55 protein-coding genes, 4 tRNA genes and 1 rRNA gene (1 of these 60 only partly in view) are annotated in these 56,928 nt (G+C 55.2%); 27 read left to right on the top strand and 33 right to left on the bottom strand.

Going from position 1 to position 56,928, the window contains the following annotated elements; all coding sequences use genetic code 11:
* Together ulaG and ulaR are read left to right on the top strand one after the other, a co-directional pair.
* A protein-coding gene (gene ulaG, locus EQV24_RS15935; RefSeq protein WP_010427455.1) for an L-ascorbate 6-phosphate lactonase crosses the window boundary here: on the top strand, positions 1-855 show its 3' portion. Its footprint begins 210 nt before the window's first position; 855 of the gene's 1,065 nt are visible here — the last part of the coding sequence; the start codon falls outside the window, past its left edge; it ends in the stop codon at positions 853-855.
* A gap of 110 nt (positions 856-965) precedes the next feature.
* The gene (gene ulaR / locus EQV24_RS15930) at positions 966-1,721 is read left to right on the top strand and encodes an HTH-type transcriptional regulator UlaR (RefSeq protein WP_013095301.1); all 756 of its coding nucleotides are present in this window, start codon (positions 966-968) and stop codon (positions 1,719-1,721) included.
* Here ulaR and yjfP read toward each other — a convergent pair.
* Positions 1,718-2,440: an esterase gene (gene yjfP / locus EQV24_RS15925; protein ID WP_128311862.1), complete on the bottom strand. Its 723-nt coding sequence runs from the start codon at positions 2,438-2,440 to the stop codon at positions 1,718-1,720. The genes ulaR and yjfP overlap by 4 nt on opposite strands.
* A 137-nt stretch (positions 2,441-2,577) precedes the next feature.
* Between yjfP and bsmA the strand changes: the two genes are divergently transcribed.
* The 3 genes from bsmA to EQV24_RS15910 all read left to right on the top strand — a co-directional run bounded on the left by bsmA (position 2,578) and on the right by EQV24_RS15910 (position 5,433).
* Positions 2,578-2,907, top strand: a complete 330-nt coding sequence (bsmA, locus tag EQV24_RS15920) for a biofilm peroxide resistance protein BsmA (protein WP_071830088.1) — start codon at positions 2,578-2,580, stop codon at positions 2,905-2,907.
* A 148-nt stretch (positions 2,908-3,055) separates the two neighbouring features.
* Positions 3,056-3,331, top strand: a complete 276-nt coding sequence (gene yjfN, locus EQV24_RS15915) for a DUF1471 family protease activator YjfN (protein WP_139152684.1) — start codon at positions 3,056-3,058, stop codon at positions 3,329-3,331.
* A 170-nt stretch (positions 3,332-3,501) separates the two neighbouring features.
* Positions 3,502-5,433 (top strand): methyl-accepting chemotaxis protein, encoded by a 1,932-nt coding sequence (locus tag EQV24_RS15910; protein WP_130626802.1) that lies wholly within the window; start codon positions 3,502-3,504, stop codon positions 5,431-5,433.
* Here EQV24_RS15910 and EQV24_RS15905 read toward each other — a convergent pair.
* Positions 5,430-7,052, bottom strand: a complete 1,623-nt coding sequence (locus EQV24_RS15905) for an isovaleryl-CoA dehydrogenase (protein WP_130626801.1) — start codon at positions 7,050-7,052, stop codon at positions 5,430-5,432. The genes EQV24_RS15910 and EQV24_RS15905 overlap by 4 nt on opposite strands.
* Positions 7,053-7,245: 193 nt before the next feature.
* On the opposite strand from EQV24_RS15905, the gene EQV24_RS15900 reads away from it, so the two are divergent.
* Positions 7,246-8,520 carry an MFS transporter gene (locus tag EQV24_RS15900; RefSeq protein WP_130626800.1) on the top strand — a complete coding sequence of 425 codons (1,275 nt, stop codon included), beginning with the start codon at positions 7,246-7,248 and terminating at the stop codon, positions 8,518-8,520.
* Positions 8,521-8,598: 78 nt separating this feature from the next.
* Here the strand turns inward: EQV24_RS15900 and rlmB are convergent, their stop codons facing one another.
* From rlmB to nnr, 14 genes are all read right to left on the bottom strand, one after another.
* The gene (gene rlmB, locus EQV24_RS15895; RefSeq protein WP_130626799.1) at positions 8,599-9,333 is read right to left on the bottom strand and encodes a 23S rRNA (guanosine(2251)-2'-O)-methyltransferase RlmB; all 735 of its coding nucleotides are present in this window, start codon (positions 9,331-9,333) and stop codon (positions 8,599-8,601) included.
* A 67-nt stretch (positions 9,334-9,400) separates the two neighbouring features.
* Positions 9,401-11,842: a ribonuclease R gene (gene rnr, locus EQV24_RS15890; RefSeq protein WP_130626798.1), complete on the bottom strand. Its 2,442-nt coding sequence runs from the start codon at positions 11,840-11,842 to the stop codon at positions 9,401-9,403.
* A 38-nt stretch (positions 11,843-11,880) separates the two neighbouring features.
* Positions 11,881-12,306, bottom strand: coding sequence for a nitric oxide-sensing transcriptional repressor NsrR (nsrR, locus tag EQV24_RS15885; protein ID WP_014830384.1), 426 nt, complete (start codon positions 12,304-12,306; stop codon positions 11,881-11,883).
* A 193-nt stretch (positions 12,307-12,499) separates the two neighbouring features.
* Entirely contained in the window at positions 12,500-13,798 is a 1,299-nt protein-coding gene (locus EQV24_RS15880) for an adenylosuccinate synthase (protein WP_006178975.1), read from the bottom strand.
* Between the two features lie 104 nt (positions 13,799-13,902).
* Complete coding sequence (locus tag EQV24_RS15875) at positions 13,903-14,100, bottom strand: DUF2065 domain-containing protein (protein ID WP_013095291.1); 198 nt, start codon at positions 14,098-14,100, stop codon at positions 13,903-13,905.
* Positions 14,101-14,171: 71 nt separating this feature from the next.
* Positions 14,172-15,176, bottom strand: a complete 1,005-nt coding sequence (hflC, locus tag EQV24_RS15870; RefSeq protein WP_013095290.1) for a protease modulator HflC — start codon at positions 15,174-15,176, stop codon at positions 14,172-14,174.
* Between the two features lie 2 nt (positions 15,177-15,178).
* Complete coding sequence (hflK, locus tag EQV24_RS15865; protein WP_013095289.1) at positions 15,179-16,438, bottom strand: FtsH protease activity modulator HflK; 1,260 nt, start codon at positions 16,436-16,438, stop codon at positions 15,179-15,181.
* A gap of 56 nt (positions 16,439-16,494) precedes the next feature.
* Positions 16,495-17,775, bottom strand: a complete 1,281-nt coding sequence (hflX, locus tag EQV24_RS15860; RefSeq protein ID WP_013095288.1) for a ribosome rescue GTPase HflX — start codon at positions 17,773-17,775, stop codon at positions 16,495-16,497.
* A gap of 74 nt (positions 17,776-17,849) precedes the next feature.
* Entirely contained in the window at positions 17,850-18,161 is a 312-nt protein-coding gene (gene hfq, locus EQV24_RS15855) for an RNA chaperone Hfq (protein ID WP_013095287.1), read from the bottom strand.
* Positions 18,162-18,246: 85 nt separating this feature from the next.
* Complete coding sequence (miaA, locus tag EQV24_RS15850) at positions 18,247-19,197, bottom strand: tRNA (adenosine(37)-N6)-dimethylallyltransferase MiaA (RefSeq protein ID WP_020688973.1); 951 nt, start codon at positions 19,195-19,197, stop codon at positions 18,247-18,249.
* The gene (mutL, locus tag EQV24_RS15845) at positions 19,190-21,034 is read right to left on the bottom strand and encodes a DNA mismatch repair endonuclease MutL (RefSeq protein ID WP_130626797.1); all 1,845 of its coding nucleotides are present in this window, start codon (positions 21,032-21,034) and stop codon (positions 19,190-19,192) included. Before mutL ends, miaA begins: the two co-directional genes overlap by 8 nt.
* 9 nt (positions 21,035-21,043) lie before the next feature.
* Positions 21,044-22,375 carry an N-acetylmuramoyl-L-alanine amidase AmiB gene (gene amiB, locus EQV24_RS15840; RefSeq protein WP_020688975.1) on the bottom strand — a complete coding sequence of 444 codons (1,332 nt, stop codon included), beginning with the start codon at positions 22,373-22,375 and terminating at the stop codon, positions 21,044-21,046.
* A gap of 16 nt (positions 22,376-22,391) precedes the next feature.
* On the bottom strand, positions 22,392-22,853 hold the full coding sequence (gene tsaE / locus EQV24_RS15835) for a tRNA (adenosine(37)-N6)-threonylcarbamoyltransferase complex ATPase subunit type 1 TsaE (protein ID WP_013095283.1): 462 nt from the start codon (positions 22,851-22,853) through the stop codon (positions 22,392-22,394).
* Positions 22,846-24,369, bottom strand: a complete 1,524-nt coding sequence (nnr, locus tag EQV24_RS15830; RefSeq protein ID WP_130626796.1) for a bifunctional ADP-dependent NAD(P)H-hydrate dehydratase/NAD(P)H-hydrate epimerase — start codon at positions 24,367-24,369, stop codon at positions 22,846-22,848. The genes tsaE and nnr overlap by 8 nt, the downstream gene beginning before the upstream one ends.
* On the opposite strand from nnr, the gene queG reads away from it, so the two are divergent.
* A complete protein-coding gene (gene queG, locus EQV24_RS15825) occupies positions 24,368-25,507 on the top strand; it encodes a tRNA epoxyqueuosine(34) reductase QueG (RefSeq protein ID WP_013095281.1) in 1,140 nt (379 codons plus the stop codon). The genes nnr and queG overlap by 2 nt on opposite strands.
* A 270-nt stretch (positions 25,508-25,777) precedes the next feature.
* Here the strand turns inward: queG and EQV24_RS15820 are convergent.
* The 4 genes from EQV24_RS15820 to orn form a co-directional block, all read right to left on the bottom strand.
* Positions 25,778-25,853 (bottom strand) — tRNA-Gly (locus tag EQV24_RS15820).
* A gap of 45 nt (positions 25,854-25,898) precedes the next feature.
* Positions 25,899-25,974 (bottom strand) — tRNA-Gly (locus tag EQV24_RS15815).
* Positions 25,975-26,019: 45 nt separating this feature from the next.
* A tRNA-Gly gene (locus EQV24_RS15810) sits at positions 26,020-26,095 on the bottom strand.
* A gap of 196 nt (positions 26,096-26,291) precedes the next feature.
* On the bottom strand, positions 26,292-26,837 hold the full coding sequence (orn, locus tag EQV24_RS15805; RefSeq protein ID WP_013095280.1) for an oligoribonuclease: 546 nt from the start codon (positions 26,835-26,837) through the stop codon (positions 26,292-26,294).
* Between the two features lie 107 nt (positions 26,838-26,944).
* On the opposite strand from orn, the gene rsgA reads away from it, so the two are divergent.
* The 3 genes from rsgA (at position 26,945) to mscM (ending at position 32,405) form a co-directional block, all read left to right on the top strand.
* Complete coding sequence (gene rsgA, locus EQV24_RS15800; protein ID WP_013095279.1) at positions 26,945-27,997, top strand: small ribosomal subunit biogenesis GTPase RsgA; 1,053 nt, start codon at positions 26,945-26,947, stop codon at positions 27,995-27,997.
* Between the two features lie 96 nt (positions 27,998-28,093).
* The gene (gene asd / locus EQV24_RS15795) at positions 28,094-29,062 is read left to right on the top strand and encodes an archaetidylserine decarboxylase (RefSeq protein ID WP_013095278.1); all 969 of its coding nucleotides are present in this window, start codon (positions 28,094-28,096) and stop codon (positions 29,060-29,062) included.
* Positions 29,063-29,081: 19 nt separating this feature from the next.
* Positions 29,082-32,405: a miniconductance mechanosensitive channel MscM gene (gene mscM, locus EQV24_RS15790; RefSeq protein ID WP_130626795.1), complete on the top strand. Its 3,324-nt coding sequence runs from the start codon at positions 29,082-29,084 to the stop codon at positions 32,403-32,405.
* A 43-nt stretch (positions 32,406-32,448) separates the two neighbouring features.
* On the opposite strand, the gene epmA is transcribed toward mscM, so the two are convergent.
* Entirely contained in the window at positions 32,449-33,426 is a 978-nt protein-coding gene (epmA, locus tag EQV24_RS15785; protein ID WP_014830371.1) for an elongation factor P--(R)-beta-lysine ligase, read from the bottom strand.
* A 309-nt stretch (positions 33,427-33,735) separates the two neighbouring features.
* Between epmA and frdA the strand changes: the two genes are divergently transcribed.
* From frdA to frdD, 4 genes are read left to right on the top strand one after another with little or no spacing between them, the layout of a single operon-like run.
* Positions 33,736-35,526 (top strand): fumarate reductase (quinol) flavoprotein subunit, encoded by a 1,791-nt coding sequence (frdA, locus tag EQV24_RS15780; protein WP_013095275.1) that lies wholly within the window; start codon positions 33,736-33,738, stop codon positions 35,524-35,526.
* Positions 35,519-36,253, top strand: coding sequence for a fumarate reductase iron-sulfur protein (frdB, locus tag EQV24_RS15775; protein WP_013095274.1), 735 nt, complete (start codon positions 35,519-35,521; stop codon positions 36,251-36,253). The genes frdA and frdB overlap by 8 nt, the downstream gene beginning before the upstream one ends.
* A 10-nt stretch (positions 36,254-36,263) precedes the next feature.
* Positions 36,264-36,659: a fumarate reductase subunit FrdC gene (frdC, locus tag EQV24_RS15770; RefSeq protein ID WP_013095273.1), complete on the top strand. Its 396-nt coding sequence runs from the start codon at positions 36,264-36,266 to the stop codon at positions 36,657-36,659.
* A gap of 10 nt (positions 36,660-36,669) precedes the next feature.
* Positions 36,670-37,029 carry a fumarate reductase subunit FrdD gene (gene frdD / locus EQV24_RS15765; protein ID WP_130626794.1) on the top strand — a complete coding sequence of 120 codons (360 nt, stop codon included), beginning with the start codon at positions 36,670-36,672 and terminating at the stop codon, positions 37,027-37,029.
* 29 nt (positions 37,030-37,058) lie between these two features.
* On the opposite strand, the gene ampR is transcribed toward frdD, so the two are convergent.
* Complete coding sequence (gene ampR, locus EQV24_RS15760; RefSeq protein ID WP_130626793.1) at positions 37,059-37,934, bottom strand: LysR family transcriptional regulator AmpR; 876 nt, start codon at positions 37,932-37,934, stop codon at positions 37,059-37,061.
* Positions 37,935-38,066: 132 nt separating this feature from the next.
* Here ampR and blaCMH point away from each other — a divergent pair, with 132 nt between their 5' ends.
* Together blaCMH and EQV24_RS15750 are read left to right on the top strand one after the other, a co-directional pair.
* The gene (blaCMH, locus tag EQV24_RS15755) at positions 38,067-39,212 is read left to right on the top strand and encodes a CMH family class C beta-lactamase (protein ID WP_130626792.1); all 1,146 of its coding nucleotides are present in this window, start codon (positions 38,067-38,069) and stop codon (positions 39,210-39,212) included.
* A 158-nt stretch (positions 39,213-39,370) separates the two neighbouring features.
* Positions 39,371-39,901, top strand: coding sequence for a lipocalin family protein (locus EQV24_RS15750; RefSeq protein WP_013095269.1), 531 nt, complete (start codon positions 39,371-39,373; stop codon positions 39,899-39,901).
* Here the strand turns inward: EQV24_RS15750 and sugE are convergent.
* On the bottom strand, positions 39,898-40,215 hold the full coding sequence (gene sugE / locus EQV24_RS15745; protein WP_013095268.1) for a quaternary ammonium compound efflux SMR transporter SugE: 318 nt from the start codon (positions 40,213-40,215) through the stop codon (positions 39,898-39,900). The two genes, EQV24_RS15750 and sugE, sit on opposite strands and share 4 nt — an antisense overlap.
* 262 nt (positions 40,216-40,477) lie before the next feature.
* Between sugE and EQV24_RS15740 the strand changes: the two genes are divergently transcribed.
* Positions 40,478-41,077: a LuxR C-terminal-related transcriptional regulator gene (locus EQV24_RS15740; RefSeq protein WP_045295574.1), complete on the top strand. Its 600-nt coding sequence runs from the start codon at positions 40,478-40,480 to the stop codon at positions 41,075-41,077.
* A gap of 37 nt (positions 41,078-41,114) precedes the next feature.
* Here EQV24_RS15740 and ecnB read toward each other — a convergent pair whose 3' ends face one another.
* From ecnB to efp, 3 genes are all read right to left on the bottom strand, one after another.
* Positions 41,115-41,261 carry a lipoprotein toxin entericidin B gene (ecnB, locus tag EQV24_RS15735; protein WP_003025482.1) on the bottom strand — a complete coding sequence of 49 codons (147 nt, stop codon included), beginning with the start codon at positions 41,259-41,261 and terminating at the stop codon, positions 41,115-41,117.
* Positions 41,262-41,369: 108 nt separating this feature from the next.
* Entirely contained in the window at positions 41,370-41,501 is a 132-nt protein-coding gene (locus tag EQV24_RS15730; RefSeq protein WP_013095266.1) for an entericidin A/B family lipoprotein, read from the bottom strand.
* Between the two features lie 47 nt (positions 41,502-41,548).
* Positions 41,549-42,115: an elongation factor P gene (efp, locus tag EQV24_RS15725; RefSeq protein ID WP_014830362.1), complete on the bottom strand. Its 567-nt coding sequence runs from the start codon at positions 42,113-42,115 to the stop codon at positions 41,549-41,551.
* 40 nt (positions 42,116-42,155) lie between these two features.
* Between efp and epmB the strand changes: the two genes are divergently transcribed.
* Entirely contained in the window at positions 42,156-43,184 is a 1,029-nt protein-coding gene (epmB, locus tag EQV24_RS15720) for an EF-P beta-lysylation protein EpmB (RefSeq protein ID WP_048971804.1), read from the top strand.
* Between the two features lie 46 nt (positions 43,185-43,230).
* Here epmB and EQV24_RS15715 read toward each other — a convergent pair whose 3' ends face one another.
* Entirely contained in the window at positions 43,231-43,584 is a 354-nt protein-coding gene (locus EQV24_RS15715) for a DUF4156 domain-containing protein (RefSeq protein WP_013095263.1), read from the bottom strand.
* A gap of 254 nt (positions 43,585-43,838) precedes the next feature.
* Between EQV24_RS15715 and EQV24_RS15710 the strand changes: the two genes are divergently transcribed.
* Positions 43,839-44,516, top strand: a complete 678-nt coding sequence (locus EQV24_RS15710; RefSeq protein WP_130626791.1) for a nucleoside recognition domain-containing protein — start codon at positions 43,839-43,841, stop codon at positions 44,514-44,516.
* Positions 44,497-44,958: a YjiG family protein gene (locus EQV24_RS15705; RefSeq protein WP_058661912.1), complete on the top strand. Its 462-nt coding sequence runs from the start codon at positions 44,497-44,499 to the stop codon at positions 44,956-44,958. Before EQV24_RS15710 ends, EQV24_RS15705 begins: the two co-directional genes overlap by 20 nt.
* An 88-nt stretch (positions 44,959-45,046) precedes the next feature.
* Here EQV24_RS15705 and groL read toward each other — a convergent pair whose 3' ends face one another.
* Positions 45,047-46,693, bottom strand: coding sequence for a chaperonin GroEL (groL, locus tag EQV24_RS15700; protein ID WP_013095260.1), 1,647 nt, complete (start codon positions 46,691-46,693; stop codon positions 45,047-45,049).
* A gap of 39 nt (positions 46,694-46,732) precedes the next feature.
* Positions 46,733-47,026 carry a co-chaperone GroES gene (locus EQV24_RS15695; protein WP_048971807.1) on the bottom strand — a complete coding sequence of 98 codons (294 nt, stop codon included), beginning with the start codon at positions 47,024-47,026 and terminating at the stop codon, positions 46,733-46,735.
* 178 nt (positions 47,027-47,204) lie between these two features.
* On the opposite strand from EQV24_RS15695, the gene yjeH reads away from it, so the two are divergent.
* Positions 47,205-48,425 (top strand): L-methionine/branched-chain amino acid transporter, encoded by a 1,221-nt coding sequence (gene yjeH, locus EQV24_RS15690; protein WP_130626790.1) that lies wholly within the window; start codon positions 47,205-47,207, stop codon positions 48,423-48,425.
* A gap of 37 nt (positions 48,426-48,462) precedes the next feature.
* Here the strand turns inward: yjeH and EQV24_RS15685 are convergent, their stop codons facing one another.
* Complete coding sequence (locus EQV24_RS15685; protein WP_013095258.1) at positions 48,463-48,927, bottom strand: FxsA family protein; 465 nt, start codon at positions 48,925-48,927, stop codon at positions 48,463-48,465.
* A 335-nt stretch (positions 48,928-49,262) separates the two neighbouring features.
* Here EQV24_RS15685 and aspA point away from each other — a divergent pair, with 335 nt between their 5' ends.
* The 5 genes from aspA (at position 49,263) to EQV24_RS15660 (ending at position 54,854) form a co-directional block, all read left to right on the top strand.
* Positions 49,263-50,699 carry an aspartate ammonia-lyase gene (gene aspA / locus EQV24_RS15680; RefSeq protein ID WP_003855923.1) on the top strand — a complete coding sequence of 479 codons (1,437 nt, stop codon included), beginning with the start codon at positions 49,263-49,265 and terminating at the stop codon, positions 50,697-50,699.
* Positions 50,700-50,815: 116 nt separating this feature from the next.
* Entirely contained in the window at positions 50,816-52,117 is a 1,302-nt protein-coding gene (locus EQV24_RS15675; protein WP_013095257.1) for an anaerobic C4-dicarboxylate transporter, read from the top strand.
* 113 nt (positions 52,118-52,230) lie between these two features.
* Positions 52,231-52,554: a divalent cation tolerance protein CutA gene (cutA, locus tag EQV24_RS15670; RefSeq protein WP_130626789.1), complete on the top strand. Its 324-nt coding sequence runs from the start codon at positions 52,231-52,233 to the stop codon at positions 52,552-52,554.
* Positions 52,530-54,230 (top strand): protein-disulfide reductase DsbD, encoded by a 1,701-nt coding sequence (locus tag EQV24_RS15665; RefSeq protein WP_130626788.1) that lies wholly within the window; start codon positions 52,530-52,532, stop codon positions 54,228-54,230. The genes cutA and EQV24_RS15665 overlap by 25 nt, the downstream gene beginning before the upstream one ends.
* 48 nt (positions 54,231-54,278) lie before the next feature.
* Positions 54,279-54,854, top strand: coding sequence for a transcriptional regulator (locus EQV24_RS15660; RefSeq protein WP_130626787.1), 576 nt, complete (start codon positions 54,279-54,281; stop codon positions 54,852-54,854).
* Here EQV24_RS15660 and EQV24_RS15655 read toward each other — a convergent pair.
* Complete coding sequence (locus EQV24_RS15655; RefSeq protein WP_130626786.1) at positions 54,851-55,441, bottom strand: LysE family translocator; 591 nt, start codon at positions 55,439-55,441, stop codon at positions 54,851-54,853. The two genes, EQV24_RS15660 and EQV24_RS15655, sit on opposite strands and share 4 nt — an antisense overlap.
* 36 nt (positions 55,442-55,477) lie before the next feature.
* Positions 55,478-56,323, bottom strand: coding sequence for an AraC family transcriptional regulator (locus tag EQV24_RS15650; protein ID WP_040020545.1), 846 nt, complete (start codon positions 56,321-56,323; stop codon positions 55,478-55,480).
* Positions 56,324-56,492: 169 nt separating this feature from the next.
* Here EQV24_RS15650 and EQV24_RS15645 point away from each other — a divergent pair.
* A tRNA-Phe gene (locus EQV24_RS15645) sits at positions 56,493-56,568 on the top strand.
* 240 nt (positions 56,569-56,808) lie between these two features.
* On the opposite strand, the gene rrf is transcribed toward EQV24_RS15645, so the two are convergent.
* A 5S ribosomal RNA gene (gene rrf, locus EQV24_RS15635) occupies positions 56,809-56,924 on the bottom strand.
* Between the last annotated feature and the right edge of the window lie 4 nt (positions 56,925-56,928).

Here is a 56,928-nt window from a genome sequence, read left to right as displayed (position 1 = left end):
CACGGCAATCCGCTGATGAAAAAAGGTCATCAGATGCAGCGCATGGCAGGTGTAGAAAAATTGCAGCCGAACCTGCGCACCACACCGTTTGTTCTTGATCCTTTTGCCATTCGCCAGATCGACGCCGTCCTTTCCACCCACGATCATAACGATCACATCGATGTAAACGTGGCGGCAGCGGTGATGCAAAACTGCGCGGACGACGTGCCGTTTATCGGACCGCAGACCTGCGTGGATCTCTGGATTGGCTGGGGCGTGCCGAAAGAGCGCTGCATCGTCATGAAGCCAGGCGACGTGGTGAAAATTAAAGACATTGAAATCCATGCGCTGGACGCCTTTGACCGCACCGCGCTGATCACCCTGCCTGCTGACCAGAAAGCCGCAGGCGTCCTGCCAGACGGCATGGATGAGCGAGCAGTGAACTATCTGTTTAAAACCCCTGGCGGTTCCCTGTACCACAGCGGTGATTCTCACTACTCCAACTACTATGCGAAGCATGGTAACGAGCATCAGATTGACGTGGCGCTGGGCTCCTACGGCGAGAACCCACGCGGCATCACCGACAAAATGACCAGCGCCGATATGCTGCGCATGGCAGAAGCACTGAACACCAAAGTGGTGATTCCTTTCCACCACGATATCTGGTCAAACTTCCAGGCCGATCCGCAGGAAATCCGCGTACTGTGGGAGATGAAAAAAGACCGTCTGAAGTATGGCTTCAAGCCATTTATCTGGCAGGTAGGCGGCAAGTTCACCTGGCCGCTGGACAAAGACAATCTCGAGTATCACTACCCACGCGGTTTCGATGATTGCTTCACCATTGAGCCAGACCTGCCGTTCAAGTCATTCCTCTGATTGTGAACCCCCATCGCCAGACCTTGCGTCTGGCGATTTCATATTTATTTTAGTAATTTCACGCTATTTCAAATATCATCTTTTCAAATCAATTCTTATCGGAATAGCTCATGACGGAAGCGCAACGGCATCAAATATTACTGGAACTCCTGGCGCAAACAGGGTTTATCACCGTCGAGAAAGTGATCGAACGTTTAGGGATTTCCCCCGCGACGGCACGACGAGATATCAACAAGCTGGATGAGAGCGGTAAGCTGAAAAAAGTCCGTAACGGCGCGGAAGCCATCAGCCAGCAGCGCCCCCGCTGGACGCCGATGAATATCCATCAGGCGCAAAACCACGATGAAAAAGTGCGCATTGCCAGAGCCGCATCACAGCTGGTCAACCCGGGTGAGAGCGTGGTGATCAACTGCGGCTCCACGGCATTTCTGCTGGGCCGCGAGATGTGCGGTAAACCGGTGCAAATCATCACCAACTATCTGCCGCTGGCTAACTATCTTATCGATCAGGAACATGAAAGCGTGGTGATCATGGGCGGCCAGTATAATAAGAGCCAGTCCATTACCCTCAGTCCCCAGGATAGCGAAAACAGCCTCTATGCCGGGCACTGGATGTTTACCAGCGGCAAAGGCCTGACAGCGGACGGGCTCTACAAAACCGACATGTTAACCGCGATGGCAGAGCAAAATATGCTTAACGTCGTGGGCAAGCTCGTCGTACTGGTCGACAGCAGCAAAGTCGGCGAGCGAGCTGGCATGTTGTTCAGCCGCGCCGAACAGATTGACATGGTGATCACCGGCAAACATGCCAATCCAGAGATCCTCCAGAAGCTGGAAGATCAGGGCGTCAAAATTCTGCGCGTTTAAAGATGCTGGCGGAAAAAGTCCACCGTCGCGTCCAGCGCCGCTGGCGTGATACGGTGGCGAACCCCCGCTTCCCACAGGCAGGTCAGGTTGCCGTCCAGCCCTTCGCGCTGTAGTGCCTGCTGGAGACGGAAGGTTTCGCCAGGAGGCACCACATCATCCGCGTCACCATGCCACAACAGCAACGGGCGATCGGCGAGACGCGGTAACGCCCGGGTCACTTCCCATTCGGCCAGCAACGCATCAATCTCCGTCGCGTCTTGCGGTGGAAACAGCGTTTTTGACAATGACGTAAAATAGCCCGAGCCCATCAGGCACGCCACGGAGGTCACCTCAGGGTGACGAGCCATGATCCCGAGCGCCGTCATTCCCCCCATCGATGCGCCGGCCACCGCCAGCCGTTGATCCGCCACCAGCCCCGCCTGGTAAAGCGCATCGCGCAGCCCGGCAAATTCGGTAAGGCTACCGTGCAAAATCTGCCAGAACTGCCCCAGTCGCACCTGTTCATCACCCGTAAAACGTGCACCGTGATCGGGTGCATCCGGCATCACTACCCGAAAACCGGCCTGCGCCAGCGCCACCGCAAAATAGCTGTAAACCAGCTTTGATGAAGTAAAGCCATGATAAAAAACTACAACAGGCAGCGGGTGTGCACTTTTTCCCGCAGGGATAGCGTGTAATATTTCATGATTGCCGAGGCGGCGAGTTTCAATTTCAATCATTGTCGACCCTGTGCTGATGAATGATTCATAATGTTGAGAACTGGATTACGCTTTCACGATATTTTCATTCGAAATATACGTACCAGATAACACTTCGGGAACATTCCCCCAAAACTAAATTCGCAGACAACTACACTATGGCTATCAGGAAACGAGATATGGTTATGCGCAGGTTTGCTACTTTATTGTTGCTGGTTCTGCTCAGTGGCTGTAGTGCGCTACAGGGGACACCGCAACCCGCTCCCCCGGTCGCCGACCATCCGCAGGAGATTCGTCGTAATCAGACGGAAGGATTACAACGAATGGGTACCGTCTCCGCGCTGGTTCGCGGATCCCCGGATGACGCTGAGGAGTCAATAAAGGCGCAAGCTGCCGCCGCCAAAGCAGATTATTACGTCATCATTATGATCGATGAAACCATCATTACGGGACAGTGGTATTCACAGGCTATTTTGTACCGTAAATAACGATCTTCATTTGAACGACATTTACACTGCTTTGCGTCCATAGACATTTTCCTGTCCACAATAAACTCCATGCCCGCGACAATGGAAGTGAGTTTATTTGCGAAGGAGTGCCCGGCGGATACCGGAGAAATGTGAAATGGAGCTGACAATGAAACGAACTCTTGCTTTGACCTCTCTGTTGCTCTCAGTAGGCCTTGTGAGCACGACTGCACAGTCAGCAGAATTCGCCAGTGCTGATTGCGTCACTGGCCTTAATGAAATTGGCCAGATCTCCGTCAATAACATTTCGGGGAGCCCGCAAGATGTTGAACGTGTCGTGGCACTAAAAGCCGATGAACAGGGCGCTTCCTGGTATCGAATTATTCAGATGCAGGAAGATAACCGCAGCGATCATTGGCGCGTACAGGCTATTCTCTACGTCTAATCACCTCCGATAAAAGCCACTTATTTTTAGTGGCTTTTCGTTTTTGCAAATTTTTTATCTTCTTTCAACCCTATTAAAAACAATTTGATAACATTTTGTTACATTATTTAAGTAAATGTTAGCTCTGTCCTGCCGTTGAAAAGCCATACCTTTTCAATAATGAGCAATTTATGATCACCTTTTTTCGCCGTGCGGGTCTGGGCGCAAAGCTATCGCTTCTTACCGCCGTGAGTGTCGCCACGCTGTTTCTGCTTTTCACTTTTCTGCTCAGCCATAAAGCCAGCCAGCAGCTTGAAGCCCTTGCGGTAGAAGACCTGCATAACCAGTCCACCGGTATGGTTGATATGGTACAGATGTTTAACACCAGCCTGAGCGAAGAGGTCGAGAGCTATACCCGGCTGTTCACCACCTTTTTACCGCAACCTTTGAGCGTCGACAGCAGTCAACTCCAGACCATTAACGGGCTTAGCGTTCCCCTTCTGAAAGGGGGTGAAACAGGCCTGCATGAAAACAATGCACTTTCTGACGACTTCCTGGCGCGTACAGGGGCAATCTCGACCCTGTTTGTGCGCAGCGGTAATGACTTTGTCCGTGTCGCCACCTCCCTGCGCAAAGAGAACGGCGATCGGGCAATGGGTACCATTCTGGACACTGCCAGCCCGGCCTATGCGGCCGTCACCAAAGGCGAGGTCTATCGCGGTCTGGCGTTGCTGTTCGGCAAGCGCTATATCACCCAGTATCAGCCGTTCAAAAACGCAGAAGGCCAGGTCATTGGGATCATTTTTGTTGGTGTGGATATCACCCACTCCTGGAACGTGATGCGCGAAAAAATCCTCAATCGTCGTTTAGGTGACAGCGGACACTTCTTCGTGCTGGATCGCAGCAACGGTAAAACGCGCGGACAGTTCCTTTTCCACTCGAACCGGGAAGGCCAGCTTCCTGAGTGGGACAGCGCCACCCAGCAGCAGTTGCTGAGCAATACCCCGGGCACGCTGGAACGCGCAAGTGAGGATGGTCGCATACTGAAAATGGCCTATACGCCGCTGCCGGGCTGGAACTGGACCATTATGGGGGAAGTGGATAAATCGGCGCTGCTCTCAAGCGTCACCACGATGCGGGATCGCTTCCTGCTGGCAGGCGTGGCGCTGTCAGTCCTGTTTGCCGCGCTGTTTGTCATCATCATTCGTCGCATGCTGACGCGTCCGCTGCGTAACGTCATTCACCTTGCCCGACAATATGCGGCAGGCGATCTGCGTGCCAGCCTGTCCGTTACCCGCCAGGATGAGGTTGGCCAGCTTATCGACGCCATCAACGGGATCGGCGGCGGTCTGCAAAAGATTGTCCTGCAGGTACGCGAGGCCGCAGGCGAGATCCATCTGGACACTAACGCCCTGGCCTCTGATACCGGTGAGATCTCAGAGCAGATCAACAAACAGGCCAGCAGCGTTGAAGAGACCTCCGCGAGTATGGAACAACTCGCCGCAACCGTGCAGCAAAACGCGGCCAATATGGAACAGACGCAGCAGCTGGTGGGGGAAACCTCACGCGCGGTGCATCAGGGGGGCGAGACGGTGACGAACGCAGTCTCCACCATGGACGATATTCGCGACGCCTCAAAGCGCATCGAGGACATCACGCGCGTGATTGAGTCGATTGCTTTCCAGACTAACATTCTGGCGCTTAATGCAGCGGTTGAAGCAGCACGCGCCGGCGAACACGGAAAAGGGTTTGCTGTGGTCGCGCAGGAAGTGCGCGCCCTGGCGGCACGCAGCGCTAATGCGGTGAAAGAGATTGAGCAGCTGATTGGCGACACGCTGAACAAGGTGAGTGAAGGCCATGCGCTCTCAGAGCAGACGCGTCTGGCGATGGATGCCATCATCGCGCACATCGATAACATCAACCAACTGGTGACCGAGATTAACCATGCATCCCGCGAACAGTCGGCGGGGATCCGTCAGGTGAATCTGGCCATGACCCATATTGGTGAAGCCTCCCACATCAACGCCGATCGCGTCTCGCGCAGCGAGCAAACCGCACAATCACTGCGCGAGAAAGGGTCGCACCTAACTCAACTGGTGAGCCTGTTCCAGCTTAAAAACTAGCCTACCCTGCCCGTGGCGCGTAGCAGAAGATCGCTTTGAACCTGCTCTGTCATCAGCGTGCCGCCACGGGTATCCAGCATCATGCGGCACCACGCCTGCGCGACGGGCGGAGAGGCGTGCCGCAGCATCTGGCTTCCGGCGCCCAGCAGGAATAGCTGATGCGCAATCTCCCGCCCCTGCGCCTCCTGCGGTTTACGCAGTTTTTGCTGCAGCTGCCGCCAGCTGCGATCGAAGTGTCTGTCCTGACCTTTCACCTGCGCAAAATCCTCTGCAAGCAGATCGAACATACCCGGCTGCTTCGCCAGAACGCGCAGAACATCCAGACACATGATGTTCCCTGAGCCTTCCCAGATGCTGTTCACCGGCATCTCGCGATACAGGCGGGGGAGTTCACTCTCCTCACAGTACCCGATGCCGCCCAACACCTCCATCGCCTCTGCCACAAACGGGATACCCGCTTTGCAGACGCTGAATTTCGCGGCTGGTGTGAAAAGCCGCGCCCAGGCCGCCTCCTGCGGATAGGCGCGTTTATCCCACGCCCGGGCAAGACGAAACAGCAGCGCCGTTTGCCCCTCCAGCACCAGCGCCATGCGGCTCAGGACGTCGCGCATCAGCGGCTGATCGATGAGGTTTTTTCCGAACGTCTGCCGCTGATGGGCGTGGTACAGCGCCACGGATAATGCCCGACGCATCAACCCATGGCTGCCCAGAGCGCAGTCAAAACGCGTTAACCCGCCCATGCGAAGGATCTGTCGTACTCCTTCCCCCTCTTCCCCTAACAGCCAGCCGGACGCATCCAGAAACTCCGCTTCACTGCTGGCGTTAGAGCGGTTGCCGAGCTTGTCTTTCAGCCGCTCCAGGCGCACGGCGTTGCGCTGCCCGTCAGGCAAAAAGCGAGGAACAAAAAAGCAGGACAACCCGCCTTTCGCCTGCGCCAGCACCAGATGCGCATCGCTTTGTGGCACAGAGAAAAACCACTTATGACCCACCAGCCGGTAGCTGCCGTCGCTGCACTTTTCTGCTTTGGTAGTGTTGCTGAGCACGTCCGAGCCGCCCTGTTTTTCCGTCATCCCCATGCCGATCAGCAGGCCGCGCTTTTGGGCTCCAGGGGCAAGGTGAGGATCATAACGATCGCTCAGTAGCGGCGTGAGCCAGTTCTGGAAAGGTTCAGGGAGCGCCTGTTGCAGCAGCGGCGTGGCGGCAAACGTCATGGTCACGGGGCACAGCGTTCCGGCCTCAACCTGAGCATGCAACACGAAGCGCGCGGCGCGAGCGACAAAGGAGCCTTTACGCGCCTCCTCTTCCCACGCCAGGTTATGCACCCGGTTAGCGCACAGCCCCTGCATCAGAAGATGCCAGGCGGGGTGAAAACGGACATCATCCAGCCGCTCACCGGTGGGGTCATAGCGAAGTAACTCCGGCGGATTGACGTTCGCCAGCCTGCCAAGCTCCAGCGACTCCGCCGTACCTAACTGCTGGCCTATACTGGCCAGCAACTCGCTATCCCACTCCGCGCCTTCGCGGGCCACCGCGTCACGCAGGGCACAATCAGAGAGAAAAAGGTTGCTGTTCGAAAGCGGTGCGGGTTGGTTAAAAACGGTATGTGTTTGCCAGTGCATGCTGTCTCCCTCCTTCAGTGGCAATGAAGATAAGTATGGACAGACCCTGTGCACGCTGCATGGGAGTAAGGTCACACGGTAGCGATCCCGCTGATATCATTCGTGAAATAGCTCACAGAACATAAGAATAAACTATTTCATCACTTCACTTTTATTGAATAATTTATTCTTATCCCTTTCAGTGAGGAAAGTTATGCAACCGAATGCGCATAAGCGTGCGTTAATTGCAGGCTCCATTGGTAATTTCATCGAGTGGTATGAGTTTGCGGTCTACGGCTTTCTGGCCACCGTGATTGCGAAAAACTTCTTCCAGCTTGAAGGCGAGTCGGGGCTGACCAGCCTGATCCTCACCTACGCCTCGTTTGCCATCGCTTTCTTTTTCCGCCCACTGGGGGCGGTGGTGTTTGGCCGCATCGGCGACCGGATTGGCCGCAAACCGACGCTGATTATTGTGCTGGTGCTGATGACGCTCGCCACCGCCGCCATCGGTGTTGTGCCAGTCTATGCCAGCATCGGTATCGCTGCGCCGCTGATCGTTACGTTGCTGCGCATCCTGCAGGGATTGTTCGCGGGGGGTGAGTACGGTGGTGCGGTTTCCTTGATGACGGAATTTGCACCACGCGGTAAACGTGGTCTGTATGGCGCATGGCAATCGTTCACGGTGGCGCTGGGGCTATTAGCGGGCGCGGGTATTGTCGCCTTGCTTTCTGCCTTACTGACACCGGAAGCCCTGCATGACTGGGGCTGGCGTATCCCATTTTTCCTGGCCCTGCCTATGGGGGTGGTGGCGCTCTGGTTGCGGGTGAGTATGGAAGAGACGCCGAGCTTCGTGCAGCAGCAGGAAAAACCGCTGATCGCGCAGGCCAGTGCCGTCGCCACAATTAAAGCGATCGTGATGGGAATTGGCCGGGTGATGGTCTGGTCGGCGGCGGGATATACCTATCTGGTGATTATGCCGACCTATCTGCAATCGGCACTGCACACCGGATTTAACCAGGCACTGTTGATAGCCGTGATTTCGAATGTCGGCTTTGCGCTCACCATTATTCCGTCGGGGATCCTGAGCGACAGGATTGGCCGCCGCACGGTGATGATTATCGCCACCGCGTTACTGCTGATCCTCGCCCTGCCGCTGCTGAAAATTCTGCAGGCGGAGTCCAGTACCCTCGCGGTAAAAGCGATCGTGGTATTGATAGCTGGCGGTCTGGTGGGCATGCTGGCAGGTCCAGGGCCGGCAATGCTCTCAGAGATGTTCCCGACGCGTGTACGCTATACCGGGCTTGGTCTGGCGTATTCCTTGTCGAATGCCATTTTCTCGGGGTGTGCGGGGCTTATTATTACCGGGTTGATTAAGGAGACGGGAAACCTCGACATTCCGGCATATTACGTCATGGCGACGGCGGTGGTGAGTATTGTGGCGCTGATGACGCTCAGGAAGGATGACCATTTGCGGACGTTGGAGGAGTAAGGTTGTCACCGTCTGGTGCCCTCACCCACCGGGAGAGAGATAAAACACAAAAGGCCGTCCACAGGACGGCCTTGCTGTTTATTCGCCGCGCTGACGTACCGCTTCAAACAGGCAAATACCCGTTGCAACAGAAACGTTCAGGGACGACACGCTGCCCGCCATCGGGATGCTGATCAGCTCGTCGCAGTGCTCACGCGTCAGGCGACGCATGCCTTCACCTTCCGCACCCATTACCAGCGCCAGACGGCCGGTCATTTTGCTCTGATACAGGGTATGATCCGCTTCACCGGCGGTACCGACGATCCAGATATTCTCTTCCTGCAGCATACGCATGGTGCGCGCCAGGTTGGTGACGCGGATCAGCGGAACGTTTTCCGCTGCACCGCAGGCCACTTTCTTCGCCGTTGCGTTCAGTTGTGCAGAACGATCTTTCGGTACGATCACCGCGTGCACGCCCGCCGCATCGGCGCTGCGCAGGCACGCGCCGAGGTTGTGCGGATCGGTCACGCCATCAAGGATCAGGAAGAACGGGTTATCCAGTGCAGCGATCAAATCCGGCAGATCGTTTTCCTGATACTGACGGCCTGGCTTCACGCGGGCAATAATCCCCTGGTGAACCGCGCCTTCACTTTTCTCATCCAGGAACTGGCGGTTGGCCAGCTGGATCACCACGCCCTGCGCTTCCAGTGCGTGGATCAGCGGCATCAGACGTTTGTCTTCACGCCCTTTCAGAATGAACACTCCCTGAAAACGCTCCGGTGTGCGCTCCAGCAGGGCCTGCACCGCGTGGATGCCGTAAATCATTTCACTCATTGATGATTCTCATAAAAGGTATTTCCCCCTCTCCCCAGTGGGGAGAGGGTCAGGGTGAGGGGAGAATTTACTCCGCCTGCTGTTTCTTCGCTGCGCGCTTCGCTTTGGTCGCAGCAGCAATTTTTTGTGTTTTCGCGGACGGCTTTTTCGCCTTGCGAGCCTCTTTCTTCGCCGCTTTTGGCTTCTGCTTTTTCTCACCGCGGAAGGCACTGTCTGGCTCGAAGTTCACTTTCTTACCCGCCTGACGACGTTTGCCGCTCGCGTTGCCGTTACCGCCTTTTTTCGCCTTCTCACGCGCGGTTTTACCTACGTTACGTGGCGCGCGCTCGCTGGAGATCAGGCTGAAGTCAATCTTACGCTCGTCCATGTTGACGGCTTCGACTTTGACCTCCACCCGATCGCCAAGGCGATAGGTCTGTCCACCCGATTCACCAATCAGGCGCTGTCCAACCTGGTCGAAACGGTAATAGTCGTTATCGAGGCTGGAGACATGCACCAGACCGTCGATAAACAGCTCGTCAAGGCGAACAAAGAAACCAAACCCGGTCACGCTGGCGATAACACCTTTGAAAATGTTACCGACCTGATCCAGCATAAAGTCGCATTTCAGCCAGTCAGAGACTTCGCGCGTCGCTTCATCGGCACGGCGTTCGGTCATGGAACAATGCTGGCCAAGCTGCAGCATCTCTTCCATTGAATAGTGGTACCCGCCGGTTTCAGTCGTGTTCCCTTTATGGCCCTGCTCCTGCGCCAGCAGATACTTGATCGCACGGTGCAAAGACAGGTCCGGATAACGGCGGATCGGCGATGTAAAGTGTGCGTAAGACTGCAGCGCCAGACCGAAGTGACCCCGGTTTTCCGGGTCGTAAATCGCCTGCTTCATGGAGCGCAGCAGCATAGTCTGCAGCATTTCTGCATCCGGGCGATCGCCAATGGATTCCAGCAGCTCAGCATAATCGCGCGGCTCTGGCTTGTTACCGCCAGGCAGCTCCAGACCGAGTTCAGCCAGTACGGAGCGGAACGCGGTAATGGCTTCCGTCGACGGTTTATCGTGGATACGGAACAGCGCCGGCTCTTTAGCTTTCTCGACAAAACGGGCCGCCGAGATGTTCGCCAGGATCATACACTCTTCGATCAGCTTATGCGCATCGTTACGCTGGGTCTGTTCAATACGCTCAATGCGGCGTTCAGCGTTGAAAATGAACTTCGCCTCTTCGCTCTCAAACGAGATCCCACCGCGCTCTTCACGCGCCTGATCCAGCGTTTTGTAGAGGTTATGCAACTCTTCGATGTGCTTCACCAGCGGCGCATACTGTTCACGCAGGTCCTGATCGCCCTGCAGCATATGCCAGACCTTGGTGTAGGTCAGACGCGCATGGGAGCTCATTACCGCTTCGTAGAATTTATAACCGGTTAAGCGACCTTTACTGGAGATGGTCATCTCGCAAACCATACACAGGCGATCAACCTGCGGGTTCAGGGAACAGAGGCCGTTGGAGAGCACTTCCGGCAGCATCGGTACCACCTGAGACGGGAAGTAAACCGACGTACCACGGCTGCGCGCTTCGTTATCGAGCGGCGTATGGGGACGAACGTAATAGCTCACGTCGGCGATAGCAACCCACAGACGCCAGCCGCCGCCACGTTTTTTCTCGCAGTATACGGCGTCATCGAAGTCGCGGGCATCTTCACCATCAATGGTGACCAGCGGCAAACTGCGGAGATCCACGCGTCCCGCTTTGGACTCTTCCGGCACCTCTTCCTTCAGACCCACAATCTGCTCTTCAACCGCTTTTGGCCAGATGTAAGGGATCTCATGCGTACGCAGGGCCATATCAACAGCCATGCCGGTACCCATGTTATCGCCCAGCACTTCGACGATTTTACCTACCGCTTTGGTGCGACGCGTTGGACGCTGAGTAAGCTCCACTACTACCACAAAGCCCATGCGCGCGCCCATCACCTCTTCAGGCGGGATCAGTATATCGAAGCTCAGACGGCTGTCATCCGGTACCACAAAGCCTACACCGGCATCGGTAAAGTAGCGGCCAACGATCTGGCTGTTTTTTGGCACCAGCACGCGAACCACGCGTGCTTCGCGACGGCCTTTACGATCGGCACCCAGCGGCTGCGCCAGGATCTGGTCGCCGTGAATACACATCTTCATCTGTTCGGATGAGAGGTAGAGGTCGTCTTTGCGGCCCTCTACGCGCAAAAAACCGTAACCGTCGCGGTGACCAATGACGGTCCCTTTCAACAGGTCGAGGCGTTCTGGCAGCGCATAGCACTGGCGGCGGGTAAAGACCAGTTGCCCGTCGCGCTCCATGGCGCGCAGGCGGCGGCGAAGGGCTTCAGTTTGCTCTTCACCTTCAATGTTTAATTCAACAGCAAGTTCTTCACGATTGGCGGGTTTTTCGCGTTTTGTTAAGTGTTCAATGATGAACTCGCGGCTGGGGATAGGATTCGCGTATTTTTCAGCTTCGCGTTCCTGGAAAGGATCATGTGACATATCGGTTCCTCCGTTGTCAGCTCCGGTGGAAATTTTCTTCATTCCACCAGCAATAATTTATAAAGCGGTTGATTCTCTTCAACCAAATCGGCCAGCGTGTAGTTATCCAGTTCCTTAAGAAAACTTTGCACGGCCAGAGAAAGCGCCTGTTTCAGGCGACAAGCGGGGGTAATGTGGCAGAACTCACTGCTGCAGTTCACCAGAGACAAGGGCTCCAGTTCACGCACCACATCCCCAATACGAATACTTTGCGCCGGTTTACCGAGACGGATCCCACCATTTTTCCCGCGGACGGCAGCAACGTATCCGGCACGACTAAGTTGATTGATTATTTTGACCATATGATTACGGGACACGCCGTAGACCTCTGTCACTTCAGAGATACTGGTCATTTTCCCATCGGGTAACGACGCCATGTAGATTAGCGCGCGTAAGCCGTAATCGGTGAAACTTGTTAACTGCACATCAACCTCAGGAAAAAAGGGAAAACGCGGTAAAACCGCAGAGATATTCATTAATGATGATAAACCAGCCAGATAGTTAGGGGCTAATTTATTTGACAGACGGGGCGAAAAAGCGGATATCCAGGAGCGGTCGCCGGATGGCGCTACGCTTATCCGGCCTACGGGTTTCCCCGCAGGCCAGCAGTCACGAAGATTATGCGTCGAACGGGTCGCGCAGGATCATCGTTTCAGTACGATCCGGGCCGGTAGAGATAATGTCGATCGGCACTTCGGTCAGTTCTTCAATGCGCTTGATGTAATCCAGCGCTGCCTGTGGCAGGCCGCTACGCTCTTTCACACCGAAAGTGGTCTCAGACCAGCCTGGCATGGTTTCGTAGATTGGCTCGATACCTTCCCAGTCATCAGCAGCCAGCGGAGTGGTGGTCACTTCACGGCCATCTGGCATGCGGTAACCGACGCAGATTTTCACCTCTTTCAGGCCGTCCAGGACGTCCAGTTTGGTCAGGCAGAAGCCAGACAGGGAGTTGATCTGCACTGCACGACGCACAGCCACTGCATCCAGCCAGCCGGTACGACGACGACGACCGGTGGTCGCGCCAAACTCGTTACCCTGCTTGCACAGGAACTCTCCGGTTTCATCAAACAGCTCGGTCGGGAATGGACCCGCACCTACGCGAGTGGAGTACGCTTTGATGATGCCCAGAACGTAATCCACATAACGTGGACCCAGGCCAGAGCCGGTCGCCACGCCACCTGCGGTGGTGTTAGAGGAGGTTACGTACGGATAGGTACCGTGGTCGATATCCAGCAGCGTACCCTGCGCACCTTCGAACATGACGAAATCGCCACGCTTGCGCGCCTGGTCCAGCAGATCGGACACATCAACTACCATGCCGGTCAGAATGTCTGCAATCGCCATGACATCATCCAGCACTTTCTGGTAGTCAACAGCGTCTGCTTTGTAGAAGTTCACCAACTGGAAGTTGTGATATTCCATCACTTCTTTCAGTTTTTCAGCGAAGGTTGCTTTATCGAACAGGTCGCCCACGCGCAGACCGCGACGAGCCACTTTGTCTTCATAAGCCGGGCCGATACCACGACCGGTGGTGCCGATCGCTTTCGCGCCACGCGCTTTTTCACGCGCAACGTCCAGCGCCACGTGATAATCAAGGATCAGCGGGCAGGCTTCGGAGAGCAGCAGACGCTCGCGAACCGGGATACCACGGTCTTCCAGACCTTTCATCTCTTTCATCAGCGCAGCCGGAGACAGCACTACGCCGTTACCGATGATGCTGGTGACGTTTTCGCGGAGAATGCCTGATGGAATAAGATGGAGGACGGTTTTTTCACCGTTGATTACGAGAGTATGGCCTGCGTTGTGACCGCCCTGGTAGCGTACAACATATTTAGCCCGTTCAGTCAGAAGATCAACAATCTTCCCTTTACCTTCGTCACCCCATTGGGTGCCCAGTACGACGACGTTGTTACCCATTTTTTTCAAAATCACCGTTTGCTTAAAAATGGATTCTACCATCGCTTTTTCAGATATACAGCACTTTTTGACCCCAAAATATGCCAAAACCGATCACTTTTTGATCAGCCAATCGTTTTCCTCAACATGTAGTAGATAACAATGCCAGCAACCACAAGACCGCCGCCGAATCGGCGCAAAATATTATCCGGCAACTGGCTCAGGGTGGCGATCATGCGACGCCAGGCGCGCGGATAGAGCATCGGGCCCAGGCCTTCCAGGACTAAAACCAGCGCCAGTGCCAGCCAGATCGTTGAATTCATTTTTAATCCTTATAAAAGAAAACCACCGCTCCGTTAAGAGCGGTGGTTTGAATACTCAAACGAGACTGAGTTTATCGCGTTGCGTTAGTCGGCGTCTTCATATAACGGAAGAAATCGCTGTCCGGGCTGAGCACCATCACATCCTGGTTGCTCTGGAAGCTATTCTCGTAAGCACGCAGGCTACGGATAAAGGCGTAGAAGTCTGGATCCTGGCTAAACGCATCGGCGAACAGTTTCGCGGCTTCCGCATCACCTTCACCACGCAGGATACGGCCCTGACGCTCAGATTCCGCCAGCGTCTTGGTCACTTCGTAATCCGCGGCCGCACGCAGTTTTTCCGCTTCTTCCTGACCCTGTGAACGGTGACGACGGGCTACCGCTTCACGCTCGGCGCGCATACGGTTGTAGATCGCCTCAGACACTTCCGCCGGCAGGTTGATCTGCTTAATACGCACATCCACCACTTCGATACCCAGCGCAGCCATACTGTTCGGGTTGATTACAGGCACTTTACCATTGGTTTCAGCCTGAACACGTTCCGCCGCTTTAGCAATTGCATCGTCCGCTGCTGGCGTTTCAACTTCGTCTTCCGTACCCGCGGTGCCGGAGTTCAGCGCATCGCGCACTTCCAGCGTCAGACGACCACGAGAGTCGGTCACGATGTCTTTCACATCCAGACGACCAATCTCAGAACGCAGACGGTCAGAGAATTTACGTTTCAACAGCACTTCCGCCTGAGAAACATCACCGCCGCCCGTTGCCAGGAAGTAACGGCTGAAATCACTGATACGCCACTTGATATAAGAGTCAACGATCAGGTCTTTCTTCTCTTTAGTCACGAAACGGTCGGCCTGGTTATCCATGGTCTGGATACGCGCATCAAGCGTCTTCACTGACTGGATAAAAGGAACCTTGAAGTGCAGACCCGGCTCATAAATCACCGGACGCTTGTCACTGTCACGGACGACGCTGCTGAACTGGAACTTAATCCCGCGCTCGCCCTCTTTCACCACAAAGATAGAGGTATAAAGTACGACCAGTACGATGACAATAATCGCAATAACTGACTTACGCATCCTTATTCCCCCTGACGCTGGTAGTCGTTACGCTGCGCGTTAGCACGGCGTTGGTCCATAATGTCACCATCGTTCGAAGAAGGCGTGGTTGTTGCGCTGGAGCTACCGGACGATGCAGGTGGCAGACGCAGCAGGTTATTCGCACCGCTGTTGTCTTTTGCTGCCGGTGCAGAACCGCCTTTCAGCATCTGATCCAGCGGCAGTACCATCAGGTTTCCACCTTTGCTGTCGTTAACCAGCACTTTACGTGTATGGCTCAGCACTTTTTCCATGGTTTCGATATAGAGACGCTCGCGGGTAATTTCCGGAGCCGCTTTATATTCCGGCAGGATTTTCGCGAAACGTGCCACTTCACCCTGCGCTTCCAGGATGGTCTGGGTCTTATACGCGCGTGCTTCTTCAAGAATACGCTGCGCCTGACCGTTAGCACGTGGCTGAACTTCGTTGGCGTACGCTTCCGCTTCACGGATGTACTGCTGTTCGTTCTCACGCGCGGCAATCGCGTCATCAAACGCGGCTTTCACCTCTTCCGGCGGACGAGCAGCCTGGAAGTTGACGTCCAGCAGGGTGATACCCATGTTGTACGGACGAATGGTCTCTTCCAGCTCACGCTGGGTATCGCTACGAATAACGGTACGACCTTCAGTCAGAATGCGGTCCATGGTGTATTTACCGATCACGCCACGCAAGGCGCTGTCGGTCGCCTGACGCAGGCTGTCATCGGCACTGGTCACGCTAAACAGATAACGTTCTGGGTCCGTAACACGATATTGCACGTTCATCTCAACGCGCACTACGTTCTCATCAGAGGTCAGCATCACGCCGGAGGCGGCCAGCTCACGCACCGACTCCACGTTCACAGCAGTGACGTCGTCAATGAAGGTCGGTTTCCAGTTCAGGCCCGGCTCAACCAGATGGCTGAACTTACCAAAACGGGTAACCACGCCGCGCTCGGCTTCTTTAATGGTGTAGAACCCGCTGGCAGCCCAGATGATGACCACGGCAGCGGCCACAATGCCCACGATGCGACCACCCATTTGCGGGCGCGGGCCCTGGGTAGAATTGCCACCCGAGCCAGACCCTTTTCCTCCACCAAGCCCACCAAGCTTCTTGCTTAGCTTGCGGAAGATATCATCCAGATCCGGCGGCCCCTGATCGCGACCACCTTTATTGCCATTTCCCCCAGAGTTGCCGCCTTGATTATTGCTGCTTCCCCACGGGTCGCGGTCCTGTCCGTTATTACCGGGCTGATTCCACGCCATGTATATGCTCCATATTTGTTATGCAAGGGCGAATTATTCAGGCATCCCCTTTCCGATCAGACGATATAGTCGACCAGCGCAGGTTCTTGTTTACAGAGGCGACGCCAGTCAACGATCGGCATACGCACCTGCATCCCCACGCTGCCGTCATCCTCCATCCACTCTTTTTCTATCGCCTGAAGCTGATAAAACCGGCTGCGCAGCCTGCCTTCCTGTGGTGGCAGTCGCAGCGTGTGCTGGGCTACCTCACCGGAAAGACGTTCTGTCAAAGCCTGGAAAAGCAGTGGCACGCCAATACCGGTCTGGGCGGAAAGCCAGACCCGAATTGGTTTGTTCTCTTCATCACGATCGATACGCGGCTCAAAATCATCCAGCATGTCGATCTTGTTCATCACCAACAGCGTTGGGATCTCATGGGCCTCGATCTCTTCGAGCACCACATTCACCGCGTCGATGTTTTCCTGCACGCGGACATCTGCAGCATCAATCACGTGCAGCAGCAGGGTCGCCTGACGCGTCTCCTGCAGGGTGGCTTTAAACGCGGCCACCAGATCATGCGGCAGGTGGCGGATAAACCCTACGGTATCCGCCAGCACGGTTTCACCCACATCCGCCACGTCGATACGACGCAACGTCGGGTCCAGGGTCGCAAACAGCTGGTCTGCGGCATAGACCTGGGCCTCGGTAATCTGGTTAAACAGGGTGGATTTACCGGCGTTGGTATATCCCACCAGCGACACCGTCGGGATGTCGGCTTTCGTACGCGCCCGACGTCCCTGCTCACGCTGTTTCTCGACTCTTTCCAGACGAGAGAGGATCTGAGTAATACGGCCGCGCAGCAAACGGCGGTCGGTTTCGAGCTGGGTTTCACCCGGACCGCGCAAACCAATCCCGCCTTTTTGTCGTTCAAGGTGGGTCCAGCCACGTACAAGACGCGTGGCCAGATGGCGCAGCTGCGCCAGCTCAACCTGCAGCTTACCCTCGTGGGTACGTGCACGCTGAGCAAAAATATCTAAAATCAACCCCGTGCGATCGATAACACGGCATTCGCAAAGCGCTTCCAGGTTACGCTCCTGAGCCGGAGACAGCGCATGATCAAACAACACGACTGACGCACCGGTTGCTTTTACGGCATCCGCAATTTCTACTGCTTTACCTTCACCAACAAAATACTTTGGGTGCGGCGCTTTACGGCTACCGGTAATCACCTGCATTGCTTCGACACCGGCGGAAGAGACCAGAGATTCAAACTCCTGGAGGTCTTCCATATCTTTGTCTTGCGAAAAATAGATGTGTACCAGCACCGCCTGCTCACCGGCATCATAACGGTCAAACAAGCGTAAAACCCTCTAAAAATATCAGCGGGGAACGCAGGATCCCTGGCTCCCCGTGTGGATAACAGTGCGAAACCTTATTCGGTCTCGTCGCTGTCCTGCGCAGGAGCAGAAGAACCCTGCGCGTTGCTGCCATGATGGTAGTTACTACCAGTGCCGCCGCCAGCGTTATTGCTGTGATGAGATACCGGACGGGACGGAACAACAGTAGAAATAGCGTGCTTGTAGACCATCTGGCTGACCGTGTTTTTCAACAGGATCACGAACTGATCGAAAGACTCAATCTGACCTTGCAGCTTAATACCATTCACCAAATAAATAGAAACTGGAACACGTTCCCGACGCAATGCGTTCAGGAACGGATCTTGTAAAGATTGCCCCTTAGCCATTCTATCTTTTCCTTATATGCTTGTTTTGTACTTAGAACCTTGCGATTCTGAAAAATTGCGCACGATACGTCTCAATTGTACACATTCAGTGAGCGATATCACCAATAACCTCAATCACTTCGTTTAGCGCCTGTTGCGGTTTTTCGCTGTCTAACCAGTGAACCCCTTCCCAACCGCGCAACCAGGTGATCTGGCGCTTCGCTAACTGTCTCGTGGCGCAAACACCTCTATAAACCATTTCATCATATGAAATCTCGCCTTCAAGATATGACCACATCTGGCGGTATCCCACACAACGAACGGAAGGCATGTCCGTATGCAAATCTCCACGGGCAAATAACGCCCGCACTTCTGCTTCAAAATCTGAAGCCAACATCTGATGAAAACGCTGCTCAATTCGTTGATGGAGCAGTTCACGGCTCGCCGGGGCGATAGCGAACTGATGCACCTGATACGGCAGAGCGTCTCCTGACGTTTGCGTCAGTTCCGTTAAAGTTTTACCCGAAATGAAAAAAACTTCCAGTGCCCGGGAAAGCCTTTGCGGATCATTTGGATGGATCCTTGCTGCGGCAACCGGGTCAATCTCTGCCAGTTGCTGATGCAAAACGTCCCATCCCTGCTCTGCCGCCTGCTGTTCAATTTTTGCTCTTATTTCAGGGTCCGCCGATGGCAGAGGAGAGAGCCCCTCCAGCAACGCCTTGAAATAGAGCATAGTGCCGCCAACCAACAGCGGTATACGTCCCGCCGCCGTTATCTCGGCCATCTCGGCTAAGGCATCGCGGCGAAAATCCGCTGCGGAGTAGGCCTGCGCCGGGTCGAGAATGTCCAGCAAACGATGCGGAGCCGCGCGCAGTTCGGCTGCGTCGGGCTTCGCCGTGCCGATGTCCATTCCTCGGTAGATGAGGGCAGAATCGACACTAATCAACTCTACGGGCAAAACTTTACGTAGCTCAATGGCTAACGCCGTTTTGCCGGAGGCCGTAGGGCCCATCAAAAAAATCGCCTTAGGCAGGCTCGCCTTACTGACATCAATCATCTTTAAGGGCAGTCATCGCCGTTTGTAAATCAACAGGTTGTAATAATCCACCCGGCGGTGCTTTCACCAGATGCGGGCAAAGGCGTTCCACCTCTGCCAGCACGCTAATCGCCTGCGCCATACTCCACGGTGTATGTTCGCTGACCAAATGGCGGGCGATCCACTGCGCGGTGTTGGCGGCATCAAACGTTGTTTGTTGCGCCAGGTAGCCTATCAGTTCAGGAATCAAGTTTTGTAAATTTTGTTGGCGTAAGGGTAAAGGCACTGCGCGAATTGTCACATGCTGTGATTCCAGTACCATTTCAATCCCCATCTGCGCCAGTTGGGCCTCTGCGCGCTGCAGTACCCTTGTTTCTTCAGTGGATATTTTTAGTCGAACCGGGATCAAAAGCGGTTGCGCACAAGCCGCGTTTTCTCCTGGAGTCAGTTGCACCTGTTTTAGCCAGCGTTCAGCAACCGGCAGGGCCAGGAGCATGAGCTTGCCCTCGCGTTCGAGTAACGCCATATCCGGCGCAATAATCGTCAGCACCCGGCCAAAGCTCTGACTATGCCCTTCCAGCGAAGGCGCTTGTACCTCACTGTGCTCTTTACGCGTGACTGCGGGGGTTTCCAGCAGTTTACGGTACAACGCCCCCTGCTGCTTTTGATAGCCGGGCTGAGCGTTGGGATAGTTCGCGCCGGTGGGTCGCGGCGCGCTTCCTGCCGACGAGAAACGTGGCGCTTCCGGTTCACGCGCGACAGCGGGCTCGGCAAAATGGTTACGCCCCGCCGCAACACGGTTTTCCGGTATTGGACGCGGAGCGGGCTCTTCTTTTTCCAGCGGCAGCGTGGGTTCAACCTGCTGCTGCAAAACGCTCAGCACGCCCTGATAGATGAAATCGTGCACCAGCCGCGACTGATGGAACCGAACTTCATGCTTGGCAGGATGGACGTTAACATCAACCTGATGCGGGTCGATTTCCAGATAAAGCACAAACGCAGGCTGCTGATCCGCGCCGAGCTTATCTTCACAGGCCTGACGAATGGCGTGGTTGATCAGACGGTCGCGCATCATGCGGCCGTTAACGTAGCAATACTGGATCTCCGCGAAGGCGGCGCTGCTGGCGTTCGGGTCGGCAACCCAACCGCGTAAGGCCAAATCACCGTGCTGCCATTCAATGGCCAGCGCCTGTTCCAGAAACGGCGTACCGCAGATTGCCCCCAGACGACGCTCTTTCTGCCCGCCCTCCGCTACCGCGCGGTACTGACGCATCACCTTGCCGTTGTGGCTGAGGTTGATGGTGACATCGAAACGCGCCAGCGCGATACGGCGGATAATCTCATCGATATGACCGAATTCGGTCTTCTCGGTGCGCATAAACTTACGGCGGGCGGGAGTGTTGTAGAAAAGATCCAATACTTCGAGCGTCGTGCCAACAGGATGCGCCGCAGGTTTAATCGTGACGTCCATATCGCGCCCTTCGGCATAGGCCTGCCAGGCTTCTTGCTGTTCGGCCGTACGGGAGGTTAGCGTTAAACGGGAAACCGAGCTGATACTGGCCAGCGCCTCGCCGCGAAACCCGAGGCTGATGATCGCTTCCAGGTCGTCCAGAGAGGCGATTTTACTGGTCGCGTGACGCGCCAGCGCCAGCGCCAGCTCCTCTTTTTTGATACCGCACCCGTTGTCCCGAATGCGAATCAGCTTTGCACCACCACGTTCGATATCAATATCGATGCGGGTGGCTCCCGCATCAAGACTGTTTTCGACCAGCTCCTTCACCACCGACGCAGGGCGCTCCACCACCTCACCGGCGGCGATTTGGTTCGCAAGCTGCGGCGGTAGAACCTGAATCGGCATGAATTCTCCTTAGTTGGTCGCGGTCATCTCACCCGGCAGCACGGCGCTGGCCGTCTGGGCTGCACCGCCCTGCGGCGCAGACTGCAGCGGATGAGCCTCAAAGTATTTACGCAGACCGTTATAAATCGCTTCGGCAATTTGCTGCTGATAGCTGTCGCTGCCCAGCAAACGCTCTTCGCTGTTATTACTGATAAAGCCCGTTTCCACGAGGATCGATGGAATGTCCGGCGAACGCAGAACCCCAAGGCTCGCATGCTCCGGACGGCGTTTATGCAATGCCCCGATGCCTTGCAGCTGATTCAGTACGTTGGTGGCGACATCATACCCGACGCGCTGAGAATGACCGAACTGTAAATCGAGCACCGCCTGGCTGAGATACGGGTCAGACTGGCTGTTAGCCAGCACATCGCCCGCCCCACCCAAAAGTTCGGACTGCTTCTCATGCTCTTCAAGCCAGTTAGCCATTTCACTGTTCGCCCGACGGTTTGACAGCACCCACACCGATGCCCCCGTGGCGTTACGGTTTGGTGCGGCATCCGCATGAATGGAGACCAGGAAGTTAGCATTTTGCTTACGCGCCACGTCTGAGCGTCCCATCACGGAGATAAAGTAATCGCCGTCACGGGTCAATACGCCTTTAAACATCGGGTCATCGTTCAACAGCGTCCGTAGCTTACGGGCAATGGCGATGGTCACGTTTTTCTCGCGCGTACCACCTGGACCAATTGCACCCGGATCCTGCCCGCCATGACCGGCATCAATGGCGATAATCACTTTATCACCGCTGACCACCCGACGCGCGCTGGCCGCCGGGCGCGTCACGGTATTACTGCTGGTGACGCCGGTGATGCGATCGTTGTCGGTTTTAAACGGATTACGCGCAGGTTCAGACGGGCGCGGGGTGTAAACCGGCTCTTCCACCCGTTTCGCCACAACCGGCGGCGGTGGCGGAGGCGCATCGGCATTGATGGTAAAGACCACCGTATAATTCGCGCCGTTTTGCTGCTTCACCGCCCGCGTTTTACCCTTTTCGGTCAGATCGACCACCAGGCGCAATGACTGACTGTCTTTTGGCGTGCCGGAACGAATACTTTTGACCAGGTTGTTACCGCTGAACTGCAAGGGCAACCCCTGGATCACACCCGTCTGTTTGATATCCAGCGCCACGCTTCGGCTGTCTGGTTGAGAAAAAGCATATTCAGGGTCGCCCATAAAACTGAACGTGATCCGGGCCTGACTCTCCCCGTTCGACACCTGAATATCCGAGAGGCTTGCCGCACCAGCCTGCGCGCACAGCAGCACCGTGGCAGCCAATAACCAACCTTTAACGCGATTTATCATCCCGTCATCCCTACGCTCAACCGGCTAAACGCGCCAGTAAGGAACTGCCTGATGAGGAAACAGCACTGATGCGCGCCTCACGCCCTTGTGCCTGGTAATCTAAATGAATTTCGACATCCGGGTCAGGCAACACACCCGCACCTTGTTGCGGCCACTCCACCAGGCAGATGGCATCATTGGCAAAATAATCACGGATCCCCATAAATTCCAGCTCCTCAGGATCCGCAAGTCGGTATAAATCGAAGTGATACACCATGAGATTTTCAAGAGTGTACGGTTCTACCAGCGTGTAGGTTGGGCTTTTCACATTCCCGTTATGGCCTAACGCCTGCAGAAAACCCCGGCTGAAGGTGGTTTTACCCGCACCTAAATCACCATAAAGATAAATGACAGTCGCCCCCTGACAGGCCTGCGCCACGCGCTTGCCGAGTTCTAAAGTGGCTTGTTCATCAGGTAAAGGAATCGCTCGATTAGTCATTTTCTACGTCAATCACATCCGGGTTAACAACACGCCGCAGCGTGCAAAAAAGATCGGTGGCCAGCATACCGCGTGTGCCACACCGTGCAGCCAGGCTGTCAGCCGCCGCACCATGAGCCACGCAGCCGGCACAGGCTGCATCATAAAGGGGAAGTTTCTGCCCGAGCAATGCGCCGATGATACCTGAAAGCACATCGCCCATTCCGCCACTCGCCATGCCCGCATTTCCGGCATCAATAATGCCCAGTGCCTCATCGCTTGCGATGACGGTTCCCGCCCCTTTGAGAACGGCAACACCTCCGTAACGTTTTACCAGACGGCGAGCAGAAAGTAAGCGATCGCTTTCAATTTCTGCCACGCTGCAGTTAAGCAGCCGCGCGGCTTCGCCGGGGTGTGGCGTCAGGATGCGATTGTGACGCTTATCCGGGTTGATTGCCAGAAGGTTCAGCGCGTCGGCATCCCAGAGCATCGGTTTACGAAAATTCTCGACCTTTTGCAGCGCCTGCTTACCCCAGGCCTGTTGCCCGAGTCCCGGGCCAATCACCACCACATCCGCCCACTCAAGACTCTCTTCAAGGGTCTGCGGCGTAAGCTCATGCACCATCAGCTCTGGTCGGGCCGTAATAATGGGCGGGATATTTTCACTGCGCGTCAGCACCCGGACCAGCCCCGCGCCGCTACGCAACGCAGCTTCCCCCGTCATCCGGATAGCGCCGGCCGTGCCGTGATCGCCGCCAATGATGACCAGCCTGCCGTGGTCGCCCTTGTGCGACGTTGGCCGACGCGGCGGCAGCCAGTGGCTAAGTTGAGTAGCATCAAAGCGGGAAAGGTGTGTCTCCTGCCCGGCAAGCCAGCTCTCCAGCCCCAGGGCGTTATGGTGCAACGAGCCCACCACATCCCTCGCTTTCCCGGTGAGTAACCCGGGCTTCAGGGCAATAAACGTGACGGTATGCGCGGCCTGGATCACCGCTCCTGGCGTCGCACCGGTTTCCGCCAACAGACCAGAGGGAATATCCAGTGCCACCACCGGCGCGGTATGGGCATTGGCGCGCGCAATCAGAGCGGCTACGTTATCACGGGGCGCACTACGTAACCCGGTGCCCAGCAGACCATCAACAATCAGATCAACATCCTCTGGCCAGACGATATCGGATGCATGAATCACTCCGCCTGCATTCAGCCAGGCTTCCCGCGCGGCGCTGGCTTCTTCCGGCAGCGGCTTATCGCTCTCCAGCGCCAGTAACGTAACGCGGAGACCTGCCGCGACCGCCAGCCGGGCGACAACGTAACCATCGCCGCCGTTATTGCCGTGTCCGCATAAAATGAGCCAGTGGCCGGATTGCGGATACGCACTGCGGGCAATGTTGAATGCCGCCTCGCCCGCCCGTTGCATGAGCTCATAAAGGGTAATGCCAAGACTGTCTGCAGCCTCTTTTTCGGCGCGTCTGAGGTCATCCGCATGCCAGATGGAATGTGGTATACTTGCGGGGTTTTTCTTCACAGTATGGTCCGTCATGTCACAGCCCCTCGATCTCAATCAGTTAGCGCAAAAAATAAAACAGTGGGGTGCTGAACTGGGCTTCCAGAAGGTGGGGATCACCGACACCGATCTCTCCGCCAGCGAGCCAAAACTGCAGGCCTGGCTGGATAAACAATACCACGGCGAAATGGAGTGGATGGCACGTCACGGCATGATGCGGGCCCGTCCACACGAGCTGTTGCCGGGTACGTTACGCGTTATCAGCGTACGCATGAATTATCTTCCCGCCAACGCGGCTTTTGCGCGTACGTTAAAAAATCCCTCTCTCGGTTACGTTAGCCGGTATGCCCTGGGGCGTGATTACCATAAGCTTCTGCGTAACCGACTAAAAAAACTCGGCGAAACTATTCAGCAGCACTGTGTTTCGCTGAATTTTAGACCGTTTGTCGACTCCGCGCCTGTTCTTGAGCGCCCTATCGCTGAAAAAGCCGGGCTTGGCTGGACTGGTAAGCACTCACTTATTCTGAGCCGCGACGCCGGATCGTTCTTTTTCCTTGGTGAACTGCTGATTGATTTACCACTGCCGGTAGACGGCCCGGTAGAAGAAGGTTGTGGGCGCTGCGTGGCCTGTATGACTATCTGCCCGACGGGCGCTATCGTTGAGCCCTATACGGTGGATGCCCGACGCTGCATCTCTTACCTCACCATCGAACTGGAAGGGGCGATCCCTGAAGAATTCCGACCACTTATTGGCAATCGCATCTACGGCTGCGACGACTGCCAGTTAATTTGCCCGTGGAACCGTTATTCGCAGCTCACAGACGAAGAGGATTTTAGCCCGCGTAAGGCGCTGCATGCGCCACAGCTCATTGAACTGTTCGCCTGGAGTGAAGCCTGGTTCCTGAAAGTGACGGAAGGTTCGGCCATTCGCCGTATTGGCCATCTGCGCTGGCTGCGTAATGTCGCCGTTGCGCTGGGGAATGCCCCGTGGGATGAAGCGAATATCCGGGCGCTTGAGAGCCGTAGAGGTGAGCACCCACTTCTCGATGAACACATAGAGTGGGCGATTGCGCAGCAAATCGAGAAGCGAAATGCCTGCGTGGTTGAGGTGCAACCACCGCAAAAACAACGCCTGGTGAGGGTGATAGAAAAAGGGCTTCCGCGGGATGCGTGAACTATTCACAGCCTGTGAATAAAATTACAAACTCAAGCAGCATCAGGGCTGGAGATGAGGTCAAGTGATCTCAATAACATTTTTAAATCAAATTTTCTCAAGCATATACAGCAAGTTACAGAGATACTATTCACCCTGCTAACTTTTCACACGGTTTCGGTCATACCCAAAATCTGTGGATAACTCTGTTTACAAGAGTATTTCGGAAGTAATAGAAAACGTCCCCAACGCATTTTATCGCTGTGGATATTTTTGATATCAAGAAGAATTTGGAGCGGGAAACGAGACTCGAACTCGCGACCCCGACCTTGGCAAGGTCGTGCTCTACCAACTGAGCTATTCCCGCTTGGGTGTTCTGAAGCTGTGCGTATCTTGCGATACTTTCAAATTTTGGAGCGGGAAACGAGACTCGAACTCGCGACCCCGACCTTGGCAAGGTCGTGCTCTACCAACTGAGCTATTCCCGCTTGGGTGTTCTGGTGCTGGCGTATCTTGCGATACTTTTCAAATTTTGGAGCGGGAAACGAGACTCGAACTCGCGACCCCGACCTTGGCAAGGTCGTGCTCTACCAACTGAGCTATTCCCGCAAATTTGTACTGCTTTTGTTGCTGTCGTAACGCGTATTTCTCTGTCGTTACGGGAGGCGCATTATACGAGAAATCCTTTTAGCTGCAACCCCCCTCAACGCGATTTTTTCGAAAATCAGTTCAAATGCTTATTTAATCGGCAAGCTGAACAATTTAACGACAAAAACCCGGCCACGCAAGGCGCCAGGTCTCAAAATCACAGCTTAATAAAGTTTTCGCGATAGTACGCCAGCTCCGCAACGGACTCACGGATATCGTCCATCGCCTGATGCGTACCCTGCTTTTTAAAGCCATCGAGGATTTCGGGTTTCCAGCGGCGCGCCAGCTCTTTAAGGGTGCTCACGTCCAGATAACGGTAGTGGAAGTAAGACTCCAGCTCCGGCATGTACTTAAACAGGAAACGACGATCCTGGCCAATGCTATTACCGCAGATAGGGGATTTGCCCGCCGGGACCCACTGTTTCAGAAACTCAAGCGTCGCCAGCTCCGCCTCGCGGTCGCCCATCGTGCTCGCTTTCACCCGTTCAACCAGCCCGCTGCCGGTGTGGGTACGCACGTTCCACTCATCCATCAACGCCAGCTGATCGTCGGACTGGTGCACCGCAATGGTTGGCCCTTCCGCCAGAATATTCAGGTTTGCATCGGTAACCAGCGTGGCAATCTCAATAATGCGATCGCGCTCGGGATCCAGCCCGGTCATTTCAAGATCGATCCAAATCAGGTTGTTTTCATCCGCGCTCATGTTATTTTCCACCCTTCTCGCATAACCGGCTGTAGCAGGTTAACTAGTATTAATTAGAGTGTATCATAGAGGTTTTGCCCCTTACGGGCGACCAGGAGCCAGCGCGATTGAGTAAAAATAAACTCTCCAAAGGGCAGCAGCGCCGCGTGAATGCCAATCACCAGCGCCGTCTTAAAACCACTTCGGAGAAGGTCGATTACGACGACAACCTGTTTGGTGAACCGACGGAAGGCGTCGTCATCAGCCGTTTCGGTATGCATGCCGACGTGGAATCCGCCGACGGTGAGATCCACCGTTGCAATATTCGACGGACTATCCGTTCGCTGGTCACCGGCGATCGCGTTGTCTGGCGTCCAGGTAAAGAGGCGGCGGAAGGCGTAACGGTCAAAGGTATCGTTGAAGCGGTTCACGAGCGCACGTCGGTACTTACCCGTCCCGATTTCTACGACGGGGTAAAACCCATTGCCGCCAATATCAACCAGATCGTCATCGTCTCGGCGATTTTGCCCGAGCTGTCGCTCAATATTATCGACCGCTACCTTGTTGCCTGCGAAACGTTACAGGTTGAGCCAATCATTGTTCTGAACAAGATCGATCTGCTGGATGATGAAGGTATGGACTTCGTGAATGAGCAGATGGATATCTACCGCAAGATCGGTTATCGCGTGCTGATGGTCTCCAGCTACACCAAAGATGGCCTGAAACCCTTAGAAGAAGCGCTGACCGGGCGCATCAGTATCTTTGCGGGTCAGTCCGGCGTGGGGAAATCCAGCCTGCTGAATAATCTTCTCGGTCTCCAGCAAGAAATTCTGACTAACGATGTCTCTGATGTCTCGGGCCTGGGCCAGCACACCACTACCGCTTCTCGTCTCTACCACTTCCCGCATGGCGGCGATGTGATTGACTCTCCGGGCGTGCGCGAATTCGGTTTGTGGCACCTTGAGCCGGAACAAATCTTCAACGGATTTGTCGAATTCCATGATTATTTAGGGGCTTGCAAATACCGGGACTGTAAACATGATAACGACCCGGGCTGTGCCATCCGCGAAGCGGTCGAGAAAGGTGAGATTGCGGAGACCCGCTTTGATAACTACCACCGCATTCTTGAGAGCATGGATCAGGTAAAAACGCGTAAAAACTTTTCTGATTCTGATAACTGACAACTAAGCTAAGCATCGCTAAAATCGTCCCCTTTTTTCAGGTTCCGGCTGATTACAGCCGGATCAGGAACGACAAAAAATGGCCTGGAGGCTACCTTGTTAAACGCATTTAAACTTTCGCTTCAATACATTCTGCCAAAACTGTGGCTCACTCGCCTGGCGGGCTGGGGCGCGAGCAAACGAGCGGGCTGGCTGACCAAACTGGTCATCGACCTTTTCGTAAAATATTACAAGGTCGACATGAAAGAGGCGCAGAAGCCAGATACCGCCAGCTATCGCACCTTCAACGAATTCTTCGTGCGCCCACTGCGCGACGAAGTCCGCCCGGTTGATACCGATCCTAACGTGCTGGTCATGCCTGCGGATGGCGTGATTAGCCAGTTGGGTAACATCGAAGACGACAAAATCCTGCAGGCAAAAGGCCACAACTACAGCCTGGAAGCGCTGCTGGCGGGTAACTACCTGATGGCGGATCTGTTCCGCAACGGTACCTTCGCCACCACCTATCTCTCTCCGCGTGACTATCACCGCGTGCACATGCCGTGCAACGGGATCCTGCGTGAAATGATCTACGTGCCGGGCGATCTGTTCTCCGTGAACCACCTGACCGCGCAAAACGTTCCCAACCTGTTCGCGCGTAACGAACGCGTCATCTGCCTGTTTGATACTGAATTTGGCCCAATGGCGCAGATTCTGGTGGGTGCAACGATTGTCGGCAGCATCGAAACGGTCTGGGCTGGAACCATCACCCCACCACGTGAAGGCGTGATCAAACGCTGGACCTGGCCTGCCGGTGAAGAAGAAGGCGCAGTCGCTCTGCTGAAAGGCCAGGAGATGGGTCGCTTCAAGCTGGGTTCCACGGTTATCAACCTCTTTGCCCCTGGCAAAGTGAAGCTGGCTGAACAGCTCCAGAGCCTGTCAGTCACCAAACTCGGCCAGCCGCTGGCGGTCTCGACTGAACCTTTCGTGACGCCGGACGCAGAGCCTGCACCGCTCCCGGAAGAAGAGATCAAGGCCGAACTTGACGCCAGCCCGCTGGTTGACGACAAAAAAGACGAAGGCTAACAACAGAAGGAACGCTGACGTGCGCCCGATTATCGTACTACTGATGGCCTGGTGCCTCAGCATGGGGGCGTACGCAGCGACAGCCCCCGACGCAAAACAGATAACCCAGGAACTGGAGCAGGCGAAAGCGGCAAAACCCGCTCAGCCAGAGACCGTGGAGTCGCTCCAGTCTGCACTGAATGCGCTTGAGGAGCGGAAAGGCTCCCTCGAGCGCGCTCAGCAATATCAGCAGGTTATCGACAACTTCCCCAAACTCTCGCAAACGCTGCGCAATCAGTTGAGCAGTCTGCGCGATGAACCGCGCGATGTGCCTGCTGGCATGACCTCTGACGCGTTGAATCAGGAGATCCTGCAGGTTAGCAGTCAGCTTCTGGAAAAGAGTCGTCTGGCACAGCAGGAGCAGGAACGCGCACGTGAAATCGCCGACTCGCTGAGCCAGCTTCCGCAACAGCAAACCGATGCCCGCCGTCAGCTCAACGAGGTTGAGCGCCGTATCGGTACCCACACGGGTAACACACCGCAGAACCAGGCGCAAAATCTGTCGCTTCAGGCTGAATCAGCCAGACTTAAAGCACTGGTCGATGAACTGGAGCTGGCGCAGCTCTCGGCAAACAACCGCCAGGAGCTGTCACGGATGCGCTCCGAACTGGCGCAAAAGCAGAGCGAACAGCTCGATGCTTACCTGCAGGCTTTACGTAATCAACTTAACAGCCAGCGCCAGCGTGAAGCTGAGCGCGCGCTGGAAAGCACCGAGCTGCTGGCAGAAAACAGCGATAACCTGCCAGCGGGCATCGTTGACCAGTTTAAGGTTAACCGTGAGCTCTCTGCTGCACTGAATCAGCAGGCGCAGCGTATGGATCTGGTGGCGTCCCAGCAACGTCAGGCCACCAATCAAACCCTTCAGGTTCGCCAGGCGCTCAACACCCTGCGCGAGCAGTCTCAGTGGCTGGGCTCGTCCAACCTGCTGGGAGAGGCATTACGCGCCCAGGTTTCACGCCTGCCGGAGATGCCAAAACCGCAGCAGCTGGATACCGAGATGGCGCAGCTGCGTGTTCAACGCCTGCACTATGAAGACCTTCTCAATAAACAGCCGCAAATCCGCCAGATCCGTCAGGCCGATGGGCAGCCTCTCACCAGCGAGCAAAACCGTATTCTGGAAGCCCAGTTGCGGACCCAGCGCGAGCTGCTGAACTCCCTGTTACAGGGCGGGGATACGCTGATTCTGGAGCTGACCAAGCTGAAGGTCTCCAACAGTCAGCTGGAAGATGCGCTGAAAGAGGTGAACGAGGCAACGCACCGTTATCTCTTCTGGACCTCTGACGTGCGCCCAATGACCTTCTCATGGCCAATCGAGATCGTTCAGGATCTGCGCCGTTTGATCTCGCTGGATACCTTTAGCCAGCTTGGAAAAGCCAGCGTGATGATGCTCACCAGCAAAGAGACCATTTTTCCTCTTCTGGGCGCGTTGATTCTGGTGGGCTTTAGCATTTACTCACGCAGACACTTCACCCGCTTCCTGGAACGCTCCAGCGCCCGGGTGGGTAAGGTTACGCAGGATCACTTCTGGCTGACGCTGCGTACCGTGTTTTGGTCAATACTTGTCGCCTCGCCGCTGCCGGTCCTGTGGATGACGCTCGGTTATGGCCTGAGGGAGGCCTGGCCCTACCCGCTCGCGGTCGCCATTGGCGATGGCGTGACCGCTACCGTCCCCCTGCTGTGGGTAGTGATGATTTGCGCCACGTTTGCGCGACCGAATGGTCTGTTCATTGCTCACTTTGGCTGGCCGCGTAACCGCGTGGCGCGCGCCATGCGTTACTACCTGATGAGCATCGGGCTGATTGTGCCGCTGATTATGGCGCTGATCATGTTTGATAATCTCAATGACCGGGAGTTTTCGGGCTCGCTGGGCCGTCTCTGCTTTATGTTGATATGCGGTGCGCTGGCCATCGTCACGCTCAGCCTGAAACGGGCTGGTATACCGCTCTATCTGGATAAAACCGGCAGCGGCGACAACATGTTCAACCGCATGCTCTGGAACCTGCTGCTGTGCGCCCCCCTGGTTGCCATGCTGGCAGCGGCGGTGGGTTACCTGGCGACCTCGCAGGCACTGCTGGCGCGACTGGAAACCTCCGTTGCCATCTGGTTCCTGCTGCTGGTGATCTATCACGTCATCCGCCGGGGGATGTTGATCCAGCGACGCCGTCTGGCGTTTGACCGCGCCAAGCACCGTCGGGCAGAGATCCTCGCCCAGCGTGCGCGAGGCGAGGATGAGCCAAACCACGTCAACAGCACCGAAGGCACGATAGATGCGGACGAGGTTGAGCTGGATCTCGACGCAATCAGCACCCAGTCTCTGCGTCTGGTACGATCCATCCTGATGCTGATTGCGCTGCTGTCGGTGATCTTCCTGTGGTCAGAAATCCACTCCGCGTTTGGTTTCCTGGAGAACATCTCGCTGTGGGATGTGACGTCCACGGTGCAGGGTGTGGAGAGCCTGGAGCCCATAACCTTAGGTGCGGTGCTGATTGCCATTCTGGTGTTGATCATCACCACGCAGCTGGTGCGTAATTTCCCGGCACTGCTGGAGCTGGCGCTGTTGCAGCACCTGGATTTAACCCCCGGTACGGGCTATGCCATTACCACCATCACCAAATACCTGATTCTGCTCTTTGGCGGGATGGTTGGATTCTCCATGATTGGTATTGAGTGGTCTAAATTGCAGTGGCTGGTTGCCGCGCTGACGTTTGGTCTGGGCTTTGGCATGCAGGAGATTTTCGCTAACTTTGTGTCCGGCCTGATTATCCTGTTTGAAAAACCGATTCGTATTGGCGATACGGTGACGATCCGCGATCTGACAGGCAGCATCACCAAAATCAACACCCGCGCCACCACGATCAGCGACTGGGATCGCAAAGAGATCATCGTGCCCAACAAGGCGTTTATCACCGAGCAGTTTATCAACTGGTCGCTGTCAGACTCCGTCACGCGTGTGGTGCTGACGGTACCGGCGCCCTCGGATGCCAACAGTGAAGAGGTCACACAGATCCTCTACACCGCCGCCGAACGCTGCACGCTGGTCCTTGATAACCCGGCGCCGGAAGTGTTCCTGGTCGATCTCCAGCAAGGTATCCAGATTTTCGAATTGCGTATTTACGCCGCCGAAATGGGGCACCGTATGCCGCTGCGCCATGAGATCCACCAGCTGATTCTGGCTGGCTTCCGTGAGCACGGTATTGATATGCCGTTCCCACCGTTCCAGATGCGTCTGGAAAGCCTGGACGGACTTAAGACAGGAAAAACATTAACCTCTGCGGCGCGTAAACGCCCGGCGGGGAGTTTGTAAGCCAGCCAGTACCCCCTCTCCCATGGGAGAGGGGGTACTGCCGTCAGGCTCGATCGACGGTAAAAGCAATCACATCACCCAGCTGTTCCGCGCCCAGCGCCAGCATCACCAGACGATCCACACCCAACGCCACGCCAGAACAATCCGGCAGACCCGCTTTCAGGGCCTCCAGCAGGTTAGTATCAATTGGCTGCTGCGGCAGACCGCGCGCGGCGCGCTTGCGGTTATCCTGCTCAAAACGCTGCTGCTGTTCGCGGGCGTCGGTCAGTTCATGGAAGCCATTCGCCAGCTCAATGCCCTTGTAATAGACCTCAAAACGCTCCGCCACGCGGTGATCTTCAGTGCTGATCTGCGCCAGAGAAGCCTGGCTTGCCGGGAAGTGGTAGACGAAAGTCGGACGATCTTTGCCAATCTGCGGTTCAACCCCAAAGGTGAAGAGCAGTTGCAGCAGCGTGTCGCGATCTTCTTCAGTATCCGCCACGTTGCTCAGATCCAGTTTTGCCGCGACTTCGCGCAGCTGGGTTTTGTCCGCTGACAGTGGATCAATTTCCAGATAACGCTGGAAAGCCTGCTGATAAGAGAGCGTTTCCGCTTCTGAGCAGTCGAGAACCTGCTGCAGCAGATCGTCCACCTCGTTCATCAGGCGGTACATATCGTAATGTGGACGGTACCACTCCAGCATGGTGAATTCCGGATTATGGTGACGCCCCATCTCTTCATTACGGAAGCTGCGGCACAACTGATACACCGGGCCACATCCTGCCGCCAGCAGGCGTTTCATGTGGTATTCCGGGCTGGTCATCAGCCAGAGGTTCATGCCCTGTGAATGGCCGGGGCCAACAAAACGGGTTTCAAACGGCACCAGATGAATATCCGTTACCGTAGCCTGACTCATGCACGGCGTTTCCACCTCAAGGACCCCGCGGTCGGCAAAGAAGCGGCGAATCTCCGCCATAATTGCAGCGCGTTTCAGCAGATTGGGGATGGATGCGCTCGGCTGCCAGGTGGCCGTTTCGCTCATGGGTAATTCTCCGATTTCAGACAAGGGCACGAAGTCTACTCGTTAGCACGGACAGAGACAAATTTTGCGCAATAAAAATCGCATTTCATTTAGGGCAACTATCACGTGACGAAATTCATCATTCACGATGATAAATCACCGCACAGAACAGCAAAAAAATCGAACACGTCAAATTTCCCTGCCGTTCGCGCGGTTATACTTCTTTACCCATAAAGGAGCAGTGGAAACGCTTTCGCAATCGTCCTTGCGGACAGGTGGGCTACCTTTAGTTTATCGCGTTGCGAAATAACAAAAATCTGGAGGAATGTCGTGCAAACTTTTCAAGCCGATCTTGCCGTAATAGGCGCTGGCGGAGCGGGATTACGTGCTGCGATTGCTGCAGCACAGGCTAATCCCAACGCTAAAATCGCACTGATTTCAAAAGTCTATCCGATGCGCAGCCACACGGTTGCCGCAGAAGGAGGATCCGCCGCCGTTGCGCAGGATCATGACAGCTTCGAATACCATTTCCACGACACGGTTGCAGGGGGCGACTGGCTTTGCGAACAGGATGTCGTTGACTACTTTGTACATCACTGTCCAACGGAGATGACCCAGCTTGAACAGTGGGGCTGCCCGTGGAGCCGCCGTCCGGACGGCAGCGTCAACGTTCGTCGCTTCGGCGGAATGAAAATTGAACGCACCTGGTTTGCCGCTGATAAGACCGGCTTCCACATGCTGCACACCCTGTTCCAGACCTCCCTTCAGTTCCCACAAATCCAGCGTTTTGACGAACATTTTGTCCTCGATATTCTGGTCGATGACGGTCACGCGCGTGGTCTGGTGGCGATGAACATGATGGAAGGCACGCTCGTGCAGATCCGCGCTAACGCGGTAGTGATGGCAACGGGCGGCGCGGGCCGGGTTTATCGCTACAACACCAACGGCGGCATCGTCACCGGTGACGGTATGGGCATGGCGCTCAGCCACGGCGTACCGCTGCGCGATATGGAATTTGTCCAGTATCACCCTACCGGCCTGCCGGGTTCCGGCATTCTGATGACGGAAGGTTGCCGCGGCGAAGGCGGTATTCTGGTCAACAAGAATGGGTACCGTTATCTGCAGGATTACGGCATGGGCCCGGAAACGCCGCTCGGTGAGCCGAAAAACAAATACATGGAGCTCGGCCCGCGCGACAAAGTGTCTCAGGCCTTCTGGCATGAGTGGCGCAAAGGCAACACGATCTCCACGCCGCGTGGCGATGTGGTCTACCTCGATCTGCGTCACCTCGGCGAGAAGAAACTGCTGGAACGTCTGCCGTTCATTTGCGAGCTGGCAAAAGCCTACGTGGGTGTCGACCCGGTGAAAGAGCCGATTCCGGTACGCCCAACAGCGCATTACACCATGGGTGGGATCGAAACCGACCAGCAGTGTGAAACGCGCATCAAAGGGTTGTTCGCCGTCGGCGAATGCTCCTCTGTCGGCCTGCACGGTGCCAACCGTCTCGGGTCAAACTCGCTGGCGGAGCTGGTTGTCTTTGGCCGCATGGCGGGCGAACGCGCGATGGAGCGTGCCGCAACGGCGGGCGAAGCCAACGGCGCAGCACTGGATGCGCAGGTCGCTGACGTAGAGAAACGGCTGAAGGATCTGGTCAACCAGGAAGGCAACGAAAACTGGTCGAAAATCCGCGACGAAATGGGCATGTCGATGGAAGAGGGCTGCGGTATCTACCGTACACCAGAGCTGATGCAGAAAACTGTCGATAAGCTGGCGGAACTGCAGGAGCGTTTCAAACGTGTGCGCATCACCGACACCTCCAGCGTGTTCAACACCGACCTGCTTTATACCATCGAGCTCGGTCACGGCCTGAACGTCGCGGAATGTATGGCGCACTCTGCGCTGGCGCGCAAAGAGTCACGCGGGGCGCATCAGCGTCTTGATGAGGGCTGCACCGAGCGTGACGACGTCAATTTCCTGAAACACACCCTCGCCTGGCGCGACGCGGATGGCACCACTCGTCTGGACTACAGCGACGTGAAGATCACAACGCTGCCACCGGCTAAACGCGTTTACGGCGCAGAAGCAGAAGCCGCCGAGAAGAAGGAGAAGGCGAATGGCTGAGATGCAAACACTGAAAGTTGAAGTGGTGCGCTACAACCCGGAAGTGGACACCGCGCCACACAGCGCTTTCTATGAAGTGCCTTATGACGAGCAAACCTCTCTGCTGGATGCGCTCGGCTATATCAAGGATAACCTGGCACCGGACCTGAGCTACCGCTGGTCCTGCCGCATGGCCATCTGCGGCTCCTGCGGCATGATGGTGAACAAAGTACCGAAACTGGCCTGTAAAACCTTCCTGCGTGATTACACCAAAGGCATCAAGGTTGAAGCGCTGGGCAACTTCCCGATTGAGCGCGATCTGGTGGTCGATATGACCCACTTTATCGAAAGCCTGGAAGCCATTAAGCCGTACATCATTGGCAACCCGCGCACGCCGGATCAGGGACCGAATACCCAGACACCCGCCCAGATGGCGAAATACCATCAGTTCTCCGGGTGCATCAACTGCGGTCTTTGCTACGCCGCGTGTCCACAGTTTGGCCTGAACCCTGAGTTCATCGGCCCGGCGGCGATCACGCTGGCGCACCGCTACAACGAGGATAGCCGCGACCACGGTAAAAAAGAACGTATGCCGCAGCTTAACAGCCAGAACGGCGTCTGGAGCTGTACTTTTGTGGGCTACTGCTCCGAAGTCTGTCCGAAGCACGTCGACCCGGCCGCCGCTATTCAGCAGGGTAAAGTGGAAAGCTCGAAAGACTTTCTTATTGCCACCCTGAAACCACGCTAAGGAGTGCATGATGACGACTAAACGCAAAGCCTACGTGCGGCCGATGCCGTCCACCTGGTGGAAGAAACTGCCGTTTTATCGCTTCTATATGCTGCGTGAAGGCACTGCGGTGCCTGCGGTCTGGTTCAGCCTTGAACTGATGTATGGCGTCTTTGCCCTCAAACATGGTCCTGAAACCTGGGCCAGTTTTGTCGGGTTCCTGCAAAACCCGATCATCGTGATCCTGAACCTGATTGTGCTCGCAGCCGCCCTGCTTCATACCAAAACCTGGTTTGAACTGGCGCCAAAAGCGGCGAATATTATCGTAAAAGGCGAGAAAATGGGGCCAGAGCCGGTCATTAAAGGGCTTTGGGCAGTGACGGCAGTGGTCTCTGTGGTCATTCTGTTTGTCGCACTGTTCTGGTAAGGAGACTATTGTGATCAATCCAAATCCAAAACGTTCAGACGAGCCGGTCTTCTGGGGCCTCTTTGGCGCAGGCGGCATGTGGAGTGCCATCATTGCGCCTGTCATTATCCTGCTGGTCGGCATTATGCTGCCGCTGGGGCTGTTCCCCGGTGATGCGCTGAGCTATGAGCGCATCCTGGCATTTGCAGGTAGTTTTATTGGTCGGGTATTCATCTTCCTGATGATTGTCCTGCCGCTGTGGTGCGGCCTGCACCGTATCCATCATGCGATGCATGATCTGAAGATCCACGTACCGAGCGGTAAATGGGTGTTCTACGGTCTGGCAACTATCCTGACCGTGGTAACACTGATTGCCGTAGTCACTATCTGACACACCAGGCCCGCCCTCCGGCGGGCCTGTTATTTCTGCATCTTCCCCACCAGCCACTGAGCAAATTCACGCATTGCCGGGGTTTGGGCGCGTGACTGCAGCCGCGTTATCCAGTAACTGCCAAGATCAATCTGCGTCGTAAACGGCTGCACAATGCGCTCGCTGTTCAGCAGATGGGTAAACATATCGACAGGGGCGATAGCAATGCCAGTGCCTGCCTGTGCGGCCTCCAGCATAGTGACCGACGAATCAAACACCATCACCCGATGCGTGGGTGAAGGCGGGTTTTCTCCGGCGGCCTGCATCCAGGCTGTCCACTCATCGCGCCGGTAAGAGCGCAGCAGGGTAAACTTCAGGATATCGGCAGGGGTGTGCAGCGCGGCTGCAATGTCCGGCGTGCAAAGTGGTGCCAGCGGCGCTGAACAGAGGAACGTCGCCTCCGTGCCGTGCCACGCTCCCCCACCGTAGCGAATGGTGTAATCAAGCCCCTCAGCTGCCGGATCGACGCGATTGTTGTGCGTGGAAAGCTGAAGATCGATATGCGGATAACTGCGACGGAAATCATCCAGCTGTGAAAATAACACCCCAGTGGCAAAGGTCCCCACCACGCCAATTTTCAGCTTCTCCTGCGCTCGATGGTTAGCAAAGCGATCCAGCATGCCTGCGATACGATCGAAGGAGTCATTCAGCACCGGCAGCAGATTCTCGCCTTCGGTGGTTAACATCAACCCGCGCGAAACGCGGACAAACAGCTGGCAGTTAAGGTGTTGCTCCAGCGCCTTCACGTGCTGGCTAATCGCGGAATGGGTCACATTCAGCTCAATCGCGGCATGAGTAAAACTGAGGTGCCTGGCGGCGGCTTCGAACGCCCGAAGCGAATTAAGAGGGAGATAGCTGCGTGTCATGGTCCCTTCCGTTAGAAAAATTAACAGCTAATGCTAAATTTAACCGTTTGTCAGCCTCAGTCAAATCACCCAGACTACGAACGTCTGACGGGCCCGGACATCCCCTTGACTCGCTATTACGGAAGATAACTGATGATGAAAAAATCCCTAAGCTGCGCGCTGCTGCTCAGCGTTGCCTGCTCTGCTTTTGCCGCGCCGATGTCAGAAAAACAGCTGGCAGACGTCGTGGAACGTACCGTTACGCCCCTGATGAAGGCGCAGGCCATACCCGGTATGGCCGTGGCCGTCATTTATCAGGGCCAGCCACACTATTTTACTTTCGGTAAAGCAGACGTTGCGGCGAATAAGCCCGTCACGCCGCAAACCTTATTTGAGCTGGGCTCCGTCAGCAAAACCTTCACCGGCGTGCTGGGTGGCGATGCCATTGCCCGCAAAGAGATTTCGCTGGCCGACCCGGTCACGAAATATTGGCCTGAATTGACGGGCAAGCAGTGGCAAGGCATTCGCCTGCTAGACCTGGCAACCTATACCGCAGGCGGATTGCCGTTGCAGGTACCGGATGATGTCACCGATAACGCCTCTCTGCTGCGTTTCTACCAGTCCTGGCAGCCAAAGTGGGCCCCGGGTACCACGCGTCTGTACGCCAACACCAGCATCGGCCTGTTTGGCTCACTGGCCGTTAAACCGTCCGGCATGCGCTTCGAGCAGGCCATGGCGGAGCGGGTCTTTAAGCCCCTGAAACTCAACCATACGTGGATAAACGTTCCACACGCTGAAGAGCCGCACTACGCATGGGGTTATCGTGAGGGAAAAGCGGTCCACGTTTCGCCTGGTATGCTGGATGCAGAAGCCTATGGCGTGAAATCTAACGTCAAAGATATGGCGAGCTGGGTGATGGCCAATATGGCACCTGAGACACTCCCGCAGTCCACTCTGCAGCAGGGTATTACGCTGGCGCAGTCTCGCTACTGGCGCGTGGGTGCCATGTATCAAGGGTTAGGCTGGGAGATGCTCAACTGGCCGGTCGACGCCAAAACCGTGGTGGATGGCAGCGACAATAAGGTCGCACTGGCGCCGTTGCCGGTCGCAGAAGTGAATCCTCCGGCTCCGCCAGTAAAAGCCTCCTGGGTGCATAAAACGGGCTCTACGGGTGGGTTTGGCAGCTACGTGGCGTTTATTCCTGAAAAGCAGATCGGTATTGTGATGCTCGCAAATAAAAGTTATCCGAACCCGGTACGGGTGGAAACGGCTTACCGTATTCTCGAGACGCTACAGTAAACCTTTGCCGGGTGGTGGCTTCGCCTTACCCGGCCTACAAAATTTACGCGTTGTGTAGGCCGGGTAAGCGCAGCGCCACCCGGCGAAACACGCTGCACAATCTTCCGCAATTTCCCTGCTGTCATCTACACTTAACAAAAAACAGTAAGGAAACTCCTATGCGCATTCTGCCTGTTATCGCCGCGGTGACAGCCGCGTTTTTAGTGGTTGCCTGCAGTTCCCCTACCCCTCCCTCCGGCGTCACTGTTGTAAGTAATTTCGACGCTCAACGTTTCCTCGGAACCTGGTATGAAATCGCCCGGCTCGACCATCGGTTTGAACGGGGGTTAGAGAAAGTCACAGCACATTACAGTTCGATGGACGACGGGGGTATTCAGGTGATCAACCGTGGATACAATCCGGATCGGCAGATGTGGCAACAGTCGACGGGAAAAGCGTACTTTACCGGCGACCCGCGCCGGGCCGCGCTAAAAGTCTCGTTCTTTGGCCCGTTCTATGGCGGGTACAATGTCATCGCCCTCGACAGAGAGTACCGACATGCGCTGGTCTGCGGGCCGGATCGCGACTATTTATGGATACTCTCCCGCACGCCAACCATTTCGTCAGAGATGAAACAGCAGATGCTGGACGTTGCGACCCGGCAAGGGTTTGATGTGTCAAAACTCATCTGGGTAGAACAACCGCATTAGTGGGCGCTGAGTTTCAGCCCAATAATACCGCACACAATCAACGCGAGGCTGGCGATACGCGCCAGACTCGCCGACTCTCCCAGCAGCAAAATCCCGGTAATCGCCGCGCCCACTGCACCAATGCCCGTCCAGACAGCATAGGCCGTCCCCACCGGCAAAGAGCGCATCGCCCAGGAGAGCAGCACAATACTCACAATCATGGCGGTAACGGTAATCACGCTGGGTGTCAGGCGGGTAAATCCGTGGGTGTACTTCAGACCAATTGCCCAAACCACTTCGAGCAGACCGGCGATAACAAGAATAATCCAGGACATTTCAGGCTCCTTAACTTAACTGCAAGTTGGGGCCGTCCCCGGTGAACGAAACGCTTACGGGTCGTCCCGTAAGGCATAGATTAGGTCACTTATTTTGGTTAACGAACGATTTTTTTTCAATCCCTTTGTGCTGAACCTGTTAAGGCAAGAAATAGCCTCAGTATGGCGCGTAGTTCAGGCATTTATCACTCATCCGACTTCTCTATCATGATGTGCTTTCTGATGGCAGGAAGCCAAACCACTAGCCGACTGCGAATCTATTATGTTCAAAATTCTTTTGATTGACCGATGTCACTTCACCCGCGCGGGGTTTGAAGCATGGCTCAATCATTCCGGTTTGTTTCCCGGGCACTTCGTCGTGACCGGGCTGAATAATCTCATCCTCGCCAGAGAGCATATTCTGCAGTGGGATCCGTCGGTGGTTATCGCCGATCTGCACGGCTTTATGCAGGACATTCACCATTTCCAGCAGCTTTCTTCCCTGCTGAACGCCAGTGAAAAAGTGCCTTTCATTTTGCTGCAGTCGGGGGAAGATAAAGAGATGGCAGGCTTTCTGTCCCAATTTCCGATATGGGCTTCGCTTACCAAAAATGCCGGACTGGAGACGCTGGCGACGGTCATCAACGACGCCCTGACGACTCGCGCAAGCGTTGAGATCCCTGCGGTCGCAGCCCCCCTGTTGACTCGCCAGGAGGAGAAGGTGTTGACGCTGTGGATGGATGGCGCAAGCAATCAGAAGATTGCCACTCACCTGAGTATCAATGGAAAAACGGTCTATACCTATAAGCGAAATATCCGCATGAAATTGCATATGGATACGCGCTTTTCCCCGTTTTTATCTTTGCAGGAATCAGAAAACTGACGGTACGAAACCCGTCCGGGCCCGTACCGTTTTTAAATTACTGCTGAGCTTTTGTTGCCGCGCCGGAGATTGCACTACCGCCTTCAGAAATGTCCTGACCAACGCCGCGCGTGGTATTACAGGCCGTTAATACTGAAGAAAGTACCAGAACTGAAAAGATCGCTGCAATTGTCTTCTTAACCATAATATCTTCCTTTTATAGCCAGAGTTGTTTTGTGTATAGCAACTTAAGAATAGACAAGATCCCGCCAGTTGACGGAAAAGGAAGCATTTTTAGGAAAATTAGACGGGATTAGCTGGCGGCGTGAGAAATGATATGGCCGAGATCCTGGATATCCTCCCCCATTCCACGTGTGGTATTACAGCCGGAAAGCAACGCGCTGGACAGCGCTAACAGAAGCAGAATTTTAACGGTGCGTTTCATCATCCCTGCCTGCAAAAATCAGGCGCAGCAACGCTGCGCCTTAACACTTACTTCACGCGAGATACGTATTCGCCGGAGCGGGTATCCACTTTGATCACTTCGCCAGTCTGTACGAACAGTGGCACTTTAACCACGGCACCGGTAGACAGTTTCGCTGGCTTACCACCTGTACCGGCGGTGTCACCTTTCAGACCTGGGTCAGTTTCAACGATTTCCAGTTCAACGAAGTTCGGTGGGGTAACCGCGATAGGCTGGCCGTTCCACAGGGTCACGATGCACTCTGCCTGATCCAGCAGCCATTTGTCGCTATCGCCAATGGCTTTAGCGTCAGCAGACAGCTGTTCGAACGTTTCGTTGTTCATGAAGTGCCAAAACTCACCGTCGTTGTACAGGTAAGTCAGGTTCATATCGACAACATCAGCGCCTTCAGCGGAGTCAGTAGACTTGAAGGTTTTTTCGACACGGGTACCGGTCAGCAGGCGGCGCAGCTTAACGCGTGCAAATGCCTGGCCTTTACCTGGTTTAACGAATTCGCTGGCTTCAACCGCATACGGTTCGCCGTCCAACATGATTTTAAGACCAGCACGAAAATCGTTGCTATAGTACGTTGCCATAAGGCCCTCTAAATTTGTTAACTGGTAGCTAAGCCACAAAATGGCGCATATTGTAACCCTAAACACCCCGTCCAGAGAAGATTGGTTATCGCAACTTGCCGATGTAATCACCAGTCCTGATGAATTACTGCGTCTTCTTGAGCTCGAACAGCATACCGATTTGCTGGCCGGCCGGGAGGCGAAGCGGCTTTTCGCCCTGCGCGTTCCCCGCGCGTTTGTTGCCCGTATGGAGAAAGGCAATCCTGAGGATCCATTATTAAAACAGACGCTTACCGCACAGGAAGAGTTCATTACGGCACCGGGCTATAGCACCGATCCGCTGGAAGAGCAGAACAGCGTGGTACCCGGTTTGCTGCACAAGTATCTGAACCGTGCGCTGCTGCTGGTGAAAGGTGGCTGTGCGGTAAATTGCCGTTATTGCTTCCGTCGACACTTCCCGTATGCCGAAAATCAGGGCAATAAACGCAACTGGCAGGTCGCGCTGGACTATATCGCCGCCCATTCTGAGCTGGATGAGATCATTTTTTCCGGTGGCGATCCGCTGATGGCGAAAGATCATGAGCTGGACTGGCTGCTGACCCAGCTTGAAGCCATTCCGCATATTAAGCGCCTGCGCATACACAGCCGTCTGCCGATTGTTATTCCGGCACGTATCACTGACGGACTGGTCTCACGCCTTGAGCAGTCCCGCCTGCAGGTGCTGCTGGTGAACCATATCAATCACGCCAATGAAATTGATGATGCATTTCGTGCGGCAATGGTGCGTTTACGCAAGGCAGGCGTGACGCTTCTGAACCAGAGCGTGCTGCTGCGCGGTGTAAATGATAATGCCCGCGTGCTGGCGGACCTCAGCAATGCGCTGTTTGATGCGGGAGTGATGCCATATTACCTGCACGTGCTGGATCGCGTTCAGGGTGCGGCCCATTTCATGGTGACGGATGAAGAAGCCCGGCAGATCGTGCGTGAACTGTTAACGCTGGTGTCAGGTTATATGGTGCCGAAGCTGGCGCGTGAGATTGGCGGTGAACCGAGCAAGACGCCGCTGGATTTGCAGCTAAGACAGAGCTAGTTTCCCTCAGCCTAACCCTCTCCCGGTGGGAGAGGGAAAAAGGCAATCAGTTCGGGCACTTATAGACCTGGCCATTCATCTGGCTGGCGGTTGGCACGAAGCTGGATAACATTCCCTGCGTCGGGCTGCTTACCCCGTAAATCACGTTGCCACCCATCGCCGCGGCCTGGTTACGCAGGGCATTGGCCGCGCCACGCATAGAGCCGCCCTCTTCGCCGTGCTGACCCGACATCCAGTTGCTTTGCTCACCGGTTGCCGTGCCTAAAAACTGGCACTCGTTACCCGGCTTATCTTCCACAAAGCGAACGCCCTGACCCGCTGCAGTCAGCTCATTGCTGGAGCTACAACCCGCCAGCAGCAATGCTGCTCCTACAATCCCTGCACAGACTTTTACGCGCATGTTATTCCTCGTTTTCAATAAGCTGGACAGTAGTTGTCCGTGTGTAAACCTTATACTAAAAAGATGACCAAAAGAAAAACCTCCGTGCGTTTCTGCGAGATATCAAGCACGAATGGTGCCTTCGCCTCCCCTAAATGAATTCTGATAATCACCCCACGGATATCGTTTTTTTATGCTTTTTCGTTTTTAGTGACAGGCCACCGGCTTATTTTTTGCGCGTGTGGTGACAGGGAAACATAAAAACAGGAGGCAACATGAGTGAAGTATCCCCGAATCAGGGGAAAGTGACGTGGGTAGGGTATCTCGCTTTCTTTCTAACCATCATTTTCTTTTCTGGCTTTTTCGCCAAAGCCACCGAATGGTGGCGAGTCTTTGATTTCACCGTGCTGAACGGCACATTTGGTCAGGTTAACGACGAAGGCGCCGCAAGCGTCTCTTTTCGCGGCACAGGCGGTACCGGCGCAAAAGATGGCTTTCTGTTTGCGCTGGAACTGGCACCGTCTGTCATTTTGTCGCTGGGCATCATTTCAGTGACTGAAGGGCTGGGCGGGCTGCGGGCGGCACAGCAATTGATGACGCCCGTTTTGAAACCGTTGCTGGGCATTCCAGGCATTTGTTCTCTGGCGCTTATCGCCAATTTGCAAAACACCGATGCGGCTGCAGGTATGACCAAAGAGCTCGCCGATGAAGGCGTTATCAGCGACAGGGAACGAGCGATTTTCGCCACCTTTCAGACCAGCGGTAGCGCAATTATCACCAATTACTTCTCGTCCGGCGCGGCGCTGTTCACCAGCATCACCGTGCCGGTTATCACCCCGCTGGCAGTGATTCTGGTCTTTAAATTTATAGGTGCCAATTTTCTCAGAGCATGGATTGCGCACATGGAAACCCGTCAGATCAAGGAGAGAGAAGATGACCGCCGAAGTGCGTAAAAACCTGATGGATCTCTTTACCGACGGCGCTCGCCGTGGCTTTACCATCGCCACCACCAGCCTGCTGCCAAACGTCGTAATGGCCTTTGTGATCATCCAGGCGCTGAAGGTAACAGGATTGCTGGATATCGTTGGCCGCGTTTGCGAGCCGATTATGGCGCTGTGGGGGCTGCCCGGAGAAGCCGCCACCGTGTTGCTGGCGTCGGTGATGAGCATGGGCGGCGGCGTGGGCGTCTGCGCAAGCCTGGTGGTGGCAGGGTCGCTCAGCGGGCATGACGCCACCGTACTGCTTCCGGCTATCTATCTGATGGGTAATCCGGTGCAAAACACCGGCCGCTGTCTCGGTACGGCAGGGGTAAACCCTAAATACTATCCGCATATTATTGGCGTCTGCGTAATTAACGCTCTGCTCTCTATGTGGGTCATGCAACTGCTGTTCTAAAACAAAAAACCCCGGACAGCGATGCCCGGGGTTTTTTATTAAGAGGTAGATACGCCCAACGCCTGATGGCTGCCGGGCGCAGGGGCAATTACATCATGCCGCCCATACCACCCATGCCGCCCATACCACCAGCAGCACCTAAATCAGGTGCGTCGCCTTTAGGCAGGTCGGTCACCATGCACTCGGTAGTGATCATCAGGCCAGCTACAGATGCCGCATACTGCAGAGCAGAACGGGTCACTTTAGTTGGATCCAGGATACCGAAGTCGATCATGTTGCCGTATTCTTCTGTTGCCGCGTTGTAACCGTAGTTACCTTCGCCCGCTTTCACGTTGTTGGTAACAACAGATGGCTCTTCACCGGCGTTGGAAACGATCTGACGCAGAGGCGCTTCCATCGCGCGCAGCGCAACTTTGATACCCACGTTCTGGTCTTCGTTCTGACCGGACAGGCCAGCCAGTTTGGCGGCAACACGCACCAGCGCAACACCACCACCAGCAACCACGCCTTCTTCTACTGCAGCACGGGTCGCGTGCAGGGCATCGTCAACGCGTGCTTTTTTCTCTTTCATTTCAACTTCGGTAGCCGCACCGACTTTGATTACCGCAACGCCGCCTGCCAGTTTCGCTACGCGCTCCTGCAGTTTTTCACGGTCGTAATCAGACGTTGCTTCTTCAATTTGCTTACGGATCTGAGCAACACGGCCCTGAATAGCGGACTCTTCACCTACGCCATCGATGATGGTGGTGGTGTCTTTGTTGATCACAACACGTTTCGCCTGGCCCAGGTCTTCCAGGGTCGCTTTTTCCAGCTCCATACCGATCTCTTCAGAGATTACGGTACCACCGGTCAGGGTAGCGATGTCCTGCAGCATAGCTTTACGACGGTCGCCGAAGCCAGGTGCTTTAACCGCAGCCACTTTCACGATGCCACGCATGGTGTTAACCACCAGGGTCGCCAGCGCTTCGCCTTCAACGTCTTCAGCGATGATAACCAGTGGCTTGCCTGCTTTCGCAACGGCTTCCAGCACTGGCAGCATTTCGCGGATGTTGGAAACTTTCTTATCAGCCAGCAGGATGAATGGGCTTTCCAGCTCAACAGCGCCAGTTTCTGGCTTGTTGATGAAGTATGGGGACAGGTAACCGCGGTCGAACTGCATACCTTCAACCACGTCCAGTTCGTCTTCCAGACCGGTACCGTCTTCAACGGTGATCACGCCTTCTTTACCGACTTTGTCCATCGCTTCAGCGATCAGTTTACCTACGGTTTCGTCGGAGTTAGCGGAGATGGTACCTACCTGAGCAATCGCTTTAGAGTCAGAGCATGGTACAGACAGCGCTTTCAGTTCTTCAACAGCGGACGCGACAGCTTTGTCGATACCACGTTTCAGATCCATTGGGTTCATGCCCGCAGCAACGGCTTTCAGACCTTCAGTGATGATTGCCTGCGCCAGTACGGTCGCGGTGGTGGTACCGTCGCCCGCAGCGTCGTTCGCTTTAGAGGCCACTTCTTTCACCATCTGCGCGCCCATGTTTTCGAACTTGTCTTCCAGCTCGATTTCACGTGCAACGGAAACACCATCTTTGGTGATGGTTGGCGCGCCGAAGGATTTATCCAGCACTACGTTACGGCCTTTCGGGCCCAGGGTGACTTTAACTGCGTCTGCCAGTACGTTTACGCCGCGGAGCATTTTTACACGAGCGTCGTTACCGAATTTTACGTCTTTAGCTGCCATGTTCTTATTTCCTCAAATTCGTACAGTTTCGTGCGTTAATTACGCTTCAACAATTGCCAGAATGTCGCTCTCGGACATGATCAACACATCTTCATTGTCGATCTTCTCGGATTTCACGCCGTAGCCATCGTTGAAAATGACGATGTCACCAACTTTAACGTCCAGTGGCTGCACAGTTCCGTTTTCCAGGATGCGGCCCTTACCGACAGCGATGATTTCGCCACGCGTTGATTTTGCTGCTGCAGAACCCGTCAGAACGATGCCGCCAGCAGACTTGGTTTCAACTTCTTTACGTTTGACGATCACACGATCATGTAACGGACGAATACTCATTGATAGCTCTCCTTTGAGAAAGTCATTATCAGTTATGGATGACGCCGGGCCGCACACGGTTTTCCGGCTAGTGCCCTGAGAGATGGGGATAGCTTTTTACCCCTTCAAGGGGGAGTCGAAAAAAAATTTGCGAAAGTGTTACCATCGGCTCTCTTTGAATGGTGGCGGGACGATGTCAATGAGTGGACTCAAGCAGGAGTTGGGGCTGGCGCAGGGGGTAGGCCTGCTCTCAACCTCCTTGTTAGGAACAGGGGTGTTTGCGGTACCCGCACTGGCAGCGCTGGTTGCCGGAAATAACAGCCTGTGGGCGTGGCCGGTGCTGATTGTGCTGGTGTTCCCGGTTGCGATCGTGTTCGCCATTCTGGGAAGGCATTTTCCCAGCGCGGGCGGCGTGGCGCACTTTGTCGGCATGGCGTTTGGCCCACGACTGGAGCGCGTCACCGGCTGGCTGTTCCTTTCCGTCATTCCGGTTGGTCTGCCTGCGGCGTTGCATATCGCAACCGGCTTTGGGCAAGCGCTCTTCGGCTGGCATGACGAAGCACTGCTGCTGGCTGAGCTGGGTACGCTGGCTATCGTCTGGTGGGTGGGCTCACGCGGGGCCAGTTCCAGCGCTAACCTGCAGACGATCGTCGCGGTGCTGATTGTCGCGCTCATCGCCGCTATCTGGTGGGCAGGTGATATTCGCGTCGAGGAGATCCCCTTCCCGGCCATCACCGATATCAATCATGCGCAGCTCTTCGCTGCGCTGTCAGTCATGTTCTGGTGTTTTGTCGGTCTGGAAGCGTTCGCCCATCTGGCGTCGGAGTTTAAGCATCCCGAGCGCGATTTTCCGCGAGCCCTGATGATTGGCCTGTTGGTCGCAGGCACGGTTTACTGGGCCTGTACTGTGCTGGTGCTGCACTTCGACGCCTTTGGCGCAGATAAAGCAGCCGCCGCTTCGCTGCCGGGTATCGTGGTACAGCTGTTTGGCGTAAAAGCGCTGTGGGTGGCCTGTGTGATTGGCTATCTGGCCTGTTTTGCCAGCCTCAATATTTACATCCAGAGCTTTGCGCGGCTGGTGTGGTCTCAGGCGCGCAATAAACCGCAGAGCCGTCTTGCGCAGTTGTCTAAGCGTCAGCTGCCGTTGAATGCGCTGAATCTCGTGCTGGGAAGTTGCGTTGTGAGCACGTTGTGTATTTACGCGCTTAAGATCAATCTGGATGCACTGATCATTTATGCCAACGGCATATTTATTATGATCTACCTGCTGTGCATGCTGGCGGGCTGTCGTCTGTTGAAGGGTCGCTATAAAGCACTGGCCGTTGTCGGGGGAGTGCTTTGCCTGCTGTTGCTGATGATGGTGGGATGGAAGAGTATGTACGCCGTCGTCATGCTGGCAGGGCTGTGGGTGGCGCTGTAGTAGCGCCCGGTAAGCGAAGCGTCACCGGGCAAAGACATTACCGATCGTCTTTATGATCCAAACGGTCGTGTTGGTCATCCTTACGCTGGTATTCCCCTTCAAACGTATCACCCGGGCCGGTGCTGAACCCGCCACCCGGCATCCGGCTAAAGCGCAGATGCGGCAGCAGCTTCATAGTCAGGTGTTTTTGCACCGGCGGCAACAGCAGCAGCAGACCGAGGAAGTCGGTGAAGAAGCCCGGCAGGATCAGCAGCAGACCGGCAATAATCAGCGATACGCTTTTGATCATCTCGGCCGCCGGGCTCTCGCCTGCGGCCATCTTCTGCTGCATTAACAGGAAATTTTTGAAACCCTGATTACGCACCAGCGACATGCCGATGACGGAGGTGAAAATCACCAGAATCAGCGTCAGCAGGACGCCCAGCACATGGGCGACCTGGATAAAAATCGAAATCTCAATGTAAACATAGAGAAAGAAAGCAATAAACGGTATCCAGCGCACTGGCATCTCCTGTGTGGCAGGTGCCTTTTGGCCCCTGTCTGAATGTGTTCGCGACACGCGTCTGTAAGAGATGAGGACGGTTAGCTAAAATTCAATCGGTTTGCACGGATATTTTTTTTGGAAATATTAAAGCGGTGACCCATTTCACAGATTAATAATTATCATGGAATCGGGTCGATAATAAGTGATCCAGCTTACGGCAATTCGCTATCATCAGCATATGATCTCGAGCAATTGGCCGATTGAGGGAATAATCGTCGGTCAGAAAATATTCAAAACCACATAAATACTGTGTGTTTAGTACAATCCATCGGCAGCTTGAAAAGAAGGTTCACATGTTAAACAACATTCGTATCGAAGAAGACTTGTTGGGTACCAGGGAAGTTCCAGCGGATGCCTACTACGGTGTCCACACTCTGAGAGCGATTGAAAACTTCTACATCAGCAACAGCAAAATCAGCGACATTCCTGAGTTTGTCCGTGGCATGGTGATGGTGAAGAAAGCGGCAGCGCTGGCAAACAAAGAGCTGCAAACCATTCCTAAAAGCGCGGCAAATGCGATTATCGCGGCCTGCGATGAAGTGCTGAACAACGGCAAATGCATGGACCAGTTCCCGGTTGACGTCTATCAGGGCGGCGCGGGCACCTCCGTCAACATGAACACCAACGAAGTACTGGCAAATATCGGCCTGGAGCTGATGGGCCACCAGAAAGGTGAATACCAGTACCTGAACCCGAACGATCACGTCAACAAATGTCAGTCCACTAACGACGCCTACCCAACCGGCTTCCGCATCGCGGTTTATGCCTCCGTTGTGAAACTGGTCGACGCCATCAACCAGCTGGGCGACGGTTTCCAGCGCAAAGCGGTTGAGTTCCAGGACATTCTGAAAATGGGTCGTACCCAGTTGCAGGATGCGGTGCCAATGACCCTCGGTCAGGAATTCCACGCGTTTAACGTGCTGCTGAATGAAGAAACCAAAAACCTGCTGCGCACTTCCGAGCTGCTGCTGGAAGTGAACCTGGGCGCCACCGCCATCGGTACACGTCTGAACACGCCGGACGGTTATCAGCAGCTGGCGGTTCAGAAACTGGCTGAAGTCTCTAACCTGCCAGTCGTACCTGCAGAAGATCTGATTGAAGCCACCTCCGACTGCGGCGCCTACGTCATGGTACACAGCGCCCTGAAACGTCTGGCGGTGAAACTGTCCAAAATCTGTAACGACCTGCGTCTGCTCTCTTCCGGCCCACGCGCTGGCCTGAACGAAATCAACCTGCCAGAACTGCAGGCCGGTTCGTCCATCATGCCAGCGAAAGTGAACCCGGTAGTGCCAGAAGTGGTGAACCAGGTTTGCTTCAAGGTTATTGGTAACGATACGACCGTAACCATGGCCTCTGAAGCCGGTCAGCTGCAGCTGAACGTCATGGAGCCCGTGATTGGCCAGGCGATGTTCGAATCTATCCACATCCTGACTAACGCCTGCTATAACCTGCTGGAAAAATGCATCAACGGCATTACCGCGAATAAAGAAGTCTGCGAAGGCTACGTGTACAACTCCATCGGGATCGTCACCTACCTTAACCCGTTCATTGGCCACCATAACGGCGACATCGTCGGTAAGATTTGCGCCGAAACCGGTAAGAGCGTGCGTGAAGTCGTACTGGAGCGCGGACTGTTGACCGAAGCCGAGCTGGACGATATCTTCTCCGCCCAGAACCTGATGCACCCGGCATATAAAGCGAAACGATACACCGATGAAAGCGAACAGTAACCGTTCAGGCTAAGCTTCCGAAAGGCACGTCACTTGTGACGTGCCTTTTTTCTTTTTAGGCGTTACCAAAATACAACAATTCAATATCAACTTGTTAATAAGCAAGGCAGGTCCTTATGTTTGGAGCAGAACTCGTCATCGTCCTGTTGGCGATTTATTTGGGAGCAAGACTCGGGGGTATCGGCATCGGTTTTGCCGGCGGTCTCGGGGTGCTCGTTCTTACCCTTATCTTTCAGATTAAACCCGGCGCAATCCCGTTTGACGTTATCGAAATCATCATGGCAGTTATTGCCGCTATCGCCGCCATGCAGGTGGCTGGCGGTATGGACTACCTGGTGAGTCTGGCGGAGCGTATGCTGCGCCGTCATCCTAAATACATTACCTTCCTTGCCCCGCTGGTGACCTGGTTCATGACCATTCTCGCCGGTACCGGTCACACTGCCTTTTCCACGCTGCCGGTGATTACCGAAGTGGCGAAAGAACAGGGTATCCGTCCCTCTCGCCCGCTCTCTATTGCGGTAGTGGCATCCCAGATTGCGATTACCGCCTCGCCTATCTCAGCGGCAGTGGTGTTCTTCGCCGGAATCCTGGAACCCATGGGTGTGAGCTATCTGACGCTGCTGGCGATCTGTATTCCGGTAACGTTGATTGCAGTCATGATCACCGCCGTGCTGTGTAACTTCCTCGGCGCTGAACTGAAAGACGATCCGGTTTATCAGGAACGTCTGGCCAAGGGCGAAGTGAGCTTGCGCGGTAGCCAGGTCTTCAAACTGAAGCCGCATGCGAAACGCTCCGTGGTGCTGTTCCTAATCGGTATCGTGGCGGTGATGTTCTACGCGACGGCCATCAGTGACACAGTAGGCCTCATCCAGAACCCGGTTCTGCCGCGTAACGAAGCGATTGTGGTATTCATGCTGACCATCGCAACCCTGATCAGCATCACCTGTAAAATCGATACCAGCGAAGTGCTGAATGCCAGCACCTTTAAATCCGGTATGAGCGCCTGCGTGTGCGTGCTGGGTGTGGCATGGCTCGGTGATACCTTCGTAAAAGCGCACATCAGCGATATCCAGACCGTTGCGGGTGACCTGCTGCACAACTACCCATGGCTGCTGGCGGTGGTACTGTTCTTTGCCGCTACCCTGCTTTATTCTCAGGCTGCCACGACCAAGGCGCTGATGCCTGCGGCTCTGATGCTGGGCGTAACGCCACTGACGGCCATTGCCTCGTTTGCTGCCGTTTCTGCCCTGTTCGTTCTGCCCACTTATCCAACCCTGCTGGCGGCGGTTGAAATGGATGACACCGGTTCAACCCGCATCGGTAAGTATGTGTTTAACCATGCGTTCCTGATCCCGGGTGTGGTCGCGATTACGCTGTGCGTGATCCTCGGCTTTATCATCGGCGGCGTCGTGCTGTAAACCATTTCGGGTTGTAAAAATAGTTAAAATCGGGCCGCTCTGCGGCCCGTTTCATTAATGACCAATCGCCTTGCGTGATATAGTGACCACTTTCGTGATGAGGAGGTCGACTTGTGAACACGCCTGATGCTGTTGTCGTATTGTGTACCGCCCCTGATGAAGCTTCCGCCCAGGATCTCGCCGCCAAAGTATTGGCCGAAAAACTGGCTGCCTGTGTAACCCTCCTCCCCGGAGCGACCTCCCTTTATTATTGGGAAGGCAAACTGGAGCAGGAGTATGAAGTCCAGATGTTGCTCAAAACCAACCCGGCAAACCAGCAGGCGCTTCTTGACTGCCTCAAATCTCATCATCCTTACCACACTCCGGAACTGCTGGTATTGCCAGTGCTCCACGGTGATAACGATTATCTCTCATGGCTCAACGTTTCCTTACGCTGATCCTGCTGCTGTGCAGCACGTCAGTCTTTGCCGGGTTGTTTGACGCGCCCGGCCGTTCGAACTTTATTCCTGCCGAGCAGGCATTTGTTTTCGATTTCCAGCAAAACCAGCATGACCTCAACCTTACCTGGCAGGTGAAAGAGGGCTATTACCTGTATCGTAAGCAGGTCAGTATCACACCCGCTCAGGCAAGCGTGGGCGCGCTGCAACTGCCTGCGGGCGAATGGCACGAGGATGAGTTTTACGGCAAAAGCGAGATTTATCGCCAGCACTTAAGCGTGCCCGTAACAGTGCAACAGGCAGACAAAGGCGCTACGCTCACCGTCACTTACCAGGGCTGTGCCGATGCAGGCTTCTGCTATCCCCCAGAAACCAAGGTCGTTCCGCTTAGTGAAGTTAAAGCGTCTGCCGCCAACGTTGCTCCTCTTCCTGCAGAGGTCAAGCGTGAAGGTGAGCCTGCGTCAGACCTCCCTTTCTCCGCGCTCTGGGCCTTGCTGATTGGTATCGGCATCGCCTTCACACCATGCGTACTGCCGATGTACCCGTTGATCTCCGGGATAGTGCTGGGCGGAAAACAGCGTCTTAGCACCGCCCGCGCGCTACTGCTTGCCTTTATTTACGTGCAGGGAATGGCGTTAACCTATACGGCACTCGGCCTCGTGGTTGCGGCGGCCGGCTTACAGTTCCAGGCGGCTCTTCAGCACCCTTATGTCCTTATCGGCCTGTCGGTGGTGTTTATCCTGCTGGCCTTGTCGATGTTTGGCCTGTTCACCCTGCAACTGCCGTCCTCCCTGCAAACCCGCTTAACGCTGCTCAGCAACCGCCAACAGGGGGGTTCAGCGGGTGGCGTGTTTGCGATGGGAGCTATCGCCGGGCTGATTTGTTCGCCCTGCACCACTGCTCCGCTTAGCGCGATTCTGCTCTATATCGCCCAGAGCGGTAATATGTGGCTTGGCGGCGGTACGTTGTACCTCTACGCGCTTGGGATGGGTCTGCCGCTGATCCTGGTCACGGTATTTGGCAACCGCCTGCTGCCGAAGAGCGGGCCGTGGATGGAGACGGTGAAAACCGCATTTGGCTTTGTCATTCTGGCGCTGCCGGTCTTCCTGCTGGAGCGTATTGTCGGTGACGTCTGGGGGATGCGCCTGTGGGCGATGCTCGGCGTAGCGTTCTTCTCCGGGGCGTTTATCGTCAGTCTGGGGGCAAAAAGCGCGTGGATGCGTCTGGTACAAATCGTCCTGCTCGCCTCTGCGCTGGTGAGCGTGCGTCCACTTCAGGATTGGGCATTTGGCACGCCAGTGGCTCAGAACCAGGCGCATCTGAATTTCATCCAGATTAAGAACGTGGATGATCTTAACCAGGCTCTGGCCCAGGCGCGCGGCAAACCGGTGATGCTCGATCTCTACGCAGACTGGTGCGTTGCCTGCAAAGAGTTTGAAAAGTACACCTTTAGCGACCCGCAGGTGCAAGGTGCGCTAAACGGGACCGTTCTGCTTCAGGCAAACGTGACCGCCAACAATGCGCAGGATAAAGCCCTGCTGAAGCAACTTAACGTGCTCGGGCTGCCGACCATTCTGTTCTTCAATCAACAGGGTGAAGAACAGCCAGGGCAGCGTGTAACCGGGTTTATGGACGCGGCGGCTTTCAGCGCGCATTTGCGCGATCGCCAACCGTAAACAACACTTTAAACGGGACAACCGTTGGGAATAACGGAGGAGAGAACCGTGCAACGCGAAGACGTACTGGGACAAGCCCTGCAATTACTTGAGATTCAAGGGATCGCCAGCACCACGCTTGAGATGGTAGCCGACCGTATCGATTACCCTCTGGATGAGCTTACGCGCTTCTGGCCTGATAAAGAGGCGCTGCTTTATGATGCCCTGCGCTACCTCAGCCAGCAGGTTGATATCTGGCGCAGGCAGCTGATGTTGAATGAAGAACTGACCGCCGAACAGAAGCTGCTGGCGCGCTATACCGCGCTGACGGAATGTGTAAGTAACAAGCGCTATCCGGGTTGTCTGTTTATCGCCGCCTGCACCTACTACCCCGATCCAGGCCATCCGATCCATCAGCTGGCGGATCAGCAAAAACGGGCGGCGCACGACTTCACCCACGAACTGCTGACAACGCTTGAAGTGGATGATCCGGCAATGGTGGCAAAGCAAATGGAGCTGGTGCTGGAAGGCTGCCTGAGCCGTATGCTGGTAAATCGTAGCCAGGCCGATGTGGATACCGCTCACCGCCTGGCAGAGGACATCCTGCGCTTTGCCCAGTGCCGCATGGGCGGCGCGTTGACCTAAGCCAGCACCCCAGCCCAGGCTGAGACAAGCAGGCACAACGCCATCAGCCGCTGAAATCGCACCATCGCCACGGTGGTGCGAAAGAATTTATTTAACGCCTTCCCCAGCCACGCCCAGCACATCAGACACACCACCGAGATGGCCAGGAACCACAGCGCCATCAGCGCTATATCCCGCAGCGCGTGCTCGCTTGCAGGGGCAAACAGGCTGACAACCGCCAGCGCCATCATCCAGGTTTTCGGGTTTACGATCTGCAACAGGGCTGCAGCTTGTGCGGTAAACCGGGTATGAGTCTTCGCAGAGAGGTTTGCTGCAGGCGCGTTAAATAACTGCCAGCTCATCCAGCTTAGCCATAACACCCCTGCCCAGCTCATCATCTGACGAATCAGGGGGTACTGGCGAAGCACTTCCCCTGCACCGGCACCTGAAACCAGCACAATCATGCTCGCCGCCATGCATCCTCCAAGAATGGCCGGAACGGTTTTTTTGATGCCGAAGTGCTGGCTGTTGGTGAGAATGAGGATATTGGTCGGCCCTGGCGTTATCGAAGCGACAAAGGCAAACAGCAGAAAAGGTATTGTACTCACAGGTGGCTCCTTATTATCAGAGCCATCAATGTGCCGCTATTTTCTGGAAACGTCTGGAAGGTTTGTGCACAGCCGACGGTAATAGGCAGGCGATATACGGTATGCTCGCTGGAACCAGCGTCCAAGGTGGCTTTGGTCGGCAAAGCCTACCGCCGATGCCACATCCACGGGCAGCTCACCATGAGCCAGCAACTGGCGAGCTTTTGCAAGGCGTAGCTGAATAAGCCACGCATGCGGTGCCAGGTGAAACTCGCGTTTAAAACAGCGCGTCAGCGTGAAGCGGTCGGTTCCCGTCTCACGTGCCAGATCCGACAACCCGACGTTTTCGTCCATATGCGCGTAGAGGTAATCGCGTGCACGATGCGCGACGGCAGCGCTTTGCCGTTGAGACGGGAGCCGCTTACGCCAGTGGCAGTGGGCGGTGATCTGAGAGAGCAGATTATCCATCGCGCTCTGCTGAACGATTTTCATCTCCGCGTTATGCAGTGTGGCAAAGGTCTCACCGATGCTACGTACCAGCCGTGGCTCGCGCGTCAGCGTTTGAGAAAAGTGCAGTGAATAGCTGTCAGGCGTAGCGTCATATAATCCGCGCAGCGTACGTGTTAGCCACTGCTCATCCAGATAAAAGGTAAGATAGGTAAAGCCGCCTTCTACAGGTGCGTCACCATCATGGATCTCACCCGGTTCCAGTAAAAACGCATCCCCCGGTTGACTACGATGACGCACGCGGCGGCAGTGAAACTGTTGAGTACCCGAAAGGGTGATCCCTACCAGATAGCTGTCGTGCCAGTGCGGATCGTAGGCATGCCCTTCGAAGTGCGCTTTAATCGTCTCAATGCCCGTCTCTGCATGCTGACGCAGCTCAAGCCAGTCGTTCGCCATACTGCCCTCCTCTTACTATCAGCATTGCTGCAGTGAACGGGTTCTGTCTGGAAGATTTGTGCACTTTCGTCGCATAAACCGACAGATTGCCGCAAACTTAAGCAGTTGAACAGCTTTTCCCTAAATAATGTTGACGCTCGGGCAGGATTGCGGTTTAATGCGCTCCGTTGCCCGGATAGCTCAGTCGGTAGAGCAGGGGATTGAAAATCCCCGTGTCCTTGGTTCGATTCCGAGTCCGGGCACCACTATTTAAAGAACCCAGCCTATGGCTGGGTTTTTGCTTTTCTGCATCTATAAATCCCTTCTTCAGTATTCTTGTTTCTCTTTACCGTGGGATCGTGCGATCTGCCATGCCCGGTGGCGCTGCGCTTACCGGGCCTACAGGTTTTGTAGGCCGGATAAGGCGAAGCCGCCATCCGGCATATTTTCTGGCGTGCAAAGCAAAAAACCCCGCACCTTACGGTACGGGGTTCTTTTTATTTGATGCCTGGCAGTTCCCTACTCTCACATGGGGAGACCCCACACTACCATCGGCGCTACGGCGTTTCACTTCTGAGTTCGGCATGGGGTCAGGTGGGACCACCGCGCTAAAGCCGCCAGGCAAA

This window comes from Enterobacter sp. A8 (genome assembly GCF_004296595.1).
In the GTDB taxonomy this organism is placed as follows: Bacteria; Pseudomonadota; Gammaproteobacteria; order Enterobacterales; family Enterobacteriaceae; genus Enterobacter; species Enterobacter cloacae.
This window is presented reverse-complemented; position numbering and strand designations above follow the sequence as displayed.

Excerpts from the sequence above, each read along its gene's own strand:
- frdB (WP_013095274.1), top strand. The coding sequence starts at position 35,519 with ATGGCTGAGATGCAAACACTGAAAGTTGAAGTGGTGCGCTACAACCCG.
- rlmB (WP_130626799.1), bottom strand. The coding sequence starts at position 9,333 with ATGAGTGAAATGATTTACGGCATCCACGCGGTGCAGGCCCTGCTGGAG.
- EQV24_RS15710 (WP_130626791.1), top strand. The coding sequence starts at position 43,839 with ATGAGTGAAGTATCCCCGAATCAGGGGAAAGTGACGTGGGTAGGGTAT.
- aspA (WP_003855923.1), top strand. The coding sequence starts at position 49,263 with ATGTTAAACAACATTCGTATCGAAGAAGACTTGTTGGGTACCAGGGAA.
- efp (WP_014830362.1), bottom strand. The coding sequence starts at position 42,115 with ATGGCAACGTACTATAGCAACGATTTTCGTGCTGGTCTTAAAATCATG.
- ulaR (WP_013095301.1), top strand. The coding sequence starts at position 966 with ATGACGGAAGCGCAACGGCATCAAATATTACTGGAACTCCTGGCGCAA.
- yjeH (WP_130626790.1), top strand. The coding sequence starts at position 47,205 with ATGAGTGGACTCAAGCAGGAGTTGGGGCTGGCGCAGGGGGTAGGCCTG.
- EQV24_RS15705 (WP_058661912.1), top strand. The coding sequence starts at position 44,497 with ATGACCGCCGAAGTGCGTAAAAACCTGATGGATCTCTTTACCGACGGC.
- ecnB (WP_003025482.1), bottom strand. The coding sequence starts at position 41,261 with ATGGTTAAGAAGACAATTGCAGCGATCTTTTCAGTTCTGGTACTTTCT.
- yjfN (WP_139152684.1), top strand. The coding sequence starts at position 3,056 with ATGAAACGAACTCTTGCTTTGACCTCTCTGTTGCTCTCAGTAGGCCTT.
- EQV24_RS15750 (WP_013095269.1), top strand. The coding sequence starts at position 39,371 with ATGCGCATTCTGCCTGTTATCGCCGCGGTGACAGCCGCGTTTTTAGTG.
- EQV24_RS15880 (WP_006178975.1), bottom strand. The coding sequence starts at position 13,798 with ATGGGTAACAACGTCGTCGTACTGGGCACCCAATGGGGTGACGAAGGT.
- EQV24_RS15730 (WP_013095266.1), bottom strand. The coding sequence starts at position 41,501 with ATGAAACGCACCGTTAAAATTCTGCTTCTGTTAGCGCTGTCCAGCGCG.
- hflK (WP_013095289.1), bottom strand. The coding sequence starts at position 16,438 with ATGGCGTGGAATCAGCCCGGTAATAACGGACAGGACCGCGACCCGTGG.
- ampR (WP_130626793.1), bottom strand. The coding sequence starts at position 37,934 with ATGACACGCAGCTATCTCCCTCTTAATTCGCTTCGGGCGTTCGAAGCC.
- EQV24_RS15910 (WP_130626802.1), top strand. The coding sequence starts at position 3,502 with ATGATCACCTTTTTTCGCCGTGCGGGTCTGGGCGCAAAGCTATCGCTT.
- bsmA (WP_071830088.1), top strand. The coding sequence starts at position 2,578 with ATGGCTATCAGGAAACGAGATATGGTTATGCGCAGGTTTGCTACTTTA.
- EQV24_RS15695 (WP_048971807.1), bottom strand. The coding sequence starts at position 47,026 with ATGAGTATTCGTCCGTTACATGATCGTGTGATCGTCAAACGTAAAGAA.
- miaA (WP_020688973.1), bottom strand. The coding sequence starts at position 19,197 with ATGATTGATGTCAGTAAGGCGAGCCTGCCTAAGGCGATTTTTTTGATG.
- EQV24_RS15675 (WP_013095257.1), top strand. The coding sequence starts at position 50,816 with ATGTTTGGAGCAGAACTCGTCATCGTCCTGTTGGCGATTTATTTGGGA.
- rnr (WP_130626798.1), bottom strand. The coding sequence starts at position 11,842 with ATGTCACATGATCCTTTCCAGGAACGCGAAGCTGAAAAATACGCGAAT.
- EQV24_RS15715 (WP_013095263.1), bottom strand. The coding sequence starts at position 43,584 with ATGCGCGTAAAAGTCTGTGCAGGGATTGTAGGAGCAGCATTGCTGCTG.
- nnr (WP_130626796.1), bottom strand. The coding sequence starts at position 24,369 with ATGACGGACCATACTGTGAAGAAAAACCCCGCAAGTATACCACATTCC.
- queG (WP_013095281.1), top strand. The coding sequence starts at position 24,368 with ATGTCACAGCCCCTCGATCTCAATCAGTTAGCGCAAAAAATAAAACAG.
- EQV24_RS15665 (WP_130626788.1), top strand. The coding sequence starts at position 52,530 with ATGGCTCAACGTTTCCTTACGCTGATCCTGCTGCTGTGCAGCACGTCA.
- mutL (WP_130626797.1), bottom strand. The coding sequence starts at position 21,034 with ATGCCGATTCAGGTTCTACCGCCGCAGCTTGCGAACCAAATCGCCGCC.
- hflC (WP_013095290.1), bottom strand. The coding sequence starts at position 15,176 with ATGCGTAAGTCAGTTATTGCGATTATTGTCATCGTACTGGTCGTACTT.
- orn (WP_013095280.1), bottom strand. The coding sequence starts at position 26,837 with ATGAGCGCGGATGAAAACAACCTGATTTGGATCGATCTTGAAATGACC.
- epmB (WP_048971804.1), top strand. The coding sequence starts at position 42,156 with ATGGCGCATATTGTAACCCTAAACACCCCGTCCAGAGAAGATTGGTTA.
- EQV24_RS15900 (WP_130626800.1), top strand. The coding sequence starts at position 7,246 with ATGCAACCGAATGCGCATAAGCGTGCGTTAATTGCAGGCTCCATTGGT.
- groL (WP_013095260.1), bottom strand. The coding sequence starts at position 46,693 with ATGGCAGCTAAAGACGTAAAATTCGGTAACGACGCTCGTGTAAAAATG.
- EQV24_RS15650 (WP_040020545.1), bottom strand. The coding sequence starts at position 56,323 with ATGGCGAACGACTGGCTTGAGCTGCGTCAGCATGCAGAGACGGGCATT.
- EQV24_RS15905 (WP_130626801.1), bottom strand. The coding sequence starts at position 7,052 with ATGCACTGGCAAACACATACCGTTTTTAACCAACCCGCACCGCTTTCG.
- hfq (WP_013095287.1), bottom strand. The coding sequence starts at position 18,161 with ATGGCTAAGGGGCAATCTTTACAAGATCCGTTCCTGAACGCATTGCGT.
- blaCMH (WP_130626792.1), top strand. The coding sequence starts at position 38,067 with ATGATGAAAAAATCCCTAAGCTGCGCGCTGCTGCTCAGCGTTGCCTGC.
- EQV24_RS15740 (WP_045295574.1), top strand. The coding sequence starts at position 40,478 with ATGTTCAAAATTCTTTTGATTGACCGATGTCACTTCACCCGCGCGGGG.
- yjfP (WP_128311862.1), bottom strand. The coding sequence starts at position 2,440 with ATGATTGAAATTGAAACTCGCCGCCTCGGCAATCATGAAATATTACAC.
- epmA (WP_014830371.1), bottom strand. The coding sequence starts at position 33,426 with ATGAGCGAAACGGCCACCTGGCAGCCGAGCGCATCCATCCCCAATCTG.
- tsaE (WP_013095283.1), bottom strand. The coding sequence starts at position 22,853 with ATGACTAATCGAGCGATTCCTTTACCTGATGAACAAGCCACTTTAGAA.
- frdC (WP_013095273.1), top strand. The coding sequence starts at position 36,264 with ATGACGACTAAACGCAAAGCCTACGTGCGGCCGATGCCGTCCACCTGG.
- amiB (WP_020688975.1), bottom strand. The coding sequence starts at position 22,375 with ATGATAAATCGCGTTAAAGGTTGGTTATTGGCTGCCACGGTGCTGCTG.
- EQV24_RS15875 (WP_013095291.1), bottom strand. The coding sequence starts at position 14,100 with ATGAATTCAACGATCTGGCTGGCACTGGCGCTGGTTTTAGTCCTGGAA.
- sugE (WP_013095268.1), bottom strand. The coding sequence starts at position 40,215 with ATGTCCTGGATTATTCTTGTTATCGCCGGTCTGCTCGAAGTGGTTTGG.